Annotated in this window: 43 protein-coding genes and 8 pseudogenes (1 of these 51 running past the window's edge); 25 read left to right on the forward strand and 26 right to left on the reverse strand. The window is 71.7% G+C overall.

The window, feature by feature from the left end; all coding sequences use genetic code 11:
- Window positions 1-178: 178 nt before the first annotated feature.
- From ACFV9T_RS09985 to ACFV9T_RS10000, 4 genes and pseudogenes are all read right to left on the reverse strand, one after another.
- A pseudogene (locus tag ACFV9T_RS09985) lies at window positions 179-1,385 on the reverse strand (IS701 family transposase).
- A gap of 55 nt (window positions 1,386-1,440) precedes the next feature.
- The gene (locus tag ACFV9T_RS09990; RefSeq protein ID WP_385438203.1) at window positions 1,441-2,907 is read right to left on the reverse strand and encodes an MFS transporter; all 1,467 of its coding nucleotides are present in this window, start codon (window positions 2,905-2,907) and stop codon (window positions 1,441-1,443) included.
- 83 nt (window positions 2,908-2,990) lie between these two features.
- Window positions 2,991-3,200, reverse strand: coding sequence for a hypothetical protein (locus tag ACFV9T_RS09995; RefSeq protein ID WP_385438212.1), 210 nt, complete (start codon window positions 3,198-3,200; stop codon window positions 2,991-2,993).
- A gap of 70 nt (window positions 3,201-3,270) precedes the next feature.
- A pseudogene (locus tag ACFV9T_RS10000) lies at window positions 3,271-3,579 on the reverse strand (class I SAM-dependent methyltransferase); the annotation flags it as partial.
- 147 nt (window positions 3,580-3,726) lie between these two features.
- On the opposite strand from ACFV9T_RS10000, the gene ACFV9T_RS10005 reads away from it, so the two are divergent.
- From ACFV9T_RS10005 to ACFV9T_RS10035, 7 genes are all read left to right on the forward strand, one after another.
- Window positions 3,727-4,905, forward strand: a complete 1,179-nt coding sequence (locus tag ACFV9T_RS10005) for a serine hydrolase domain-containing protein (protein ID WP_385438100.1) — start codon at window positions 3,727-3,729, stop codon at window positions 4,903-4,905.
- 99 nt (window positions 4,906-5,004) lie between these two features.
- Window positions 5,005-6,240, forward strand: coding sequence for an alginate lyase family protein (locus ACFV9T_RS10010; protein ID WP_385438102.1), 1,236 nt, complete (start codon window positions 5,005-5,007; stop codon window positions 6,238-6,240).
- A 50-nt stretch (window positions 6,241-6,290) separates the two neighbouring features.
- Entirely contained in the window at window positions 6,291-7,994 is a 1,704-nt protein-coding gene (locus ACFV9T_RS10015; protein WP_385438206.1) for an RNA polymerase sigma factor, read from the forward strand.
- Window positions 7,995-8,119: 125 nt separating this feature from the next.
- Window positions 8,120-10,942, forward strand: coding sequence for a beta-L-arabinofuranosidase domain-containing protein (locus ACFV9T_RS10020; RefSeq protein ID WP_385438104.1), 2,823 nt, complete (start codon window positions 8,120-8,122; stop codon window positions 10,940-10,942).
- Between the two features lie 161 nt (window positions 10,943-11,103).
- On the forward strand, window positions 11,104-14,322 hold the full coding sequence (locus ACFV9T_RS10025) for an NACHT domain-containing protein (RefSeq protein WP_385438106.1): 3,219 nt from the start codon (window positions 11,104-11,106) through the stop codon (window positions 14,320-14,322).
- A 218-nt stretch (window positions 14,323-14,540) separates the two neighbouring features.
- Window positions 14,541-16,622, forward strand: a complete 2,082-nt coding sequence (locus ACFV9T_RS10030) for an ATP-binding protein (RefSeq protein ID WP_385438109.1) — start codon at window positions 14,541-14,543, stop codon at window positions 16,620-16,622.
- 6 nt (window positions 16,623-16,628) lie between these two features.
- Window positions 16,629-18,212 (forward strand): ABC transporter substrate-binding protein, encoded by a 1,584-nt coding sequence (locus ACFV9T_RS10035; RefSeq protein WP_385438110.1) that lies wholly within the window; start codon window positions 16,629-16,631, stop codon window positions 18,210-18,212.
- Between the two features lie 10 nt (window positions 18,213-18,222).
- Here the strand turns inward: ACFV9T_RS10035 and ACFV9T_RS10040 are convergent, their stop codons facing one another.
- The gene (locus ACFV9T_RS10040) at window positions 18,223-18,633 is read right to left on the reverse strand and encodes a Fur family transcriptional regulator (RefSeq protein ID WP_385438112.1); all 411 of its coding nucleotides are present in this window, start codon (window positions 18,631-18,633) and stop codon (window positions 18,223-18,225) included.
- A 247-nt stretch (window positions 18,634-18,880) separates the two neighbouring features.
- On the opposite strand from ACFV9T_RS10040, the gene katG reads away from it, so the two are divergent.
- On the forward strand, window positions 18,881-21,097 hold the full coding sequence (gene katG / locus ACFV9T_RS10045; protein WP_385438114.1) for a catalase/peroxidase HPI: 2,217 nt from the start codon (window positions 18,881-18,883) through the stop codon (window positions 21,095-21,097).
- A 67-nt stretch (window positions 21,098-21,164) separates the two neighbouring features.
- On the opposite strand, the gene ACFV9T_RS10050 is transcribed toward katG, so the two are convergent.
- Entirely contained in the window at window positions 21,165-22,181 is a 1,017-nt protein-coding gene (locus ACFV9T_RS10050; protein ID WP_385438117.1) for a LacI family DNA-binding transcriptional regulator, read from the reverse strand.
- A gap of 109 nt (window positions 22,182-22,290) precedes the next feature.
- On the opposite strand from ACFV9T_RS10050, the gene ACFV9T_RS10055 reads away from it, so the two are divergent.
- From ACFV9T_RS10055 to ACFV9T_RS10065, 3 genes are read left to right on the forward strand one after another with little or no spacing between them, the layout of a single operon-like run.
- Entirely contained in the window at window positions 22,291-23,469 is a 1,179-nt protein-coding gene (locus ACFV9T_RS10055) for a phytanoyl-CoA dioxygenase family protein (RefSeq protein WP_385438119.1), read from the forward strand.
- 17 nt (window positions 23,470-23,486) lie between these two features.
- On the forward strand, window positions 23,487-24,248 hold the full coding sequence (locus tag ACFV9T_RS10060; protein WP_385438121.1) for an SDR family oxidoreductase: 762 nt from the start codon (window positions 23,487-23,489) through the stop codon (window positions 24,246-24,248).
- A 43-nt stretch (window positions 24,249-24,291) separates the two neighbouring features.
- Window positions 24,292-25,287 carry a Gfo/Idh/MocA family oxidoreductase gene (locus ACFV9T_RS10065; RefSeq protein WP_385438122.1) on the forward strand — a complete coding sequence of 332 codons (996 nt, stop codon included), beginning with the start codon at window positions 24,292-24,294 and terminating at the stop codon, window positions 25,285-25,287.
- 11 nt (window positions 25,288-25,298) lie between these two features.
- Here ACFV9T_RS10065 and ACFV9T_RS10070 read toward each other — a convergent pair whose 3' ends face one another.
- Window positions 25,299-26,174 carry a sugar phosphate isomerase/epimerase family protein gene (locus tag ACFV9T_RS10070; RefSeq protein ID WP_385438124.1) on the reverse strand — a complete coding sequence of 292 codons (876 nt, stop codon included), beginning with the start codon at window positions 26,172-26,174 and terminating at the stop codon, window positions 25,299-25,301.
- Between the two features lie 146 nt (window positions 26,175-26,320).
- On the opposite strand from ACFV9T_RS10070, the gene ACFV9T_RS10075 reads away from it, so the two are divergent.
- The 4 genes from ACFV9T_RS10075 to ACFV9T_RS10090 all read left to right on the forward strand — a co-directional run bounded on the left by ACFV9T_RS10075 (window position 26,321) and on the right by ACFV9T_RS10090 (window position 29,482).
- The gene (locus ACFV9T_RS10075) at window positions 26,321-27,349 is read left to right on the forward strand and encodes an enoyl-CoA hydratase/isomerase family protein (protein WP_385438125.1); all 1,029 of its coding nucleotides are present in this window, start codon (window positions 26,321-26,323) and stop codon (window positions 27,347-27,349) included.
- A gap of 71 nt (window positions 27,350-27,420) precedes the next feature.
- Window positions 27,421-27,750, forward strand: coding sequence for a hypothetical protein (locus tag ACFV9T_RS10080; RefSeq protein WP_385438126.1), 330 nt, complete (start codon window positions 27,421-27,423; stop codon window positions 27,748-27,750).
- Between the two features lie 124 nt (window positions 27,751-27,874).
- On the forward strand, window positions 27,875-28,651 hold the full coding sequence (locus tag ACFV9T_RS10085) for an SDR family NAD(P)-dependent oxidoreductase (RefSeq protein WP_385438128.1): 777 nt from the start codon (window positions 27,875-27,877) through the stop codon (window positions 28,649-28,651).
- A gap of 27 nt (window positions 28,652-28,678) precedes the next feature.
- Entirely contained in the window at window positions 28,679-29,482 is an 804-nt protein-coding gene (locus tag ACFV9T_RS10090) for an inositol monophosphatase family protein (RefSeq protein WP_385438207.1), read from the forward strand.
- Here ACFV9T_RS10090 and ACFV9T_RS10095 read toward each other — a convergent pair.
- On the reverse strand, window positions 29,479-30,474 hold the full coding sequence (locus ACFV9T_RS10095) for an alpha/beta fold hydrolase (protein ID WP_385438130.1): 996 nt from the start codon (window positions 30,472-30,474) through the stop codon (window positions 29,479-29,481). The two genes, ACFV9T_RS10090 and ACFV9T_RS10095, sit on opposite strands and share 4 nt — an antisense overlap.
- Before the next feature lie 46 nt (window positions 30,475-30,520).
- On the reverse strand, window positions 30,521-31,462 hold the full coding sequence (locus tag ACFV9T_RS10100) for an SDR family NAD(P)-dependent oxidoreductase (protein ID WP_385438132.1): 942 nt from the start codon (window positions 31,460-31,462) through the stop codon (window positions 30,521-30,523).
- Between the two features lie 277 nt (window positions 31,463-31,739).
- Here ACFV9T_RS10100 and ACFV9T_RS10105 point away from each other — a divergent pair, with 277 nt between their 5' ends.
- From ACFV9T_RS10105 to ACFV9T_RS10115, 3 genes are read left to right on the forward strand one after another with little or no spacing between them, the layout of a single operon-like run.
- Window positions 31,740-32,147 carry a RidA family protein gene (locus ACFV9T_RS10105; RefSeq protein WP_385438133.1) on the forward strand — a complete coding sequence of 136 codons (408 nt, stop codon included), beginning with the start codon at window positions 31,740-31,742 and terminating at the stop codon, window positions 32,145-32,147.
- 51 nt (window positions 32,148-32,198) lie between these two features.
- Entirely contained in the window at window positions 32,199-32,813 is a 615-nt protein-coding gene (locus ACFV9T_RS10110; protein ID WP_385438135.1) for a TetR/AcrR family transcriptional regulator, read from the forward strand.
- Window positions 32,813-33,820, forward strand: coding sequence for a DMT family transporter (locus ACFV9T_RS10115; protein ID WP_385438137.1), 1,008 nt, complete (start codon window positions 32,813-32,815; stop codon window positions 33,818-33,820). The genes ACFV9T_RS10110 and ACFV9T_RS10115 overlap by 1 nt, the downstream gene beginning before the upstream one ends.
- Window positions 33,821-34,112: 292 nt before the next feature.
- Here ACFV9T_RS10115 and ACFV9T_RS10120 read toward each other — a convergent pair.
- Window positions 34,113-34,292 (reverse strand): annotated as a pseudogene (locus tag ACFV9T_RS10120) (DUF664 domain-containing protein); the annotation flags it as partial.
- A pseudogene (locus ACFV9T_RS10125) lies at window positions 34,282-34,440 on the reverse strand (SAM-dependent methyltransferase); the annotation flags it as partial. The pseudogenes ACFV9T_RS10120 and ACFV9T_RS10125, both read right to left, overlap by 11 nt.
- Window positions 34,441-34,571: 131 nt before the next feature.
- Between ACFV9T_RS10125 and ACFV9T_RS10130 the strand changes: the two are divergent.
- Both ACFV9T_RS10130 and ACFV9T_RS10135 read left to right on the forward strand, forming a co-directional pair.
- Window positions 34,572-35,268 (forward strand): annotated as a pseudogene (locus ACFV9T_RS10130) (DUF4158 domain-containing protein); the annotation flags it as partial.
- 98 nt (window positions 35,269-35,366) lie between these two features.
- Window positions 35,367-37,190, forward strand: a pseudogene (locus ACFV9T_RS10135) (Tn3 family transposase); the annotation flags it as partial.
- 165 nt (window positions 37,191-37,355) lie between these two features.
- Here the strand turns inward: ACFV9T_RS10135 and ACFV9T_RS10140 are convergent.
- A complete protein-coding gene (locus tag ACFV9T_RS10140; protein WP_385438140.1) occupies window positions 37,356-38,225 on the reverse strand; it encodes an oxidoreductase in 870 nt (289 codons plus the stop codon).
- Between the two features lie 50 nt (window positions 38,226-38,275).
- Window positions 38,276-38,485: pseudogene (locus ACFV9T_RS10145) on the reverse strand (SDR family NAD(P)-dependent oxidoreductase); the annotation flags it as partial.
- A gap of 104 nt (window positions 38,486-38,589) precedes the next feature.
- Here ACFV9T_RS10145 and ACFV9T_RS10150 point away from each other — a divergent pair.
- A complete protein-coding gene (locus ACFV9T_RS10150) occupies window positions 38,590-39,480 on the forward strand; it encodes a helix-turn-helix transcriptional regulator (protein WP_385438142.1) in 891 nt (296 codons plus the stop codon).
- A gap of 72 nt (window positions 39,481-39,552) precedes the next feature.
- On the opposite strand, the gene ACFV9T_RS10155 is transcribed toward ACFV9T_RS10150, so the two are convergent.
- On the reverse strand, window positions 39,553-40,635 hold the full coding sequence (locus ACFV9T_RS10155; protein WP_385438209.1) for a protein kinase family protein: 1,083 nt from the start codon (window positions 40,633-40,635) through the stop codon (window positions 39,553-39,555).
- 224 nt (window positions 40,636-40,859) lie between these two features.
- On the opposite strand from ACFV9T_RS10155, the gene ACFV9T_RS10160 reads away from it, so the two are divergent.
- The gene (locus ACFV9T_RS10160) at window positions 40,860-41,324 is read left to right on the forward strand and encodes a recombinase family protein (RefSeq protein ID WP_385438143.1); all 465 of its coding nucleotides are present in this window, start codon (window positions 40,860-40,862) and stop codon (window positions 41,322-41,324) included.
- Between the two features lie 17 nt (window positions 41,325-41,341).
- Window positions 41,342-41,860: a recombinase family protein gene (locus ACFV9T_RS10165; protein WP_385438145.1), complete on the forward strand. Its 519-nt coding sequence runs from the start codon at window positions 41,342-41,344 to the stop codon at window positions 41,858-41,860.
- 42 nt (window positions 41,861-41,902) lie between these two features.
- Here the strand turns inward: ACFV9T_RS10165 and ACFV9T_RS10170 are convergent.
- Both ACFV9T_RS10170 and ACFV9T_RS10175 read right to left on the reverse strand, forming a co-directional pair.
- Window positions 41,903-42,064, reverse strand: a pseudogene (locus ACFV9T_RS10170) (SAM-dependent methyltransferase); the annotation flags it as partial.
- A 50-nt stretch (window positions 42,065-42,114) separates the two neighbouring features.
- The gene (locus ACFV9T_RS10175) at window positions 42,115-43,083 is read right to left on the reverse strand and encodes a phosphotransferase family protein (RefSeq protein WP_385438146.1); all 969 of its coding nucleotides are present in this window, start codon (window positions 43,081-43,083) and stop codon (window positions 42,115-42,117) included.
- 36 nt (window positions 43,084-43,119) lie between these two features.
- On the opposite strand from ACFV9T_RS10175, the gene ACFV9T_RS10180 reads away from it, so the two are divergent.
- A complete protein-coding gene (locus ACFV9T_RS10180; protein WP_385438149.1) occupies window positions 43,120-43,644 on the forward strand; it encodes an AAA family ATPase in 525 nt (174 codons plus the stop codon).
- Window positions 43,645-43,662: 18 nt separating this feature from the next.
- Here ACFV9T_RS10180 and tpg read toward each other — a convergent pair whose 3' ends face one another.
- The 4 genes from tpg to ACFV9T_RS10200 form a co-directional block, all read right to left on the reverse strand.
- On the reverse strand, window positions 43,663-44,220 hold the full coding sequence (tpg, locus tag ACFV9T_RS10185; RefSeq protein WP_385438152.1) for a telomere-protecting terminal protein Tpg: 558 nt from the start codon (window positions 44,218-44,220) through the stop codon (window positions 43,663-43,665).
- A 17-nt stretch (window positions 44,221-44,237) separates the two neighbouring features.
- Window positions 44,238-46,817: a telomere-associated protein Tap gene (gene tap / locus ACFV9T_RS10190; RefSeq protein ID WP_385438153.1), complete on the reverse strand. Its 2,580-nt coding sequence runs from the start codon at window positions 46,815-46,817 to the stop codon at window positions 44,238-44,240.
- Window positions 46,818-46,887: 70 nt separating this feature from the next.
- A complete protein-coding gene (locus ACFV9T_RS10195; protein ID WP_385438155.1) occupies window positions 46,888-47,517 on the reverse strand; it encodes an SRPBCC family protein in 630 nt (209 codons plus the stop codon).
- Window positions 47,518-47,550: 33 nt separating this feature from the next.
- Window positions 47,551-50,250, reverse strand: a complete 2,700-nt coding sequence (locus tag ACFV9T_RS10200) for a SpoIIE family protein phosphatase (protein WP_385438158.1) — start codon at window positions 50,248-50,250, stop codon at window positions 47,551-47,553.
- Between the two features lie 384 nt (window positions 50,251-50,634).
- Between ACFV9T_RS10200 and ACFV9T_RS10205 the strand changes: the two genes are divergently transcribed.
- Window positions 50,635-52,599, forward strand: coding sequence for a family 20 glycosylhydrolase (locus tag ACFV9T_RS10205; protein ID WP_385438160.1), 1,965 nt, complete (start codon window positions 50,635-50,637; stop codon window positions 52,597-52,599).
- Between the two features lie 7 nt (window positions 52,600-52,606).
- Here ACFV9T_RS10205 and ACFV9T_RS10210 read toward each other — a convergent pair whose 3' ends face one another.
- From ACFV9T_RS10210 to ACFV9T_RS10235, 6 genes are all read right to left on the reverse strand, one after another.
- A complete protein-coding gene (locus tag ACFV9T_RS10210) occupies window positions 52,607-53,428 on the reverse strand; it encodes an HpcH/HpaI aldolase/citrate lyase family protein (protein ID WP_385438210.1) in 822 nt (273 codons plus the stop codon).
- A 2-nt stretch (window positions 53,429-53,430) separates the two neighbouring features.
- The gene (locus tag ACFV9T_RS10215) at window positions 53,431-54,300 is read right to left on the reverse strand and encodes a hypothetical protein (RefSeq protein ID WP_385438163.1); all 870 of its coding nucleotides are present in this window, start codon (window positions 54,298-54,300) and stop codon (window positions 53,431-53,433) included.
- A 33-nt stretch (window positions 54,301-54,333) separates the two neighbouring features.
- Entirely contained in the window at window positions 54,334-55,812 is a 1,479-nt protein-coding gene (locus ACFV9T_RS10220; RefSeq protein ID WP_385438165.1) for an aldehyde dehydrogenase, read from the reverse strand.
- A 32-nt stretch (window positions 55,813-55,844) separates the two neighbouring features.
- Window positions 55,845-56,465 carry a thiamine pyrophosphate-dependent enzyme gene (locus ACFV9T_RS10225; RefSeq protein ID WP_385438167.1) on the reverse strand — a complete coding sequence of 207 codons (621 nt, stop codon included), beginning with the start codon at window positions 56,463-56,465 and terminating at the stop codon, window positions 55,845-55,847.
- Window positions 56,465-57,001, reverse strand: coding sequence for a phosphonopyruvate decarboxylase (locus ACFV9T_RS10230; RefSeq protein ID WP_385438169.1), 537 nt, complete (start codon window positions 56,999-57,001; stop codon window positions 56,465-56,467). Before ACFV9T_RS10230 ends, ACFV9T_RS10225 begins: the two co-directional genes overlap by 1 nt.
- 112 nt (window positions 57,002-57,113) lie before the next feature.
- On the reverse strand, window positions 57,114-57,245 hold the 3' end of the coding sequence (locus tag ACFV9T_RS10235) for an alpha/beta fold hydrolase (RefSeq protein ID WP_385438172.1). It continues 699 nt past the right edge of the window; 132 of the gene's 831 nt are visible here — the last part of the coding sequence; the start codon falls outside the window, past its right edge; its stop codon occupies window positions 57,114-57,116.

Consider the following 57,245-nt stretch of genomic DNA (forward strand, 5'->3'; position numbering starts at 1 on the left):
TTTTGTTTTGGATCCGCCCCCCCCCCCGCCCGCCCCCAAGAAACCACACGACAGGCCCTAGTAGTGCTTTGTTAGGTGGTGTCGTAGGGCTGCCAGGGGACGGTCTGTTGGCAGGTGGGGCAGGTGCCGGTCCAGGTGGCGATGAGGTGTTGGAGGAGGTCCAGGGCCTGGTAGAGGGTCAGGCCCTGGCAGGGGCTTTTGGGCTCCTCCGTTGTTCGGTCAGGAACAAGTGGGCGGCGGTGACGAGGGTGACGTGCCGGTGCCAGCCGGTGAAGGAGCGGCCCTCGAAGTGGTCCAGCCCCAGGACGGTCTTCATCTCGCGGTAGTCGTGCTCGATCCGCCACCGGGACTTCGCGAGGCGGATGAGATCTTTCGCGGGAATGTCGGCGGGCAGGTTCGAGATCCAGTACTTGACCGGCTCCGTCTCGTCTTCGGGCCACTGGGCGATCAGCCAGGTGAGCGGGATCGTCCCGTCGGCGGCTGGCTTCGGCCGCCGACCCGCGAGGCGGACGTGCAGGAGAACGAAGTGCGAGCTCATCGCTGCTTTGGAGCCCTTGCGCCAGGTCAGGGTCCGGCCGTAGCGGCGTCCAGCGGCCAGCACATGGTCGCGTAGGGACAGTGGGCGGGTGCGGTAGCGGGGCAGCGGGCGGGGCCCGAGACCACCGCAGGCGGGCTGGTGGGGTTCGGAGCCTTCCGCATGAGCAGTCATCTCGCCCTTGGCCTGAAGGACATAGACCAGCCCGCGGCCTTCCAGCCCGTGCCGGAAGTCGGCGTTCGCGCCGTAACCCGTGTCTGCGACCAGCGCGGCGGGCCGCAGGCCCTGGCCGTCGAGTTCGTCGAGCATCTCCAGCGCGAGTTCCCGCTTGGGGCGGTGGTGCTCGCCATCGGGGATCCGGCAGGCCCTGCGGCGTGCGGCTGCCTCGGCGGTGTCCCATGCAGTGGGCAGGAACAGCCGCCAGGACAGTGGGCACGAGGCAGCATCGGAAGCGGCGTGGACGCTGACGCCGATCTGGCAGTTGCCGACCTTGCCAAAAGTGCCCGAATACTGGCGGGCCCCCCGGCGAGGCCGTGCCGTCCTTGGGGAAGCCGGTTTCGTCCACCACCCACACCTGCGGACGGACCACCCGCACGGCCCGCCACGCCAGCCTGGCCCGCACGTCCCCGACCGACCAGGTCGAGGACGTCATGAACTGCTGCAACTGCTGATGGTCCGCCCCGAGCCGCTCGGCCATCGGCTGCATCGACTTGCGCCGCCCGTCCAACAGCAGCCCCCGCACATACAGCAAGCCCTTCTCACGCTGATCACGCCGCACCAACGGCGCGAACAGCTCGGAAGCGAACTCCTCTAACCGGCCCCGACACGCGGCAAGCTCCCCAGCCCTCATACAACCAGCGAACTACTACACACCGAACGTGACAAGACCAGCTAACAAAGCACTACTAGGCTCCGGTTCTGGTTTTCCGTACGGTGCGGGTCATGGTCAGCGGCGCGGCGACGCACGCGGCGGCGAGGAGGATGCCGAAGCCCACCGTCAGGGCGGTGGTGTAGCCGTGGACGGATGCCGCGATCGGCGTGGCGTCGGGGGCCGACGCGAGGTGGGACGCCGTGGCACTGGCCGCGATGGTGTTGAGCAGCGCGGTGCCGAGTGCGGCGCCCAGCTGCTGGGCGGCGTTGTAGGCGGCCGACGCGGCCCCGATGTCGTGCCGGTCGATGTCCGCGGTGGCCAGGCTCGCGGTCGGGGGCATGACGCAGCCGAGGCCGAGTCCGGTGAGCACCAGGGCGGGTGCCAGGTAGAGCGGCAGGATGTCCGTGCTCTGGGGTGTCAGGCGGGTCAGTACGAACATCCCGGCGGCCGCGGCGATCAGGCCGGGCAGGATCAGCGCCGAGGGTGCGACGCGTCCGTGCAGTCTCCCGGCGATGAGTGTGGAGCCGAGCAGGGCGGCCACCGCGTTGATGATCAGCGTCAGGCCCGCCTGGACCGGTGAATAGCCGAGGAGAGTCTGTGTGTAGTAGCTCATGAACAGGTAGAACCCGAACATCGCGACGAACATCAGGGTGATCGAGAGGAACGCACCGGCGCGGGCCCGGTGCACGAGCACGCGCAGCGGCAGCAGCGGGCGGGCGGCCCGGGCCTCGACGGCGGCGAACACGGCCAGCAGCAGGACACCACCGGCCAGCAGTGCCACCACCTTCGGCGCGCCCCAGCCGAGCGGTTCGGCTTCGTTGAAGGCGTAGACCACGGCGGCGAACCCGGTGACGCTGAGCAAGGCGCCCGCGATGTCGAGCCGTCCGTCGTCGCGAACCGGGCGGTCCGGTGGCACGAATGCCGTGCCGAGCACGGCGAGCAGGGCGACCGGGACGTTGATGTACAGGCACCATCGCCAGCTGGCGTACTCGGTCAGCAGACCCCCCGCGACCAGCCCGAGGGCCGATCCGGCCGCACCGACCGCGGCGAACACGCCGAACGCCCGGCCGCGTTCGCGCGGCTCCGTGAACGTCGTGGTCAGCAACGACAGCCCGGCGGGCGCGAGTACGGCGGCGAAAACACCCTGCAGGGCGCGGGCCCCGAAGAGCATCCCAGGGTTCACGGCAGCCCCGCCCAGCGCGGACGACGCGGCGAAGCCGACCAGCCCGATGACGAACGCGCGCCGATGGCCGAGCGCGCCACTGACCCGTCCCCCGATCAGCAGCAGCCCGCCGAAGGCCAGGGCGTATGCGGTGATCGCCCATTGCCGGTTCGCGTCGGACATACCGAGCGCGCTCTGCGCGGAGGGCAGCGCGATGTTCACGATCGTTCCGTCCAGCACCACGAGCAACTGGGCCGCGCTCACCGCCAGCAGTGTCCACCACCGGCGCTGCGGCGCGGGGCGCTCCATGGTGCCTCGGATCTGTTCTCGGGAATCCATGACTTCAAGTGTTTCGTTGAAGTCACTTCGGAGACTTTTCACCGCCCGTGGCCGCCGGTTCAGCGCCGATAGCCGGACAACCCTCAATCCCCCGGTTGAATCCGGCCCCGCAGGATCAGCACCGCCAGCCCCTGCGCGTCGAACCGCTCCACCCGCTTCCACCCGGCACCCAGCAGGCCGACCTGCGTCTCGTCCAACGCGACGCCCCGCCGCTCCTCGGGCGTCGTCGCGACGAGCGGTGTGATCACCACGATCGCTCCGCCTTCCCTCAGCCGATGGCCGAGGTCGTCCATGACCCGGGTTCGGTCGCGGAAGATAGACGAGCCGGAGCGTGATCAGGTCGTAGCCGTCCCGGTGCAAGGCGGCGAGGTCGTCCTTCTCCACGTCCAGCCGCAGCCACCGCACGCCCCGCGGGTGCGCACTGCGAGCCCGCGCGAGACCGCTGTCGGCCCAGTCGACGGCGTCGACGGCATAGCCCACCGACGCCAGATACGCGGCCAGTTCGCCCAGACCACAACCCACGTCGAGCGCACGGCCACCCTCGGCGGAAGCGGGCACGTGCGCGGCCAGCAGCCCGCGTTCAATTTCCCCCAGGGGCCGGTATGTCTTGCCGTCTGCGTAGTGGGCGTCCCATTCGTCCTGCCGCGTGTGTCCCAACGGAGCGCTCCTCACCGATGACGTTCTTCACGGTCCGCGTGCCGCGCCGCATAGGGGTCCCGCGAGCGTGCGGGGCGACCGTCAGGGATCTCCCCGGGTTTCCGCTGGTCCAACCAGTCGGTATGTTGCAAGTCCGCCGAACACACCTGTTGGGAGTGCCCCATGACGCAGCAGTCCGTGCCGTCCGCGCCGCGTATCGAAGGCCACTGCGACCCGCGGTTCGCCGCCGTGCGGGACGCGTTCGAAGCCAACTTCGCCGAGCGCGACGAACTGGGCGCGGCGGTCAGTGTCCAGGTGGGCGGTCAGACCGTGGTGGATCTGTGGGGCGGCTGGGCGGATGCCGGGCGTGAGCGGGCGTGGGAGCGGGACACGGTGGTGAACGTGTGGTCCACCACCAAGGGCGTGACGGCGCTGTGCGCGCATGTGCTGGCGGACCGGGGGCTGTTGGACTTCGACGCGCCGGTGGCCTCGTACTGGCCGGAGTTCGCGGCGGCGGGCAAGGCCGACATGCCGGTGCGCCATCTGCTCTCCCACCGGGCGGGCCTGGCCGGGCTGCGGGAGAAGCACACCACGGCGGACCTGTACGACTGGGAGAAGACCTGCGCGCGGCTGGCCGCCACCGAGCCGTGGTGGGAGCCCGGAACGCGGTCCGGCTACCACGCCATGATGTACGGCCACTTGATCGGCGAGGTGATCCGGCGCATCACCGGTGTCCTGCCCGGTGAGTTCCTGCGGCAGGAGATCACCGGGCCGCTGGGGATCGACTTCAGCATCGGATTGCCGGAGAAGGAGGTCGGGCGGGTGGCGGAGCTGGTGCATCCGCCCGCCGCCGCGTCCAGCGAACAGGCCGCCGTCTTCGCGCAGTTGGAGCCCGTGGCCATCGCCGCGCTGGCCAATCCGCTCGTCGGGGCCGCCGAGGCCAATACTCCGGAGTGGCGGGCCGCCCAGATACCGGCCGCCAACGGCCACGGGACGGCCCGCGCGCTCGCCACCCTCTATGGCGTCTTCGCCCGCCACGGCCTGGCCGGGGACCACCGTGTGCTCTCGCCCGAAGCCGTCGAGCGCGTCCGTGAGGGGCAGGGGGCGTGCCGTGACCTGATCCTGGGACACGGCTTCACCCATGACACCGAGATCGGGCTCGGGGTGTGGCTGAGCGGCCCCAACGGCTCCTACGGCCCCAACCCCCGCGCCTTCGGCCACGACGGCTTCGGCGGCTCCTGCGGCCACGCCGACCCCGAGGCCGAGGTCAGCCTCGGCTATGTCATGAACCGCATGGGGCCCAACATCGCCGACGATCCCCGGAAGAAGGCCCTGATCGACGCGGTGTACACGGCACTGTGACGGCGGGGGCGACGCCGGCGTAAGAAAAAACTGTTATCGGCGGTGGTGTGGCTCCGTCTCCTGGGGGTCCCCTGTCATCCCCGTTCAGGAGCGAGCCACATGCCGCACGCGCACGACAACAAGCACCGCCTCAGCCGCAGAGGCCTGTTCACCCTCGGCGGTGGCCTCGCGGCGGCCGGGGCGCTCGGCGGTGGGATCGCCGCGTTCGCCGGGGGTGGCGCCGAGGCCGCCCCGACGGCCTTCACCCACCCCGGCGCGCTGCACAACGCCGGTGACCTGCACCGTGCCAAGGTACGCGTGGCGGCGGGCGTCGACCCGTGGCTGGCGGGCTGGAAGAGACTCATCGCCAACCGCCACTCCGCGAGCACCTGGGCGCCGAGGCCCCAGGCCACCGTCATTCGCGGTGGCACCGGCCAGAACTACCCCACCCTGTACCACGACGTCCACGCCGCCTATCAGAACGCCCTGCGCTGGAAGATCGGCGGCACCAAGGAGCACGGCGACACCGCCGTCGCGATCCTCAACGCCTGGTCGGCCACGCTCAAGGAGATCACCGGCAACGCCGACCGCTTCCTGGCCGCCGGTCTCTACGGCTACCAGTTCGCGAACGCCGCCGAGCTGATGCGCGGCTACGACGGCTTCGACCTCGCCCGCTTCCAGACGATGCTGAAGCGCGTCTTCCAGCCGCTCAACGAGGACTTCCTCACCCGCCACAACGACGCCTGTATCACCAACTACTGGGCCAACTGGGACCTCTGCAACACCGCCTCGCTCCTGGCGATCGGCATCCTCCGCGACGACGCCACGACGTTCGACCGCGCCGTGACGTACATGAAGTCCGGCGAGGGCAACGGCTCCATCCCGCACGCCATCCCCTTCGTCCACGAGAGCCAGGGGCTCGCGCAGTGGCAGGAGAGCGGCCGCGACCAGGGCCACACCATGATGGGCATGGGCCTGATGGGCGCGATCTGCGAGATGGCCTGGAACCAGGGCATCGACCTGTACGGCTACGACGACAACCGGTTCATGAAGGCCGCCCAGTACGTCGCCACGTACAACCTCGGACGGGACGTGCCGTTCACCACCTACACCTGGGGCACCGGCCAGAACTGCGCGCAGCGGTCGCAGACGGTGATCTCCGACGCGGGACGCGGGCAGATCCGCCCGGTATGGGGCATCTTGCGCTACCACTACGCACGGCGCCGGGGGCTCTCCGTCCCCGCCATCACGGCGATGGCTGAGAAGGTGGGCGCCGAGGGCGGTGGCGGCGACTACGGGCCGAACAGCGGAGGGTTCGACCAGCTCGGCTTCGGGACGCTCCTCTACGCGAAGTGAACCCCGGGCGGGAAGGGACAGCGGAAGGGCAGGTTTTGGACGGGCGCAGTGTGGACGGACGGCAGTGGCGCTCCACCATCGCGGCGGCGCGGAGCGGGGACCGGCGCGCCCTCGACGAGCTGGTCGAGGGCTGGCTGCCACTCGTCTACAACATCGTCGGGCGGGCCCTGAACGGCCATGCGGACGTGGACGACGTGGTGCAGGAAACGATGCTGCGCGCCGTCCACGGCCTGGGCTCGCTGCGCGATCCGGACGGCTTCCGGTCCTGGCTGGTCGCCATCGCCATGCGCCAGATACGCGAGCGGGCCCGGCGGCGGACCGCCGACGCACTGCCGGACGACACCCGTGGCGCCCCGGATTTCGCCGAACTGACCGTGCTGCGGCTCCAGTTGGAGGGTCAGCGGCGGGAGGTCGCGGAGGCGGTGCGCTGGCTCGCCGACGAGGACCGGGAACTTCTGTCGCTGTGGTGGCTGGAGGTCGCGGGCGACCTCACCCGGCGTGAGCTGGCGGCGGCCGTCGGCATCAGCCGACAGCACGCCGCCGTCCGCGTCCAGCGGATGAAGACGCGTCTGGAGACCGCGCGGGGTATCGTCCGGGCGCTCGACGCCTCATGCCCGGAGCTGCGCGAGGTGACCGACGGCTGGGACGGACGGCCCGATTCGGTGTGGCGCAAGCGGCTGGCGCGGCACATCCGGGGGTGTGCGCGCTGCGCGGGAGGGCGCGAGGACGCCGTACCCGCCGAGCGGCTGCTCGTCGGCATCGCGCTGGTGCCGCTGCCGGTCGGCTTCACGCTCGCGACCATGCTGGGAGGCAAGACAGCGGCGGCGACCACGGCCGCCGCTCCGGTGGGCTGGTCGGCCAAGGTCCTCGGCGCGCTGGCCAAGCCCGCGGTGGCGGTGACCGCCGGGGCGACCATCGCCGCGGGCGGCGCGTACGTCGTGACGCAAGCGCCGGACGAGCCCCCGCCCCGCGCCGCACCGCCCACCGCCGCGAGCACGTCGCGCCCGCCATCGTCCGCGCCCCCGCCCTCCCCGAAACCGAAACCGAAAACGACACCGAAAACGACACCGACACAGACACCGACACCGACGCGCTCCCCCAAGCAGCTGTACGGCACCGTCGTGGACACCGCCGACCGGGCCCCCGCCGCCACCGCCCGCCCCGCGACGCTGCCACGGCGCGCCGACGGCACGGTGGCACTGACCGGCGCGCCGCCGACCGGGCTGACCCACCGGGGCGAGCAGGTCACGTTCACCGGGCGCGGCTACTTCCGGGTGCGCTGGCAGGTGCTGCCCGGACAGCGCCCGGGCTCCCTCGCCATGGCGACGTGGACCGGTCTGCGCGGCAAGCTGTTCCACGTGGCCTCGGGTGGCGGACGGCGCCTGGACGACGTACAGCCGGGTTCGACGGACGGTACGACCTGGATGGGCGGCCCCGCCACCGGCTCCACCGTGCTGCCCGCCGGGACCCAGCAGATGTGGCAGAACGAGTACTTCTGGCTGGACGGCAGCGTCACCCTCCACCAGAACGAGCGGGGCGCGGACTACAACCTCTTCGCCCAGCCGTCCCGTTGGGACCAGGTCACCGAGGACGTGGCCACCGCGCCCGACGCGGGCGCGGGCATCGTCCGGTACGGGCTGGTCCGCGACACGGGCGAGGACACGGCACCGGTGCCGCAGTATCTGACGCGCGCGCGGCCCGCCGACCCCGCGTCCGTACCGCAGCGGTCCCGGGTCACACCCCCGCCCCGCTGACGCTCGCGCACACTCTCGTCCCAGCCATTGACGTGTTCTGACCGGCGGTCTACTTTCGCGTCGACTTCCCGAACGTCGGTCGATATACCGAACGTTGCGTGATCCCTCCCAGAAACGAGGCATCCATGGCATCCGCACCCGCCAGACGAGCCGTCCTCCGCGCGGCGGCCCTCGTCGCCGCGGCCCCGGCACTGACCTCGCTCGCCACCGGCCGTGCGACCGCCGCCCCCACCAACGCGCCCACCACCCGGGCCCCGGCCGCCTGGACACTGCAGCCGTTCAGCCCTGAGGACGTGGCGCTCCGGAAAAGCGTCTTCAGCGCCAAGCGCCAGCTGATGCTGGACTACGGCCGCGGATACGACGTGGACCGACTGCTCCAGGTCTTCCGGGCCAATGCCGGGCTCTCCACCCGTGGCGCGGTCGCCCCCGGCGGCTGGGAGGGGCTGGACGGCGAGGCGGGCGGCAACCTCCGCGGCCACTTCACCGGCCACTTCCTCACCATGCTCTCCCAGGCCCACACCGGCACCGGCGAGACGGTGTACGCGGACAAGATCCGCCATATGGTCGGGGCCCTGGACGAGGTCCGCGAGGCGCTGCGGCGCGATCCGGCGGTGCTCAGCGTCCCGGGCAGGTTCGGCACCGCCGCGGAGAACGTCCGCGGGTCGTACCAGTACGTCGACCTGCCGGACACCGTACTCGGCGACGGCGCCACGGCGGTCACTCTCGCCGCCTGGGTGAAGCCCACCCACCCCACCGCCTGGGCCCGGATCCTCGACTTCGGCGACGACACCACCCGCTATCTCTACCTCGCCGCCCGCAACGCGCAGGGCAACCCCCGCTTCGCCATCACCACATCGGGCGCCAGTGGCGAACAGAGCCTCGACGGCACGGCGCCCCTGCCCGTGGACACCTGGAGCCATGTGGCGGTGACGATCGCGGACGGCACCGGAATCCTCTACGTCAACGGCGCGGCGGTCGCGAAGAACACCGCGATGACCCTCACCCCGGCAGCGCTCGGCACCCTGCGCGACCACTGGCTCGGCCGGTCCCACTACGCCGCCGACCCGGTGTTCGCGGGCGCCTTCGACGACGTCAACCTCTGGTCGAGGGCCCTGACCGCCGCCCAGATCGCCGGACTTCAGGACCACCCCGCCGCCGAGTCGTCGGCCGGGGCCGGAAACCTGGCCGCGTACGCCTTCGCCGAGACCACCGGCGGCACCTTCGCCGACTCCTCGGGCCGCGACCAGCACGCCACCCTGCGCCGCACCTGGGGCGGGCCGAGCCACCCCGGGTTCCTCGCGGCGTATCCCGAGACGCAGTTCATCACCCTGGAGTCGATGACCAGCGGCGACTACACCGTGGTCTGGGCGCCGTACTACACCGCCCACAAGATCCTGCGCGGGCTGCTCGACGCCCATCTCAGCACCGGCGACGCACGCGCCCTGGACCTCGCCGAGGGCATGTGCGACTGGATGTACTCCCGGCTGTCCAAGCTGCCCGCGAGCACGCTGCAGCGGATGTGGGGCATCTTCTCCAGCGGCGAGTTCGGCGGCATCGCCGAGGCGATCTGCGATCTGTACGCGATCAGCGGCAAGGCCCAACACCTCGCGCTGGCCCGCCTGTTCGACCTCGACAAGCTCATCGACGCCTGCGCCGCCGGAAACGACACCCTGGACGGGCTGCACGCCAACCAGCACATCCCGATCTTCACCGGTCTGGTCCGGCTGTACGACGAGACGAAGGAGGAGCGCTACCTCACCGCCGCGAAGAACTTCTGGAGCATGGTCGTCCCGGCCCGGATGTACGGGATCGGCGGCACCAGCAACCGGGAGTTCTGGGGCGCCCGCGGCGCCATCGCCAAGACCCTCAGCGACACCACGGCCGAGACCTGCTGCGCCTACAACATGCTCAAGCTGAGCAGAATGCTGTTCTTCCACGAGCAGGACCCGGCGTACATGGACTACTACGAGCGCGCCCTCTACAACCAGGTCCTCGGCTCCAAGCAGGACAAGGCCGACGCGGAGAAGCCGCTCGTCACGTACTTCATCGGCCTGGTGCCGGGGCATGTGCGCGACTACACCCCCAAGGCGGGCACGACCTGCTGCGAGGGCACCGGCATGGAAAGCGCCACCAAGTACCAGGACTCGGTCTACTTCAAGAAGGCCGACGGCACCGCCCTGTACGTCAACCTGTACAGCCCGTCCACGCTCACCTGGGCCGAGAAGGGCATCACCGTCACCCAGTCCACCGGGTATCCCACCGAGCAGGGTTCCACCCTCACCATCCGGGGCCGCACCGCCGCCTTCGATCTGCGCCTGCGGGTGCCCGCGTGGGCGACGAGCGGCTTCCGGGTCACGGTCAACGGCAAGACCGTCAACAGGACGTGGTCCCCGGGCAGTTACGCCTCGGTATCGCGCACCTGGCGCGACGGGGACACCGTCCGGGTGCTCATCCCGTTCCGGCTGCGGGTGGAGAAGACGCTCGACGACCCGTCCGTACAGACCCTGTTCTACGGTCCGGTCAACCTGGTGGCGCGCGACGCCCGCACATCGTTCCTCAACCTCGTCCTCTACCGCGACGCCGCCCTCTCCGGCGATCTGCTGCCCACGCTCACCCCCGTACCGGGCAAGCCGCTCCACTTCACCCTGGACGGGGTCGAGTTCGCCCCGTTCTCCGAGGGCACCGAGGAGCCGACGCACGCGTACTTCCGCCGGTCCGAACCGACGGTGGTCTTCGGCGGCACCGACTCCGGCATCGCCAACCCGGTACGGGACGACGGCACCACGCTCCTCGACGCGATCTGGGCCGCCGCCCCGTACCGGAACAAGGGCGCGCTGGTCAAGCACGTCCGCTCCACCGTGGACTCCTGGGTGGCCGCGGGGCTGCTCGGCGCGGCGGACGGCCGGGGCGTGGTCGACGCGGCGCGGAAGGCCGACTACGTCTCCTGAGCGAACGCGGGCGAGCAGAAGCGAAGATGACGGGGCTCGGCGCAAGTCCGGCGCCCGCGCGCCCTGCCTGAAGGCGGCCGTCCACGGCTATGGTGAGCGGGGTTCGAGGGGCGCGGGCCCCGGCGGGGGAAGCGCGTCGGCGCTGGTGAGGGAGGGCTGCTGTGGACGGCGGCACGGTGGGTCTGAAGATCGCGTCGGCAGTGGTCGTGCCGGTGGTCAAACGACTGCTGCTGCCGCCCGCGAGCGCGCCCGCGGCCGAGTTCGGCGAGCGCCCGATCCCGGTGCGCCGGCTGGTGTCGTTCGGCCGGGAGCACCGCACCCTGACCGAGGACGATCTGCACAAGCTCGCCCGGGAGCTGGTCCGCCGTGCCGTGCGGGCCGCGGGCCCCCACGATCCGCCGATCGGCGCCGACGAGCACGACTCCGTCGGCCAGGCACTGACCCGCACCCTGCACGCGCTCGGCGATCTCGACATGGACGACGTCCACGCCTTCGCGCTCGGCCCCGAGCGGCTGGCCGCGGAGCTGTCCAGGAGCGCGGGCCCCGACACCCGGCGGCTGCTCAGCGACGACGCCGCCCGCTTCCACGACCGCCTCCTGGAGACGGCGTGCGTGCACCTGATGCGCTTCTTCAGCCAGCGGCCCGGTTTCGCGGCCCGTGCCCAGATCGAGCAGAGCCGCGAGATCCGGGAGCAGAGCGAGAAATTGGACAGGATCCTGCGGCGGCTGCCCGACATCAGCCGCCAGGACGCGGAGTTCGAGGAGGAGTACGGGCGCTACGTCGTCGAGTGCCACGGCAGGCTCACGATCTACGGTGTCGATCTGCGCGAACCGGACGGCCAGGACTGGCCGCTGGAGACCGCGTATCTGAGCCTGGAGGCCAGGCCGTACCGCGAGGGGACCGATCCGCTCGCGGTGGTGAACGGCGAGCCGGGCACCGACCGGGACGCGGAGGCCGAGCGGGCCGCGGGCCCGGCCGAGACGGTCTTCGCCCGCCATGAGCGGGTCCTGCTGCGCGGGGTCGCGGGCACCGGCAAGACGACCCTGGTGCAGTGGCTGGCCCTCGCGACGGCGCAGCAGGAGCGGCTGCCGGGCGGGCTGACGCAGCTGTTCGGGCGCGTCCCCTTCGTCCTGCCGCTGCGCACCCTGGCCCGCAAGAACGCCGAGCTGCCGATGCCCGAGGACTTCCTGCGCTGGATCGGCTGTCCGCTGGTGGGCACGGAGCCGGACGGATGGGCGGCGCGGGTGCTGCAGCACGGGCGCGGTGTGCTCCTGGTCGACGGGGCCGACGAGATCCCGAAGGAGGACCGGACCCGCACTCGGGCCTGGCTCAAGAAGCTGCTCGCCGTCTTCCCCGGCAATCTGTGGCTGCTCACCTCCCGCCCCGCGGCCCTGGAGCGGGGCTGGCTGGCGCGCGAGGGCTTCCAGGAGTTCGCGCTCGCGGCGATGCGGCCCGCCGACATGAAGCAGTTCATCCGGCGCTGGCACACGGCCGCCGGGGCGTCGGAGGAGATGGGCGAGTCGCTGACGCTGTCGCTGCGCAGCAGCCCCGAGCTGAGCCGTCTGGCGACCAATCCGCTGATGTGCGGCCTGATCTGCGCCCTGCACCGGGAGCGCCGCGGCTTCCTGCCGCAGGGCCGCGCCGCCCTGTACGAGGCGGCGCTGTCGATGCTGCTGGAGCGGCGCGACCTGGAGCGCGAGGTGTACGGGCGCAGCCGCCCGGCGCTGGACCAGAAGTCGGCGACGGAGCCGCTGCAGAAGCTGGCGTACTGGCTGATCCGCAACGAGCGCACCCAGCTGGACCGTCCGGACGCGGTGGACGTGGTGCGGCGGCTGCAGCCCTCCGTACCGCGACTCGCCGAGGTCGGGACGGCGGAAGAGGCTCTGCAGCATCTGCTGGAACGTTCCGGGCTGTTGCGGGAACCCGCCACCGGAGCAGTGAACTTCATTCACCGGACTTTTCAGGATTTCCTGGGCGCCCGGGCCGTGCTGGAAGAGCGCGACATGGGCATGCTGGTGAACAACGCGCACTTGGACCAGTGGGAGGACGTGGTGCAGATGGCCGTCGCACAGGCCCGTCACCAGGAGCGCGCCGATCTGCTGACCCGCCTTCGCGAGCGGGGCGACCGGGAGCAGGACGCCGCGGTGCGGGCGCGTCTGCGGCTCCTCGCGCTCGCCTCCCTCGAACAGGCCACCCGCCTGGAGCCGACGGTGCGCGAGGCGATCGAGGACCGGGCAGCGCGGCTCCTCCCGCCGCGCAGTCTGCGGGAGGCCAGGTCGCTGGCGCAGACGGGCCCGCTGCTGCTCGGTCTGCTGCCCGCCGCGAAGGATCTGGAGGGCGACGAGGAGCTGGCCACCGTCCACGCGATATGCCAGATCGGCGGGGACGCGGCCATCCCCCGGCTGCGCGAGTTCCTGCGCACCGGCCAGCCCGCGGTGCGCGCGCAGCTCCTCGCCCACTGGGACCGGTTCGACACGACCGCGTACGCCGAGGAGATCGTGCGGCCGCTCCTGGAGACCGCCCCCGAGGAGCTGGTCACGGTGCGCTCGCACGCCGAGCTGGACGCGCTGCGCACCATGTCCGGCTATCAACGGGTGGGGCTGCACGGCGACTTCGCCCCCGACGAGATCCGCGCCACCCTCGACCCGCGGCACCTGCGCGAGCTGCGGCTGCGCAACACCCTCCAGCTGGAGGACCTCGGTCTGCTCTCCGCCTACCCCGAGCTGGAGACGCTGGCCCTCCAGGGCTGCCGGAACGTCAAGGACCCGGCGCCGCTGACCCGGCTGCCCCGGCTGCGGCGGCTGGAGCTGCGGGACCTCCCCCAGTTCGAGACGCTGCAGAAGCTGTCGGACTGCCCCCGTCTTGAGGGCCTGCTCGTCGGCCCCGAGGTGCCCTGGCGCGGCCTGTCCGACCTGCCGCGCGCCGCCGAGCTGCGGCTGCTGGCGCTGCCGTCGGCGGCGGCCCAGCTCGGGGGCATCGTGGCCTGCCGGGCCCTTGAGGAGCTGCGGCTGCAGGACGCGAGCGAGCGGCTGACGCCGGACGAGTGGGGCTCCCTCGTCGCCGAGTTGCCTCAGCTGCGCAAGCTGACGCTCTCCCCGCAGCAGCTGAGCATGCTGCTGTTCGCCCCGCGCACCGAGATCCCCCAGGTCACCCACCTGGATGTCTGGGCCAGGGCGGGGGCCGCGGTTCCGCTGCGGCGGATCGCCCGGCGCCTCCCGGGGCTTGAGGAGGTCCATCTGTCGCAGGTCGCCGAACTCGACCTCGCCTCCCTGGCCGGACTGCGCAGGCTGCGCCGGGTACGGCTGGTCTACCCCGGCGAGATCCGAGGGGCGGACGCGCTCCCCGAGAACGTCGAACTGGATGTCTATCCGCACCCCTGACATACCGCACCCCCGTTCGATATCAGGGGCCCGCAGGGCGCCGCCACGTACCCGATCGCGCCTTCACCTGGTGTGACGCTCCCGCGACGGGTAAATTCTCTGTTTACAGGCGTAGTTGGTACGGATGTCAGCGGCTGATGTCTCGGGGGAGCGGTGCCGCCCGCCTCCTGAGTTGTGGCCACGGGCAGCGTTGAGCGACGGAGGCGGGACGCAGCCAGATGCGCGTATCGGAAGGGTCACCGCTCTACGGCCGTGACCCCCTGCTGCGCTCGCTCGTCCCCCGGCTCACCGGCCTGACCCTGGACGAGAGGTCCCGTACGGCCCGGGAACACCAGGGCGACCTGCCCGTCGTGCTGGTGACGGGATACCACGGCATCGGGCGCAGCGCCGTCCTCGCCGAGCTGGCCACCCGCTACCGGGACCGGCTGCCGCTCGCCCACCTCCGCGTCGTCGCCACCGAGACCGCCGCCTTCCCGTACGCCCCGGCCGACGGCGGCACGCCCACCGCCTCCACCCTGACCGAGATCCTGGCGGAGCTGGTGTGCGGGCTCGCCCCCGGGCTGCGCCGCCGCTTCCCCGTCCTGGTGCCGGGCCTGTTCGCCGTGTCCGGATGGCACCACGGCAACGCCGAGCAGCGGGACGCGGCATGCCTCCGGTTCGCCCGGCTGCTGCTGGCGTGCCGCCTCACCACCGGGGACGAGAACACGTTGCGGCACGCGTGGGCCACCGCCGTCGAGGGCCGTCTGGAGGCCCGTGGCGCGGATGCCCGTGACGCCGAGTACGCGGAACCGGAAGACCTGAGCCCGGACGCGGTCACCGCCGCCGTGGTGGCCGAGTACGCCGACCGGCACCAGCCCGCCGCGGCCCAGGAGTGGTACCGGCGGCGCTTCCCCCGGGGCGCGGACGGCCAGGATCCGCTGGTGCTGCTCGGGCAGTGGTTCCAGCAGGGCGGCGACTACCGGCACGCGGCCGAGCAGACCCTGATGGCCGCCTTCCTCCACGATGTGGCCGCCTCCTACGGCAGGCTCCAGCGGTGGAACCGGGAGCCGTGGCCGCTCATCCTGCTCGACGACACCCACCACCCGTCCGGGCAGGGCTTCCTCGAACTGCTGCTGAAGCACCGGGCGATGCCGGAGCGCCCCGACCACGAGGAGCTGGTCGTGGTGGCCACCCGGCTCGGCGGCCTGCCGGAGGACGCGTCGGCGGCGGTCCGCCGCAACCTCCCCGACCTGGTGAAGTCCTCAGGCTGGGAGCGCAAGGGCCTCAGCCCGTCCGCCGGGCTGCTCGCCGTCCCCCTCACCCCGCTGAGCCGGGACGACATACTGCCCCTCCTGGTGCCGGACCGGCCCGCCCGGCCGCTCCACCCCTATCTGGCCTCCGCCGTCCACTCCCTCACCGGCGGGCATCCCGCGGTGACCACCGTGCTGTGCGCGGCGGTGCTGGACGCCACCGGGAAGGGCGACAGCGTGGGCCCACGGGACCTGCTCCAGCTGCGCGCCGAGGACGGGCGCCCGGTCACCGAGGCGCTCCTCGAACGGCTGCTCCCGGACCGGCGCCAGCGCGACCGGCTGACCCTCCTCTCACTCGCCCGCGACAGCACCGCGGCCGAGGCGCTGGCCGACCATCTGCGCCTCCAGGGCCCCGATCAGCTGCCCGCCAACTCCGCCACCGACTACCTCGAAGAGCAGCAGTGGCAGCAACTCACGCCACCGGACGAGCCGCTGGTCACCGACCCGCTGCTGCGGACCCTGCTCGTGCACGAGGCGCGCCGTACGTCGCGGGCGGCCGAGGACGGCCGAGGCTGGCAGGACATCCACCGCTTCCTGCGGATGCACCACGCGCAGCGCGGCGAGAGCGGTGAGGCGGACGCCCTGCGGCACACGCTCGCGTCCGGGAACGCCGAGGCCGTTGTGGCCATGCTGGCGGAGGAGTTCCAGTCGGAGCAGGACGAACACGCCGCCGCGCACTGGCTGCTGTGCCTGCGGTACGCCGCCACCGCGCCCACCCCGCCCGCCGGGGAGTGGGCCGACGAACGCATGCAGGTCGCCCTCGGCGCGCACGACGGCCGGTACGCGGGGCTGCACGAGATCGAGCGCTGCGTCAACCGGCTGCTGCACGCCCTGTGGCATGTGTCCGAACCGCACGCCGAACCGGATCCCGACATGTGCAAGGCGGTCGGCGAAGAGCTGGCCTTCCTCTCACCGCGGCACCCGTCCTGGCACGCCGTCCTGGGCCAGGCCGCCCGCAGCTGGCCCGGCGCGGCGAGGAAGAAGCGTCCCTTCCCCATCACCGGTCAGTGAGGAAGCATGCTGCTGCGTCTGTTCCGTCGTCATCCCCGCGAGTGGGGCCCGGTCGAATGGCTGGCCGTCGCCGGACTCGGGGCGCTGGCCGCCGTCGCGGTCACCGTCGTCGTCAGCATGGCGCGGGGCCCCGGCAAGTGCGGTGACGATCTGCGGGACATCGACGGGGACTGTGTCGGCGTCACCGCGAACGCCTTCGAGGCCGATCCCGGCGTCGAAAGCCTCATCCGGGCGGTCGCGAAGGAGAACGCGCGGGTGCAGCAGAACGCGGAGTCCCCGGCGAGCGGGCCAAAGATCCCGTATGTGCGCATCGCGCTGATGATGCCCTTCACGGCGGACGAACACAGCGCCATGACCACGGACATGATCCGCCGAGGGCTCGCCGGTGCCCTCGCCGCGCAGCGGCAGGCCAACCGTTTCGGCGGCCCGCACTACCAACTGCTGCTCGCCCCCGACGGCCGCAACCTCGACCAGTGGAAGCCCGTCGTCGCGCGCCTCGCCGAACTGGCCAAGGACACCCGCGCGCCCCTGGTCGGCGTGACCGGCATCCCCAGCAGCACACCGGATACGCGCAGGGCGATCGCGGCGCTCAGCAAGCACAGCATCCCCACGGTCGGCCCCGTCATCACCGCGGCCACCATGAACTCCCCGTACTTCTTCAAGACCTCGGCCAACAACGACCAGTTCGCCCGCGCCCTGAAGCTCTACCTGGCCGAGAAGCCCGGCAAGCACCGGGGTTTCCTGGTCTGGGACAACCGTGCCGAGGACGTCTACTCCCAGGACCTGCGCGGCGTCTTCGAGAGACATTTCGGCGACGCGTACGGCCTGGCCCGCCACAACTCGAACTTCACCGGCACCTCAGGAACCGACAAGGGCATCCCCCAGCGGTTCACCGACGCCGTGCAGAAGATCTGCAACGAGAAGTCCGACACGGTCTTCTTCGCGGGCCGCGACCAGGATCTGCCCGCGTTCATCGAGCGTCTGGCCCAGGAGGGCGACTGCGGCCGCACCACGAAGCTGCGCATCCTCAAGGTGGGCATCGGCCTGGAGCCCACCCTCACCGCCGAGGCGCCCACCCGGCGGCTGGAGGACGCCCGGGCGACCATAGTGGACGCCTCCTGCGTCGACCCCGCGTGGTGGAACGGCGAGAACAAGCCCGAAAAGGCGCTCGGCCGCTTCCTCGACCGCTTCGACGAGCTGCGGAAGCAGCACAACCTCGGCGACAAGCCGCTCGACGACGGCTACGCGGTCATGTACCACGACGCCTTCGCCCTCCTCGCGGGCGCCGTGGACCGCACCTACACCGAGATCAACGAGAGCGGCAAGCAGGCCCCGAAGTCGCCGAGCATCCCCACGAAGGACGATGTCTACAACACCCTCATCATCCCGAGCATCTCCGGCGACTCCTGCGACTCCTGCCTGATCGGCGCGGGCGGAACCTACGGCTTCGAGGGCCCGGGCAAGAACGACCAGTGGGCCGTCTGCAAACCCGTCCCCGTGGTCGAGCACCCACCCGCCGCCCGCACCGGCGGACAGACCACCCTCTACCGCACCTACCGCACCGGCCCCGGGAACGCCTGCCCCTCCTGATCCGGATGATCTATACGCAGGAGGGGCACAGGCCGCGGTAGGTGACCTCGGCCCCGGACACCGTGAAGCCGAACCGCTCCTCCGCCGGGAGGGCGGTCAGCGGGTCGCCGGTGGGGTGGACGTCGCGGATGGTGCCGCAGCTGGAGCACACCAGGTGCTGGTGCGGCTGGTGGGCGTTGGGGTCGTAGCGCTTGGCCCGCCCGTCGGTGGAGACCTCCATGACCTCGCGGAGGGAGACCAGCTCGCCCAGGGTGTTGTAAACGGTCGCCCGGGAGATCTCGGGCAGCCGCTCCGCCGCGCGGGCGTGCACCTCGTCGGCGGTGAGGTGCACATGGTCCCCGTCGAGGACCTCCGCGACGACACGTCGCTGGGAAGTCATCCGCCAGCCACGTCCTCGCAGTCGCCGCAGCAGGTCACTCATACAGGCTCACCTATTCACGTTCGGTGGGATGTCCCGATCTTACCCATGGGTGCCCGGGACTCTGATGGGATCTGGGTTTGGCGTGCTTATTGACTTAGACCCTGTCCATCGTAGGATCGGTTCCGGCGATAGCCAAGGGACAGGAAGACTCCAATTCGGCAGGAGACGGAGGCGTGGGGCCCGGCCCCGACTGTTCCACCGCCCGCAGTTCCTGGGCACCTGATCCGCCTGGTCCGGAAGGATTCCCATGTCTGAGAACCATGAAGCAATCGTCACCGACTCAAAGACGGAGGGTGAGGGCGGTGGCTGCCCGGTCGCGCACGGGCGGGCCCCGCATCCGACCCAGGGCGGCGGAAACCGCCAGTGGTGGCCGGAGCGGCTCAATCTGAAGATCCTTGCCAAGAACCCTGCCGTGGCCGACCCCCTCGACGAGGGCTTCGACTACGCCGAGGCGTTCCAGGGCCTCGACCTCGCCGCGGTCAAGCAGGACATCGCCGAGGTGCTGACCACTTCGCAGGACTGGTGGCCGGCCGACTTCGGCCACTACGGCCCGTTCATGATCCGTATGGCCTGGCACAGCGCGGGCACCTACCGGATCAGCGACGGCCGCGGCGGCGCCGGTGCGGGCCAGCAGCGCTTCGCCCCCCTGAACAGCTGGCCGGACAACGGGAACCTCGACAAGGCCCGCCGTCTGCTGTGGCCGGTCAAGAAGAAGTACGGCCAGAGCATCTCGTGGGCCGACCTCCTGATCCTCACCGGCAATGTCGCCCTGGAGACGATGGGCTTCGAGACCTTCGGCTTCGCCGGTGGCCGTCCGGACGTCTGGGAGGCCGACGAGGACGTCTACTGGGGCCCCGAGACCACCTGGCTCGGCGACGAGCGCTACACCGGTGACCGGGAGCTGGAGAACCCGCTCGGCGCGGTCCAGATGGGCCTGATCTACGTCAACCCGGAGGGCCCCAACGGCAACCCGGACCCGCTGGCCGCGGCCCGCGACATCCGTGAGACGTTCCGCCGGATGGCGATGAACGACGAGGAGACGGTCGCCCTGATCGCGGGCGGTCACACCTTCGGCAAGACCCACGGCGCGGGCCCGGCGGAGAGCGTCGGCGCCGACCCCGAGGCCGCGACGATCGAGGAGCAGGGCCTCGGCTGGAAGAACTCCTTCCGCACCGGCAAGGGCCCGGACGCGATCACTTCCGGTCTCGAGGTCATCTGGACCACGACCCCGACCGAGTGGAGCAACGGGTTCTTCAAGAACCTCTTCGAGTACGAGTACGAGCTGACCCAGAGCCCGGCCGGGGCCAACCAGTGGGTGGCCAAGGACGCCCCGGAGATCGTCCCGGACGCGTACGACTCGTCGAAGAAGCACCGCCCGCGGATGCTCACCACGGACCTGTCGCTGCGGTTCGACCCGATCTACGAGCCGATCTCCCGCCGCTTCTACGAGAACCCGCAGGAGTTCGCGGACGCCTTCGCGCGCGCCTGGTACAAGCTGACCCACCGTGACCTGGGCCCGAAGTCGCTCTACCTCGGCCCGGAGGTCCCGGAGGAGACCCTGCTGTGGCAGGACCCGCTGCCGGAGGCGGAGGGCGAGACCATCGGCGCCGAGGACATCGCGGCCCTCAAGGCCAAGCTCCTCGACTCGGGCCTGACCGTCTCTCAGCTGGTCAGCACCGCGTGGGCGTCGGCCTCGACCTTCCGAGGCGGCGACAAGCGCGGCGGCGCCAACGGCGCGCGCATCCGCCTGGAGCCGCAGCGCGGGTGGGAGGTCAACAACCCCGACCAGCTCGCGACGGTCCTGCGCACCCTCGAGGGCATCCAGGCGGAGTTCAACTCCGGTGCCAAGAAGGTGTCGCTGGCCGACCTGATCGTGCTCGGCGGTTCCGCCGCCGTGGAGAAGGCGGCCAAGGACGCGGGCCACGCCATCGAGGTGCCCTTCACCCCGGGCCGGGTCGACGCGACCGAGGAGCACACCGACGCCGAGTCGTTCGCGGCGCTGGAGCCGACGGCCGACGGGTTCCGCAACTACGTCGGCAAGGGCAACCGGCTTCCGGCCGAGTACCTGCTGGTCGACCGGGCGAACCTGCTGACCCTGAGCACTCCGGAGATGACGGTCCTCGTCGGTGGCCTCCGCGTCCTGGGCGCCAACCACGCCCAGTCCTCGCACGGCGTCCTCACCGACAAGCCGGGCACGCTGACCAACGACTTCTTCGTCAACCTGCTCGAACTGGGCCTGGAGTGGAAGTCGACGTCCGAGGCGCAGGACACGTTCGAGGGCCGCGACGCCGCGGGCAAGGTCAAGTGGACGGGCACCCGTGCCGACCTCGTCTTCGGCTCGAACTCCGAGCTGCGCGCGGTCGCGGAGGTCTACGCGAGCGATGACGCCAAGTCGAAGTTCGTGAAGGACTTCGTGGCGGCGTGGTCCAAGGTGATGGACCTCGACCGGTACGACCTCGTCTGATCGATCTCCTGATCAGTCCTGCTCAATAACGTCCAGGCCGGCCCGCACGGGTCGGCCTGGACGCTTTTCACGGCATGTTGTACGGGGTGACCACCTGGATCGCCGAGGGCAGCGCGGGCCCGTCGTCGGGCAGCGCCTGGTGGGCGCGCATGATGGTCTGGCAGGCGCGGCGCATGTCCTGGCGCAGGTCGTGGTGGAGTACCGCGGAGAGGCGGCGTTCGCGCAGCAGCCGGGTGTTGTCGTGGTCCAGGTCGTGGGCGATGAACACCGCGCACTCCCGTCCGAGGGTGTCGAAGGCGTCGAGGGTCGCGGCGTTGCCGCCGCCGATGGAGTAGACGCCGAGGATGTCGCTGTCGCGCTCCAGCGCCGCCAGGACGAGGTCCCGCTGAGTGGCGTCGAGTCCGTCGCTGTCGGTGACCTCCACCAGGGACCGGCCGGGGTGGGCGTTCCGCATGGCGCCGCGGAAACCCATCTCGCGCTCCTCCTCGCCACGGAAGGAGCCCCGGCTGATGGTGACGAGCACATGGCCGGGGCGGTCGCCGAGCCACTGCCCGGTGAGGTAGGCGGCGGTGGCCCCGGCGGCGCGGTTGTCGATGCCGACGTACGCCCTGCGCGCGCTGCCGGGCAGGTCGGTCACCAGGGTGACGACGGGGATGCCCGCTTCGGTCAGCCGCCCGACGGCGGCGCCGATCTCCGGCAGGTCCGGCGCCTTGAGGAGCACGCCCTGTGAACCCCGTTTGGCGATCTTGTCCAGGGCGGCGATCAGCTCCGAGGAGGGGCCGGTCTCCCGGAAGTGGAAGCGTGAGCGCACCACGGCGGGGTGGAGGGACGGCAGTTCGGCTTCGAGTGCGTCGCGTACGGCGGTGGAGAACCGGTCCGGCGCCTGCATCACGATGTCGATCATGAAGGTGCGTCCGCCGATGCGGACCTGGGTCCGCTGGCGGTCCAGGTCCTCGACCGCCTGGCGCACCTCCATGACGGTGCTCTCCCGCACGCCGCCCCGGTTGTTGAGGACCCGGTCGACGGTGGCCTCGCTCAACCCGGCCTGCCGGGCGATCTCCTTGATCGTGTAGGGGTGCCGCATGGGGATGTCCTCGATGCCGATGATGGTTTTTTGATGGGTCGCTGCGGATTGATTGATGGATGGAGGTTCATAAGACTGGCAGAAAGGCAGGCACGGCGAAAGGACCCGGATGTCCCCCACCGACGCGATGACACGGACGTGGCTGACCGAGGACGACTGCGCTCTCGACGCGTTCCGCACGCTGGTCGAGCAGGGCACCGACCCGCGTGATCACCCCTCGGCCGACCGGATCGAGCGCGGCGTCCCGCTGTACGACAGCGACCGGATCCGCGGCCTCGCGGCCACCCGGGACGGGCTCCGGGCGATCCAGGAGGAGCTGGTGCGGGCCCTGCTGGACGGGCCCGGCGTGGTGGTGCTGCGGCGCGCGTATCCGGACCCGGCCGTCGTGGACGGCGCGTCCGCCGCGTTCCACGCGCTGATCGAGAAGGAGCGCGCGGGGGGTGGCGCACGCGGTGACCACTTCGCCAAGCCGGGCGCCAACGACCGGGTGTGGAACGCGCTGGAGAAGATGGCCACGCACGCGCCGGAGGCGTTCGCGGACTACTACGCCAACGACATGCTGGCGCTGGTCTCCGAGGCGTGGCTGGGCCCGGCGTACCAGGTCACCTCGCAGGTCAACGTGGTCAACCCCGGTGGCGCCGCGCAGAGTGTGCACCGCGACTACCACCTGGGCTTCCTCCCTCAGGCGCGGGCGGCCGCGTACCCGGCGCACGTCCACCGGCTGTCGCCCGTCCTGACCCTGCAGGGCGCGGTGGCGCACTGCGACATGCCGGTGGAGTCGGGGCCGACCCTGTTCCTGCCGCATTCGCAGAAGTACGAGCCCGGCTATCTGGCGTGGCGGCTGCCGGAGTTCATCGACTACTTCGAAGGCCACCACGTCCAGCTCCCGCTGGAGAAGGGCGACGCGGTGTTCTTCAACCCCGCGCTCTTCCACGCCGCCGGGCACAACCGCTCGGCCGACATCAGGCGCATGGCCAATCTGCTCCAGATCTCCTCCGCCTTCGGCCGCGCGATGGAGAGCGTGGACCGCCAGGCGATGGCGAACGCGCTCTTCCCGGTGCTGCTGCGCCGCACGGCCGAGGGCGTCTCCGAGGAGTGGCTGCACCGGGTGGTCGCCGCCACGGCCGAGGGCTACGCCTTCCCCACCAACCTGGACCTCGACCCGCCGGTCGGCGGGCTCGCCCCGCCCTCCCAGGCGGACACCCTGCGGCAGGCCGTGGCCGAGGGCTGGGCGCCGGAGCGGCTGCGTCAGGAACTGCGCGCGGGGGCCGCGCGCCGCCAGAGCTGAAGGAGGCACAGCACCCCATGGGACTGCTCAACGACAAGGTCGTCCTGGTCAACGGCGGCAGCCAGGGCGTGGGCGCGGGCATCGTACGGGCGGCCGTGCGCGAGGGCGCGGCCGTCGTCTTCACCGGGCGCCGGGCCGAGGTCGCCGAGCCGCTCGCCACGGACACGGGCGCCCGCTTCGTCCGCGCGGACCTCGCGGATCCGGAGCAGGCGCGCGCGAGCGTCGTACGGGCCGTGGACACGCACGGCCGCGTCGACTGCCTGGTCAACGCGGCCGGGCTGACCTCCCGCGGCTCGCTGCTCGACACCACGCCGGAGCTGTTCGACGCGCATATGGCGATCAACCTGCGCGCGCCGTTCTTCGCGATGCAGGCGGCGGTGGCCGACATGACGGCCCGCGCGGCGGCGGGGACCATCGTCAACATCCTCTCCAACTGCGCCCACGGCGGCCCGCCGCATCTCGCGCCGTACTCCGCCGCGAAGGCGGGGCTGGCGGGCCTGACCCGCAACGCGGCCTACGCCCACCGCTGGGACCGTATCCGTATCAACGGCCTCAACATCGGCTGGACGGACACCGAGGGCGAGGACGCGACGCAGCGCGCCTTCCACGGTGCGGGCGACGACTGGCGGGAGAAGGCCGCCGCGTCGCAGCCGATGGGAAAGCTGGGGCAGGCCGACGAGATCGCGGACTTCGTGGTCTTCCTGCTCTCCGAGCGCAGCGGAGTGGTCACCGGGTCGGTCATCGACTGGGATCAGAACGTCATCGGCGGGTTCGAGTGAACCGTCCCGTGGCCTGCCCCCTCTTCGGCAAGGAGCGACTGTCATGCGTATAGGCATCATGGGGCTGGGCCGGATCGGCGCGTTCCACGCACAGACCCTGTCCGGACTGGACACGGTGGAGTCCCTGGTGGTCACCGATCCGGTGGCCGCCGCCACCGCCGTGGCCACCGAACGGTGGGGGGCCACGGCGGTGGACTCCCCCGAGGCCGTGTTCGCCTCCGGGGTCGACGGCGTCGTGATCGCGGCCGCGACCGATGTCCACCCCGAGCTGATCCTCGCCGCGGTCGAGGCGGGTGTGCCCGCGTTCTGCGAGAAGCCCGTGGCGCGCGGGATCGAGGAGGCCGCGGGCGTGCTGCGCGCGGTCGAGGGCAGCGGCGTTCCGGTGCACATCGGATTCAACCGGCGCTTCGACGCGGGCTGCGTGGCCGCGCGCGACGCCGTGGTGAGCGGTGAGCTGGGGCCGCTGCACACCGTACGGTCCACCACGCTGGACCCGGCCCCTCCCCCGGCCGCCTATGTCGCGGTGTCCGGCGGGCTGTTCCGTGACTGCGGCGTGCACGACTTCGACATCGTGCGCTGGGTGACGGGGCGTGAGGTCACCGAGGTGTACGCGACCGGCGGCAACCGGGGCGCGGCGTACATCCGGGAGGCGGGCGACGTCGACACGGCGTCCGTGCTGCTCACCCTCGACGACGGCACGATCGCCGTGGTCTCCAACTCCCGTCACAACGGCCGTGGTTACGATGTGCGCCTGGAGTTGCACGGCATGTCGGACAGCATCGCGGTCGGCTTGGAGGACCGGCTGCCGCTGCGTTCGGCCGAACCGGGCGCCACGTTCCCGGCCGGGCCGCCGCACGACTTCTTCATGGACCGCTTCGCCGACGCCTACCGTGCCGAACTCGCCGCCTTCACCGAGGTCGTGGCGGGCACCCGGGCCTCGCCGTGCACGGTGGCGGACGCCATCGAGGCGAGCCGGATCGCCGAGGCCTGTGTGCTGTCGCTGCGTGAGCACCGGCCGGTACGGCTCGAAGAGGTGTGAGAGGGGCCTCTTTACCGTACCGCCGCCGGGCCGAGCACCCCGGCGGCGGTACGGTACGCCACCTCGGCGGCTTCCCGCACCGGACGTGTCCGATGCGTATCAGAGAGGATCTCCACTCCCCACGGGCCGGACCAGCCGGTGGCGCGGAGCGCGGCGATGATTCCCGGCAGGTCGAAGGAGCCCTCACCGCACAGGCGGCGGCGCCGTACGGTGTCCTCGAAGAGCGTGCCCTCGACCCGGCTATCGGCGTCGCTCAGCTCGACGCCCACGATGCGCGCCCCCGGTACGCCCGCCAGGTCGGCCGGTGGGGTGTGGGCGCGCTCGGTGTGCCAGACGTCGATGATGAGGCCGCCCGCCGGATGGCCCGCGGCCTCGACCAGCCGGAGCCCGTCGTGCACGGTCTTGAGGTTGGACCAGGGGAGGAATTCGATGCCGAGCCGGGCCCCCACGCCGTCCGCCTGCGCGGCCAGCGCGGCGAACTCCCCGGCCCAGGCGTCGGCGTCCCACGGCCGGTCCTCGTGGTCGGGCCCCACCTTGAGGTGGCGGGCGCCCAGCGCCTCGGCGGCCCGCAGGAGGTCCCGGCGTACCGCGTCGGAGGCGGTACGGCGGTCGCCGTCGGTCCACCAGTCCGTCAGGAACTCCAGCTCCAGGTGGACGAGTCCGTTGTCCTCGAAGAGCGACCGCATGCCCGCGAGCCCGTACGTGCGCTCGGCCTCCACCAGGTCCGCGTACACCAGCCCGAACCCCCGGAACCCGGCGGCGCCCGCCGCCTCCGCCCGGTCCCGCAGCGTCAGCGCGCTGCGCCCGTCGCCCTGCCCGGGCGCGGTGTCACCGGCGGTGGTCCAGCAGGTGGCGAGCAGGTCCTCGGTGGTGGGAGCGTGCTGCATGACGGGGTCCTTCCCTTCCCTGGGCCTGTCCATGGGCCTGGCCGTTGACCTGGACGCACACGCTAGGCGCACGCGGGCGGATTACTGAAGGGGCGGAAACCATCATTAGTCCCTCATACGGAAAGCCCTCATACGGAAAGGCGCTCATGACAACCGTCGAAACCTCGGTGCGCGAGGGAGTGGCGCATCTGGTGCTGGGCCGCGCGTCGGCGCTCAACGCGCTCGACACCGACACCGTGCTGGCCATGCGCGACGCACTGGACCAGTGGCGCGGCGACCCCGGTGTCCGCGCGGTCGTCGTCCGCAGTGGCACGCCACGGGCGTTCTGCGCGGGAGGGGACATCCGGGCGATCCGGGAGGCGGCACTGCGTGGCGATTTCGCCGCCACGACTCGTTTCTTCCGCGAGGAGTACGCCCTGAACCAGGAGATCGCCGAGTATCCCAAGCCGTATCTGGCGCTGATGGACGGGGTCGCCATGGGCGGCGGCCTCGGCATCTCCGTGCACGGTGCGGTGCGCGTGGCCACCGAGCGGTCGGTGTTCGCCATGCCGGAAACGCTCATCGGCTTCTATCCCGATGTCGGCGCCTGCCACTTCCTGCCCCGGCTCGGTGGCGCGCTCGGCCGCTACCTCGGGCTCACCGGCGCCCGCCTGAGCGGGGCCGACGCGGTCAGGGCGGGGCTGGCGACCCACTTCGTGTCCTCCGCCGAGCTGCCCGAGTTCACCGCCGCCCTGGAGACGGCCGATCCCGCGGAGGCGCTCGCCAAGTACGCCCGCGCCACGCCGCAGTCCGAGCTGGACGACACGGACGACCGCATCGCCGCGGCGTTCGCGCCCGGCCCGCTGTCGGAGGTGGCCGACCGCCTCCGGGCGGACGGTTCGGCCTGGGCGGAGACAGCGCTCGGCGCCCTCGCGGCCGCCTCCCCGCTGAGCCTCCGACTGACCGACGAGATGCTGCGCCTGGGCGGACACGACAGCCTCGCCCAGTGCCTCCGCCGGGACCTGGACGTGGCGACCCGGCTCGTCCGTGAGCCGGACTTCGCCGAAGGTGTCCGCGCGAAACTGGTGGACAAGACCGGGGACGCGCGCTGGTCGTTCGCCTCCGCCGAGGAGATTCCCCACGAGCGCGTCGCCCAACTGCTCGGCGGCGAGGGCGAATCCGCACCCGGTCGGTGATGGCCGGAGGTAGGGTCATCGCACCGCTGCGCGCTACGGCAGCGGGCAGTTTCACCAACGGGAGAATCTACGTGCGCAGGCATTCACTCTTGAGCCGGTCGGCGGCAGCCGCAGGGGTCCTCGCCCTCGCTTTCGCCGCCTCGGCCGGGACGGCTCAGGCAGCGGAATCGCGGGGAGGCGTCGCCACGTTCGCCGCGGCCCCCACGTGTGTGAAGGTCAATGTCGACGAGGGCACCATCTCGAAGACGGCCTACGTGAAGAATGGGTGCTCGACGACCAAGCGCGTCAAGGTCGTCTGGTCCTTCGCCCCCGACTCCGGCTGCAACACCCTCAAGCCCGGACAGGGGTTCAAGAGCAAGCGCGGCCTGGCTCCGCAGTTCGACGGGCTGGCCTTGTGCTGACCGTCGGCTGAGCCGCCTCGCGGGCCCCGGACACCACCACGTGTGTCCGGGGCTCGCGGGCGTACGGCGGCTGGCCTACTGTGGCGGTGCTTCGTCCGTACCACCGCAGAGGGAGTGGTGTGCTGTGCCGGGTCCGCCGAGCAGGGGTGTGCTGGTCACCGGGGCGTCCCGGGGCATCGGCCGGGCGGTCGCGCGGGCGTTCGCGGAACGTGGCGACCGGGTGGCCGTGCACTACGGGGCGCGGGTGGCGGACGCCGAGGAGACCCGGGCGGCGCTGCCGGGCGAGGGCCATGTCGTCATCGGTGGCGACCTCGGCGACCCGGTCGCGGCGCAGCGGATCGCCGACACCGCCGAGGAGGCGCTGGGCGGGGTCGATGTGCTGGTCAACAACGCGGCCGTGGCCACCTCGGAGAGCAACGCGCACCGGGTGGCCGACGTGTCGTACGAAGACTGGCAGCAGGTCTGGCGGCAGATGGTCGACGTGAATCTGCTCGGGGCGGCACATGTGAGCTACTGCGTGGCGCGGCACCTCATCGACCGTGGTGTGCCCGGCCGTATCGTGCACATCGGCTCGCGCGGGGCGTTCCGTGGTGAGCCGGACCATCCGGCCTACGGGGCGAGCAAGGCGGCGCTGCACGCGCTCGGCCAGTCGCTGGCGGTGGCGCTCGCGCCGCATGGGATCGCGGTCACCTCGGTGGCGCCCGGGTTCACCGCCACCGAGCGGGTGGCGGGGCGGCTGACCGGGGAGTCGGGGGACGCGCTGCGGGCGCAGAGTCCGTTCGGCAGGGTCGGCACACCGGAGGAGGTGGCGGCCGCGGTGGTGTATCTGGCGTCGGCGGAGGCCACGTGGGCGTCGGGGACGGTGCTGGATCTCAACGGGGCGTCGCATCTGCGGCTCTGAAGGTCAGAAGGAGGATGGGTGTCCGTGATGGACGAGGCCGGGCTGCGCCGGGCCGTGGCGGTGGCCGGTGAGCTGGCGCGGTGGGCTGCGGAGGCCATGCGCCGTCCCCGTACCGGCGGCGTACGGCACAAGGCGAACGCCGCCGACCTGGTCACCGACACCGATGAGCTGATCGAGCGCCAAGTCCGCTCCGTGCTGCTGCGCGAGTTCCCCGGCCACCGGGTGGAGGGCGAGGAGTACGGGGTGCGCGAGGGCGCTGCGGGGGCGCCGAGCTGGGTGGTGGACCCGGTCGACGGCACGACGAACTACGCGCACGGGGTGGGCTGGAGTTCGTTCTCCCTCGGCCTGTCCGACGCGTCCGGGCCGCTGCTCGGCCTGGTGGCCGATCCGTGGCGGGGCGAGGTCTTCACGGCGGTACGGGGAGAGGGCGCACGCCTGGACGGGGAGCCGATCCGGGTCACCGAGGCCGCAGGGGTACGGGGGCAGGTGGTGATGACGGAGTGGGCGGCCCATGCCCCGTGGCGCGGCATGGACCGGGTGCTCGCGGAGCTGTCCGCCCGGCTGTGCACCGTACGGATCATGGGCTCGACGGCGCTGTCGCTGGCCCAGGTGGCGGCGGGCCGGGCGAGCGCGGGGGCGATCGGCGGGTTCCAGGCGGTGGACGGGCTGCCCGCCCTGCTGATCTGCCGGGAGGCGGGCGCGCTCGCGTTCGACGACACCGGGCCGACCACGGGCCTTCCGTCGGGCGGGCTGCTGGTCGCGGCGCCCGGGGCGGCGGACGAGACGTACGGCATCTGGCACGCCGCCCGGGCGGAGAACGGTGGCGGTTAGCCTCGGCCGCCGCCGTCCAGGTGGGCGAGGAAGTCCCGCAGGGCGGCGTTGACCTCGTCCGGGCGCTCCTGCTGGGTCCAGTGGCCGCAGCCGTGCAGGGTCACGTCGTCGTGCAGCTGGGGGACGATCCGGCGCAGTGCGGCGCGCAGGGTGTCCATGCCGCGGAACGAGGTGACCAGGTCGCGGTCGCCCACCATGTAGAGCGCGGGCACCTCGATGCCACGGCCCTGGAAGGGGGCCAGCAGCTCCTGGTTGCGTTCGATGTTGCGGTACCAGTTGAGGGGGCCGGTGAAGGCCCGGGTGCCGTGTTCGGCGTAGTCGCGGGCGAACACCTCGATGTCCGCCTCGGTGAGCCAGCCGGGCAGCTGCTCCGGCTCGGGCACGGTGTCCAGCAGGGCGTGGCCCTCGGGAATGACCCAGGGCCGGGGCCGCTCGTTCTTCGGGTTGTCGCCGGAGCCGCTGAACAGGATCCGGCGGAGCGACGACGCGATGTCCTGCCCCAACTCGGCGTCGGCGACGCCCAGTCGCTGAAAGTAGTTCTGGTAGAAGCCCTCGCCGTAGTACGTCCGGGTGACCGAGGGCGGGGCCATTCCGGCGGGCAGCGCCGGGGGAACGCTCAGCCCGGCCACGGCCCGTACGACATCGGGGCGCAGCATCGCCGTGATCCACGCGACCGGGGCGCCCCAGTCGTGTCCGACGACCACCGCCTGCTTCTCGCCGAGCGCGCGGATCAGCCCGATCACATCACCGGCCAGGTGGAGCAGGCTGTACGAGGCGACGTCCTCGGGCTGCTCGCTGCGGGCGTAGCCGCGCTGGTCGGGGGCGACGACGCGGTATCCGGCCTCGGCCAGCGGGGCGAACTGGTGGCGCCAGGAGTACCAGCTCTCCGGAAAGCCGTGCAGCAGCAGGACCAGCGGCCCCTGCCCCTGCTCCGCGATGTGCAACCGCACACCGTTCACCTCGACGACGTCATGCTTGACCGGGCTGTGCACTGTGTTTCCTCTTCCGGTTGCGGCGCTCTACTGCTCAGTAACGATGCTATATGCACGCACTGCCGGTCATGGCGCGGCTCATGTCCCACAGCCGCGCCGCGGCGGCGGTGTCGGCGAGATGGGCCCACACCGGTTCGGGCCGTGGCCTGCCGCGCAGGCCGAAGGCGCTCGGCCCCCACAGCTGTCCGCCGCGCACATCGGGGTCGAGCACCGCTCGCACCGCGGACCACGCCCCGGCGTCCTTGCCCTGGAGCAGGACCCCGGCGGGCGCCGCGCGCAGCCGGGTGCCGAGGGTCCGTACATGCACCGGTGGCCGGGAGGGGGTGAGGGAGTCCAGCGCGCCACCGGGGTGGACCACCACGCTCGCCACCGTGCTGCCGGTGGCGCGCAGACGGCGGTCGAGTTCGAGGCCGAAGGACATCTGCGCCAGCTTGGACCGTCCGTAGGTGCGCTTCGGGCGGTAGTCCTGCCGGGAGTGCGGGTCGTCCAGGTCCAGCCGTTCGGTCTTCACCGCGAAGCTGCCCATGGTCACGACGCGGCCCGCGGGTGCGGCCGACAGCAGGGGCATCAGCCAGGTGGTGAGCGCGAAGTGTCCGAGGTGGTTCGTGCCGAACATCAGCTCGTGGCCGTCCACGGTCTCACGGCGCGGCGGATCGTCGAGGGCGACCCCGGCGTTGTGCACCACCGCGTCGAGGTGGGTCAAGTCCAGTGCGTCCACGGCGGTTTCGAGCGACGAGAGGTCGGCGAGGTCCAGCCGCAGCGCCCGCACCCGCGCACCGGGGACGCGCTCGCGGATGGCCGCCATCGCGGCCTCGGCCTTCTTCGGGCTGCGGCTGCCCAGTACGACGGTGGCGCCGGTCGTGGACAGCTGTTCCGCGATGAAGTACCCGATGCCCGCGTTGCCGCCGGTGACCAGGACCACGCGGTCATCGGCGCGCGGCAGCCGGTGGACGTCCCAGGAGGGTGGGGCGGAGGGTATGGAGGGCATGGCGGCAAGCTCCCTTGCGGCAGAAGGCTGGGTGAGCCCGTATCGAGCGGGGCCGCTCGGGGTGAGCGCCCCTGCCATCGAAGATCGCAGCGGCCGCCGACAGATCGGCGACAGACCGGCTGTGGATCACCGACAGCGGCAGACACGCTCGTGAGCTGCTGGGTCACCAACAGGTTCCTCAGGCACGGAAAAGTGCGTTCTTCCATGCCAGCGGGCGCTCTCCTACGGTTCCCGAGTAACCACGAGAGAGCGTGAAGCTCACGAGGAGGCACACGGCATGGCCATCACTCTGCTGAACCCCAGCGGGCTGCCCAGCATCGACGTCTACCGGCAGGTGTCGATCGCGTCCGGATCGAAGCTGGTCTTCATCGCCGGGCAGGTCGCCTGGGACGCCGAGGGCGTCACGGTCGGCGAGGGCGACCTCGCCGCGCAGGTCGAGCAGTGTTACGTCAACGTCGCCACCGCCCTGGCCGGTGCGGGCGGCTCCTTCGACGACGTGGCGAAACTGACCGTCTATGTCGTGGACTGGACGCCCGACAAGATGCCCGTGCTTCTGGAGGGCATCTCCCGGGCGACCGCGAAGCTGGGAGTCACCGCGACCCCGCCCGCCTCGCTGCTGGGCGTCGCGGCACTGGACGTACCGGACCATCTCGTCGAGATCGAAGCCACCGCCGTCCTCGACTGAGCTTCGTTATTAGGTAGACTGACCTACCTAGTATCGGAGAAGGGACGCGCGATGAGCACGACCGGCGCCGCGGCGCGGCAGCCCGGCAGGCGGCGCGGGGCGGCGCGTGAGCGGCTGCTCGCCGCCGCGTCACGCCGCTTCTACGCGGACGGCGTATCCGCCACCGGAATCGACACGATCACCGCCGAGGCGGGCGTGGCGAAGATGAGCCTGTACAACAACTTCTCCTCCAAAGCCGATCTGGTGGTCGCCTACCTCGACGCGCGGCACGAGGAGTGGATGGACCTGTACCGGCGACGGCTGGCGGGTGTCCGGGACGGCGACGGCCGCGGCGGCGTGCTGGCCGTCTTCGACGCGTACACCGATCACGCGGCCTTCGCCTACGAGAACGGCTTCCGGGGCTGCGGTCTGCTCAACGCGGCCGCCGAGCTGCCCGCCGGGGACGAGGGGCGGGCCGTCGTACGCCGCCACAAGGAGGACGTGGAATCCCTGCTCGCCGCGCACCTGGCGGAACTGCTGCCCGAGCGGCCCGGGGAGGCCCGCGCGATGGCGGAGCAGCTGGCGTTCCTGTTGGAGGGCGCGATGGCGCGCGCCGGTCTGGAGGGCGCGGGTACGCGTCTGGAGCACGCCCGGACCATGGCCGCCGACCTGGTGGACCGGCTGTGATGCGGCCCGCCGGACGGGCGGCCGGTTCGGTGGGTGTGGGCTCGCTGTGCGTGCTCGTGGCGTCGGTGCTGTGGGGCACCACGGGCACCGCCGCGACCTTCGCCCCGGGCGTGGGACCGCTCGCGATCGGAGCCGTGGCCATGGGCCTGGGCGGTCTGCTCCAGGCCCTCATGGCCGCGCCCCGCATCGCCCGGGAAGCGCCCGCGCTCCGTACCCGGCGCGGTGTGGTGCTGCTCGGCGCGCTGGCGGTGGGGGCCTACCCGCTGGCGTTCTACAGCTCCATGCACCTGGCCGGGGTCGCCGCCGGAACCGTGGTGTCGATCGGCTCGGCCCCGCTCGCCTCGGCCGTCATCGAACGCGCCGCGGACGGACGCCGCCTGACGCGCCGCTGGACGGCGGGCGCCGCGCTGGGGCTGTCCGGGACGGTGCTGCTGTGCGCGGCAGAGGCCGCGCACAGCAGCAACGACACCGGGGCCCGTTCCGTGGGGTCGATCGTGCTCGGAGTGGCGCTGGGCCTGGTGGCCGGTGTCACCTACGCCCTGTACTCCTGGGCGGCCCACCGCCTGATCAGCGGTGGCATCACCTCGGGCGCGGCCATGGGCGCCGTCTTCGGGCTGGGCGGTCTGCTGCTGGTGCCCGTACTGCTGGCCACCGGCGCCCCGCTGCTCAGCTCCTGGTCCAACGCGGCCGTGGGCGCCTATATGGCCCTGGTGCCGATGTTCATCGGCTACGTCCTGTTCGGCTGGGGCCTGGCCCACGTACCGGCGAGCACCGCGACGACGCTCTCCCTGCTGGAACCCGCCGTCGCGGCGGTGCTGGCCGTCCTGGTCGTCGGCGAACGCCTGCCCCCGCTGGGGTGGGTCGGCATCGCCCTGGTCGTCAGCTGCCTCGCCGTACTCACCACCCCGCCCCGCACCCCCGCCCCGAAGCCCCGGACGACCACCCCGGCGCCGGACACCGGGCCCCAGGGGGAGGGCGCGGCTCTGATCCCGATGCGGAAGCAGTAGCCAGCCCCCGGCGCCCCCACCGGCCCCGGTGCGGCGGCAGGGAAGAATGGGGCATGACGACGTGCAAGAAGTGCGGTGCGCGAAGGCGCGGTTGGCCCCGTTCCTGCTCTGAGTGCCGCTCGGAGTCGGGCCGGATGTCCGAAGCCGGGGACGCCGCCGCCGACGTGGCCGTGGCGGGAGGACTGTTCGAGTGGGTCTGGCGGGGAGTCAGGGCAGTTGTCCGGCTGGTGGTGCGTGCGTTCAACTGATGCGTCTCGCCGTCGGCTGCAGCTCGACGCGCGCGTGAGGGCGATCAGCGGCCGGTCGTGCTGTCGATGAGTTCGCGGAGGATGTCCGCGTGGCCCGCGTGTCGGCCGGTTTCCTCGATCATGTGGGTGAGTGCCCAGCGGATGCTGGGAACGGGGCGGCCCGGCCTCGGTCAGGGAACCGGGGCGCCCAGATCGGTGCACCCGTCGAGAACGTCGTTCGCTCGGGTACCGGGTATCGGGGTCCTGGTCCCACGACCACGGTGCGGCCGAGCCGTGGTCGACGACCAGCAGCCGCCCGCCCGGGCGCAGTGCGCGGGCGGCCGAGCGCGGGACGGTTGCCCGGTCCAGGTCGAAGGGGGTGAGGAGGTAGTGCGGCGTCGGGGATCAATCGAACCGTGGTTATCGATGAGATTGATCATGGGCTAGGCGCCGTATCACGGGACGGGTGTCCGCGCAGGGGTTCGGGTGACGGCTCACTGATCCGGTGTCTGCTCGACTAGCGTCCGTCGTGTGTGAAGCGGTACACCGAGCGTCGGCAGACCGCGTACGACCGCGCCTGGGAGATCCGGGACGCCTACGGCTACCGCCCGTTCGAGGACCGGGAGTGGGGCCGGAAGTTCCGGGCGTTCCTGCACGGCCGGGCGTGGACGCACGCGGAGGGGCCGGTGTCGCTGTTCAACCAGGCGGTGGGCTGGCTGCGGCGCAACCGGGTTCTGTTACCGGGGGCTTCGGTGCTGGCCAAGAAGGTCGCCGAGGTGCGCTCGGTCGCCGAGAAGCGCCTGTACGCCACGGTGGCGGGTGCCGCGCGGCGCGCGGATGCGGCGCTGCCGGGGGACCTGGTGGCGCTGCTGGATGTGCCGGAGGGGCGGCGGCTCTCGGAGCTGGAGCGGCTGCGCCGGCCGCCGACGAGGACGACGGGCATGGGGATGGCGAAGGCCCTGGAGCGGGTGGATGAGATCTCCGGGTTCCGTCTGGGCCGGGTGAAGCTGGACAAGGTGCCGCCGAATCGGCTGGCGACGCTGGCGCGGGTCGGGCTGGGGTCGAAGGCGCCGATCCTGGAGCGCACGCCGGAGCCGCGCCGTACCGCGCTGCTGACGTCGGTGGTGCGGCACATGGAAGCCTTAGCGATTGATGACGCGCTGGATCTGTTCGTGCTGCTGATGCAGGTGAAGCTGATCAGCGCCGCCCGGCGGGCGACAGACCGGGACTGGGTGGCGGCCCGTCCGCGGGTGGCCAGGGCGTACCGCATGGTCGACGGGGTGCTCCGGCTGTGGAGTGAGCAGTTGGACCTGATCGCCGAGAGCGGCGCGGACTTCGATCCGGGCGCGATGTGGCGGGCGCTGGAGACGGAGATCGGCCCGCGCGAGGAGGTCGAGGCCGCGTCCGCCTTGATGGGAGAGCTGATTGGGCCGGGGGATGAGGAGGCCGAGGCGGAGATGCGGCGTCTGCTGGCCACCCGGTACAGCACCGTCCGCCCGTTCCTGTCGCTGCTGGGAGAGTCGCCCGCGCTGGGGGGCGGCCTCCGGAGGCAAGCGGGCCCTGGAGGCGGTGAAGCGGCTGCCCGCGCTCGCGCGGCGGAAGGTGAAGGTCAAGCCGCTGCTGCCACGGGAGATCGACGGAAAGCTGGTGCCGCCTGCGTGGAAGAAGCCGGTGTACTCCAACCCGGAGCTGCCCGAGGGCACGGTGGACCGGGACGCGTACGTGGTGTGCGTGCTGGAGCAGCTCTACCGGGCGCTGAACCGGCGGGATGTGTTCGCCTCGCCGTCGAACCGCTGGTCCGACCCGCGGGCGAGGCTGCTGGACGGCGAGCAGTGGGAGGCCGTCGCCGAGGATTTCCTGCACGGGCTGAGCCTGGACGATCCGGTCGAGGAACACCTGGCCGGGCGGGTGCGCGCCCTGGACGCGGCCTGGCAGTTGATGGCCGAGCGGCTTCAGGAGGCCGGGCAGGACGCGAAGCTCAGCTTCGAGATCCAGCCCAACGGGCGGCTGAAGCTGAACGTGGACCGCCTGGGGGCGCTGGGCGAGAGCGCGTCGCTGAAGTGGCTGCGCAAGACCACCGCGGCGATGCTCCCGAAGATCGACCTGCCGGACCTGTTGTTCGAGGTCGATGCCTGGACCGGGTTCCTGGACGCCTTCGTGCACCTCGGGGACGGCCGCCCCCGCATGGAGGACATCAAGACCTCCCTGGTGACGCTGTTGGTCGCCGAGGCGTGCAACATCGGCTACACCCCCGTTACCGACCCGGATGACGAAGCGCTCAACCGGGCCCGGCTGGTGCACGTCGACCAGCACTACCTGCGCGCGGACACCATCGCCGCCGGAAACGCGAAGCTGATCGAGGCCCAGGCGCGGGTCCCGATCGTCTCCCACTGGGGCGAGGGCCTGCTGGCATCCGTCGACGGGCTGCGGTTCGTGGTGCCCAAACGCACCATCAACGCCGGTCCGTCGCCGAAGTACTACCACTTCAAGCGCGGCATCACCTGGCTGAACGCGGTAAACGACCAGGTCGCGGGCATCGGGCAGATGGTCGTGCCCGGCACGCCGCGCGACTCCCTGCACATCCTGGACACCCTGCTGAACCTGGACGCCGGGGCACGGCCGGAGATGGTCGCCACCGACAACGCCTCCTACTCCGACATGGTGTTCGGCCTGTTCTCCCTGCTCGGCTACAACTTCTCCCCCGGTTCAAAGACCTCGCGGACCAGCGGTTCTGGCGCGCGGAGATGCCTGGCATCGCCACCGGCGGCTACGGGCCGCTGGAGGCGGTGGCCCGCAACAAGGTCAACCTGAACAGGGTGGTCACGCACTGGCCGGACATGATCAGGGTGGCCGGAGCGCTGGTGACCGGGCAGGTCCGCGCGTACGACCTGCTGCGGATGTTCGGCCGGGAAGGGCGCCCGACCCCACTGGGTCAGGCGTTCGCGGAGTACGGGCGGATCGGCAAGACCCTGCACCTGCTGCGTGTCGTCGACCCGGTCGACGACACATACCGACGCCAGATGAACCGCCAGCTCACCATCCAGGAGTCCCGCCACAAGCTGGCCCGCGACATCTGCCACGGCAAACGCGGGCAGATCATGCAGGCATACCGCGACGGGCAGGAAGACCAGCTCGGCGCGCTCTGCGCCACGCCAATCTCAACGTCCTGGGCCGCTACACCTTCCGCCGCCCCCAGCCGGACGACGGCCTGCGGCCCCTGCGCAGGCGAAGCACGATCACCATCGCGCCGAGCTCGTCGCCGCCACCGCCTTGAGCCCGATGCCGACTGGGGTCTTCCCTGCTTGGTGTCAGCTGCCGATCGTGTCGAGTTCGGAGACCGCGTTCGCCGGCAGCGTCAGGTCGGCGGAGGCGATGTTCTGGCGCAGGTGGGCGCGCGAGGAGGTGCCCGGAATGAGGGCGATGGTGGCCGAGCGCTGCAGCAGCCAGGCCAGGGCGACTTGTTGGGGTGAGGCGTTAAGGCGTGCGGCGACCTCGGTCAAGGTCTGTGACTGCAGCGGGGAGAAGCCGCCCAGGGGGAAGAACGGGGTGAAGGCGATGTTCTGCGCCGCGCACCGCTCGACGAGGGCGTCGTCCTGGCGGTTGGCCAGGTTGTAGAGGTTCTGCATCGTGACGACCGGGGCGATGGTCTGCGCCTCGGTGAGCTGGGCCTCTGAGGCGGCGCTGAGTCCGAGGTGGCGGATCAGGCCTTCCTGTTGCAGCTCGGCCAGTGCGCCGAACATGTCGCCGATCGGCTCCTCGTCCGTCTGCCCCTCGTTGGTGCCCAGGCGCAGGTTCACCACGTCGAGCGTGTCCAGGCCCAGGTGCTGGAGGTTCTCGTGGACCTGGGCTTTGAGGTCCTGGGGGTCCCGCGAGATGTTCCAGCTGCCGTCGTCGCCTCGACGGTTGCCGACCTTGGTCACGATGCGCAGGTCCGCGGGGTAGGGGTGCAGGGCTTCCTTGATAATTTCGTTGACGACGGCGGGTCCGTAGAAGTCGCTGGTGTCGATGTGAGTGATGCCCCGCTCGACGGCCTCTCGCAGCACCGCGACGGCCTCGTCCCGGTCCTTGGGCGGCCCGAACACGTTGGGTCCCGCAAGCTGCATGGCTCCGTATCCCATGCGGCTGATGGTCAGGTCGTCGGCGAGGGTGAGAGTTCCGCCGGGGGTGGTGCCGGTCATGGCGTGCCTTCCATTGCATTCCCGTGTGGGCGGTTTGCCCTCTATTGGCTGTGTGCGGGGATATCCGCAGCCGCAGCGGTGACGGACGCGTCATCGGTGACGTTGATGGCGGCGAACCGTGCGCCGAGCGTGGCGGCTGCCTCCGCGCCCTGTCAGGGGTCGCGGGCTCCGAGCAGCACGGTGTGACCGAGTGCGATGAGGCGGCGAATGGTCTCGCGACCAAGCCCCTTGCTCGCTCCCGTGATGAAGATGATCGTCATGCGTTCATAGTGCGTACACCCGCGGCACTCCACCAGGGACGCTTCAACGGTAGGAGCAGCAGTACCACCCTCGATATCACCTTGATGACCGAGGATGCAGGACGATGGACATCATGACGACGACACCGGGGGCCGGGCTGGGAGCGATGATCCGCACCTGGCGGGAACGGCTGCCCCCGTCGGCCGCGGGACTGCCGGTGGGCCGGGCACGGCGCGCGGTCGGGCTGCGCCGCGAGGAGCTCGCCGACCTCGCCGGTGTCTCGGTCGACTACGTCGTGCGCCTGGAGCAGGGCCGGGCCACGACGCCCTCAGCGTCGGTGGTCGCGTCTTTGGCACGCGCCCTTCAGCTGTCCACCGCCGAGCGGGATCATCTGTACCGGCTGGCCCAGCTCGCCCCACCGGTGGACGGCGCGATCTCCGGCCACATCACACCCGGCGTTCACCGTGTCCTGACCCGGCTCGGGGACGTCGCGGTCGCCGTGTTCGCAGCGGACTGGCAGCTGATCTGGTGGAACCGCAGTTGGGCTGCGCTGTTCGGCGATCCCTCGTCGGTGCCCCCGCAGCTGCGCAATTTCGCCCGCGAGCGGTTCCCGGTAAGCGCAGATCCGGTTCGCCTCGGGCTCTGGCCAGTGACCGAAGCGGACCGGGACGCCACCGACGCCGCCGTCGTGTCCGATCTGCGCCGCGCCACCGGCCGCTTCCCGCACGACGCGCGCCTGGCAGAGCTGATCCGGGTATTGCGCGCGGGCAACCAGCGGTTCGCCGAATTGTGGGCGGGAGGCACCGTGGCCGCTCACCGTGAGGACCATAAAGCGATCGAGCACCCCTCGGTGGGGCTGGTCACGGTGGATTGCGATGTGCTGACCGATGGTGACTCCGAGCTCAAGATTGTGATCATGACTGCCGTACCTGGCAGCTCGGACGAGACCAAGCTGCAACTCACCGCGATCGCCGGTCCGCCGGACACCACGACCAGCTCGCACACACGCCGGTAGGCCCTGTTCTCGTATAGCTACGGCCAGGTGGCGTGTAGCTCTAAGTAATCATCTGGCTGGCGAAGGCGTGGATCAGCTCGGGGTCGTGGCGCCAGCGCCCAACTGCTGCTCGATCTCCGCGGCCGGGAACGGAGTCTGCTTGCTCTCGGTGAACAGACGGCGGAAGAAGGAGTCCACGACGACGGTAGGGCGTGCGTGCCGGTCGATGATGGCCGTGATCTCGGGCGGGATGCCGCCAGGTCGCCGGCCCGCGATCCAGTCGCGCAGGAAGACCTCGCGTTCCGTGTCACCGCGCACACCGTCGAGCAAGTGGTACTGGAGCAGGTGGCTCGCGGTGTAGCAGTGGTCGTACGCAAGGTGGTCCGAGAGGAAGTTGGACTCGTCCGCCGAAAGGTCGAAGCCGGAGCTCAGGGCAAGTCCGAAGTCAGCGAAGTAGAGCTGGCGGCCATCGGTCAGGATGTTGTTGAAGTGAGCATCGAAGTGGACAAGTCCGCGAGAACTCATGAAGGCAGCTCCGTCCATCAGAGCTTTCTCCACCCAGCGGAAGGGCGAGCCGTCCCCGACATCCGGCACGGCGGTTACGCGGTGGTCGGCCAGCCATCCGGCGAGTGTGTACGGCACGTGCTCCAGGAAGACCACCAGGCTGCACGAGGACTGGCCGATGGCCTCCAACCGGTCACGAACGGCGGGTGATCCCTCCCAGTGCGCGACGGCCCCCTCCAGGCCCCCGAACTCGTCGGTGAATCCCTTGGGAGGGGAGTCAGGCAGAACCCGCCAGTGGTACATCAGGGGGAATCCCGCATACTCGTCGCCGAGAACCCAGTTCGTGGTCATGGTGTGCACGGCAAGCTCCCGCCAGGCACCGAACCCGGCCGAGCCGACGCCGTACTGGTAGAACATCGGCAGTTCGAAGACGTTCGCCGTCGACCGCACGTTCTCCGGGCGCAATTCGGTGTCCGTCAAAGGGATCCCCTTGACGAAGACGCGCGTTCCGCTGATGCCCAGCTCTGCCGACCTGCCGCCGATGCCCGACCCGAGCGGGGTAGCGGCTGCCACGGCCTCCCCGAGCCGGTGGTCACTCAGCAAGGAGAGCTGAGTGCTCACGGTCCCGTAATCAGCCAGACGCGCGGCGCGCAGCACATCCCGGTCCAGCATCGACAGCTCCTCGGTGCCCGAACCAGGGCTTCGGCAATCCTCGAAGTACGGCACCGACCCTACGCCGAAAAGGTCAGCCGTCTCACAAACGACCCTTTCCCGGAGCAAGATCGGAAACGGGTATCCCGGGCGCACCGGAGGCCCGATCCACTGTCAGAACCCGTTCTCGCTCAAAAGTGGAACGCGGCATGTTCTGGGAATAGTTGGTGACACGATCCGTGGTCATGACGGACCCTCAACCCGCACACGCATCCGACGGGGACGACGTCGAGCGCCACCCCTGCCCGCGCTGCTCGGCCCAGCCCGGCTCACCGTGCCGCTCGCGCTCCGGCGCGGTCGCCGGCACCTACCACACCGGCCGCTTCACCAAGGTGCCCCGGCTCGCCAAGCTCCTGCGCGTGCCGACCCCCGCCGACCGCGGCCCTGGGCAGCCGTGGCGGCCCGGCACACCGGTGCCCGCCCCGGTCGCCCCGGACACCCCGAGCGCGGACATCCGCATCGGCTACGCCCGCTGCTCGACCCTGACCCAGGAACTCCAGACGCAACTGGACGCGCTCGCCGCGAAGAACATCCCCCGGGACAAGCTCTTCGCCGAGAAGATCAGCACCCGCGTGCGGGTCCGACCGAAGTTCGAGGAGGCCCTTCGTACCGCCCGGGAGATCAAAGCGCATGCCCGCACTGCCGGGTGATCTTCACGGTCTACGAGATGAAGCGGCTCGGACGGGACGCGGCCGAGCTGACTGCGTTCGCCGACCACCTCGCAGCCCACGGCCTGGTCCTGGAGATGCTCGCCGGGCCCCTGGCCGGGATCTACGACCCCACCGGGCACGGCCGCCTGCTGTTCGCCTTCTTCGCCGCGATGGCGGAGACCGAGCGGGAGAACATCCGGGAGTCCACGCTCGAGGGGCTCGACACCGCGGCCCGCAAGGGCAAGCACGGCGGCCGGCCGCCGGTCGTCACCGACGACATGCTCCACACCATCCTCCGCCGCCGCGCGGGCGGCGAGACGGTCGAGCAGATCCAGCCCGACCTGATCATCCCCACCGGCAAGCGCAAGGGCCAGAACCCGAGCGTGTCCAGCCTCTACCGAGCCCTCGCCGAGCACGAGAAACGGCAGGCGTACCCCGAGGCCGTCGAGCAGGCGCACACCGACTTCGCCGCACTTCAGGGCGCCGACGTCCCCCACCCCCGCCCGGACCTCGGAGCACCCGCAACACGACCATGATCAATCTCATCGATAACCACGGTTCGATTGATCCCCAAGGCCGTAGTGGGCGCAGACCATGTCGAACTCACCGGGCGGGAAGGACTTGCGCAAGTCGGTCCGCACGGTTGCGACGCTGTCGCCCAGGCCGTGTGAGCGGGCGAGGGCGGCAAGCCGCTCGACCGCCACGGCCGAGGTCTCGGCGGCGGTGGCCTGCCACCCCTGAGCACCCTGTTCGGCCCGCAAGGGGTGCGTACGCGCCTACGCAGCGACCCTCACCGATCGCCGCAGGCGGGCACCTCCGTGTCCATCAGGGCGGTGACGTAGGCGTCCAGCCGCTCCTCCACGGCTCGTGCCGTCAGCTCTGTCCTGCCTGCCTCCCGCCATGGCTGCGACACCAACCCCACTTCCTCCGAGAACGCCAGAGCGTCCCGCACCAGCCAGTACCGCCGCTCGCTCGCGGTCGCGGCCAGCGCCCCGCCCGCCTCCTCGTACGCCTCAGCGAACCGCAGACCCCACGCCGGGCCGTGCAGCAGCGCGAGATTGGTGGAGCAGTGCGCCACGTCGAGATCCGCCGGGCCCCAGGAGGCAGCCGCCCAGTCGACGACGCCGCTGATCCGGGCATCTGTCGGCCTTGCGGGCGGCACGTCGAACAGCACGTTGCCGGGGTGGAAGTCCCGGTGCAGGAATCGCCCCTCATAGGGCGGCGCGGGCCTGCGGATCACGTCGATAGCCGCGGCCCACGCCGCCACGTCGACGCCCTTCGGAGTCACGACGGTGTCGGCGGTCGTCAACGCCACGTACTCCCGGGGCCGCACGGCGGGTCGCACCGCGTGGATCGCCACGAGTTGACGGGCCAGCAGAGGGACGCGCCTCTCCAACCCTTCATCGTCCAGGACCGTCCGGCCCGCCAGATGCGTCATGAGGAGCGACGGATACTCGCAATGCGCGGCGGTCGGATCAACCGCGACCAGTCCAGGAGCCGGAACGCCGGTCCCCGTGAGCAGGGTCAGGGCACCGGCCTCCCTGTTCAGCCAGTCCTCCGCGTACTCCACGTCGACGAAGGACCGCAGCACCAGGTCACGGGTGGCTCCGTCCCGCGTGCCGATGGTCAGCCTCCGCATGTCGGCAGTGATGCCGCCGTGCAGCGCCTCGGCCCTGACGACCCGTTCACCAGCCTCCAGGTGGCGGCTCACCCAAGCCAGTGTCAACGGTCGAACAGCCGCCGCTTCCCGCTCCGACATACGCGAACCCGCCCCACGACTCTAGTGTTGAGTCTCGTGATCGTATGGCTCAACGGTACCCATGGCGCTGGCAAGACGACGACCAGTGCGCACGTGCAGCAGCTGATCCCGGATTCACGGGTGTTCGACGCCGAGAAGGTCGGCGAGACACTCATGGACATCACCCCAGGGCTGCCCGCGACGGACAACTTCCAGCACTGGCCACCGTGGCGGCCGCTCGTGGTCGAGACCGCCCGACGCGTCCTCGACTACGCGGGCGGCACCCTGGTGATGCCCATGACCGTCCTGGTCGAGGAGTACTGGCGGGAGATCAGCTCGGGCCTTGCCCAGCATGCCGTTCCGGTCCGGCACTTCGTCCTCCACGCCGACCAGGACACCCTCCGCGCGCGCATCGCGGGCGACACCGTACTCGGCCCCGACTCCCCGTTCCGTCTCCGATACCTTGAGCCCTACGCCGAGGCGGCCCGCACGTGGCTGCACGCCGAGGCCGAGGTCGTCGACACCACGCACCTCACCCCCGCACAGGCCGCCCTGCGGATCGCGGAGGCCGTCAAGAGTTGAGAAAACGGCCTGTCGGCGTCAGAAGTCCATTTCGACGTAGTCGATGTCGGTGAATTCCACCAGGAGGCCGTCCGCGCGGCGGCCGCTGTCCTTGAAGTAGATCTCCTGGAAGCCCTCGGCGGCGATGTCCCGGAGTTGCTGTTCGGTGGCGCCGGTGGACTGGGCTTCGAAGAGGCGGGCGGCGTAGGCCGGGGGCAGGTGCTGGGTGATCAGGCGGATGCGGCCGTCGTCGGTGGAGCCGGGGGCGGCGGTGAAGCCGAAGCGGGCCCGGGTCTCGATGACGATGCCGGTGGCGGTGGCGGCCTGCTTCCTGGCCCGGGCGCGCACCCGGGGCTGCCAGTCCTTGCGCACCTCGTCGGCGAGGCGCGCGGCGAGGTCCTTGCGGGGGCGTTTGAACTGGCCGGTGAGATAGCGCTCGACGGTGCGCTGCGATACGCCGAGGCGGCGCGCGACCGCCTTGGTGGAGCCCTTCTCCTGCTTCACCAGGAAGCGCATCTGCGCGGGGGCGGTCTTCGGGATGGGGCGCGTGAAGGTGGCCTCGGAGGCCTTGTCGAGGCTGTCGCCCATGATGCCCATCGTGCTCGTCCCCTCCCCTATTCGCCGTCGAGCGCGGCGTCGGTGCCCTTGATGTGGCGGGCCGGGTTGTGGCCCTCGTCGAGGAGCTGGGCCGCCCACAGGAACTCCTGGGTGCCCTCGTGCTTGACCATGCCCGGTGAGACGCCGAGCCGGAATCCGCCGGGCAGCGGCTTGCCGTCGGGCGTGTGCGGCAGGAAGTCGAGCGGGCTCGGGCCGTCGGAGAGGTAGACGACGCAGTCCGAGAGGACGGCGACCGGGAACAGCCCGGCGTCCGCGAGCTTGCGCATCTTGCGGTGCATGTTCACCCGGGCGGTGGAGATGACGGCGGCGCGGATGTCGGGGCGCCAGGTGGGGCGTTCCAGCGCGGGCCAGCGTTCACCGGGGCGGTAGCGGGCGCCCTGGGGCCGTTCGCGGAGCTTGCCGATGCCGCCCTTGACAGTGGCCTTGATGGCGGACAGGACGGCGGCCTGCCCGGGGTCGGCCCGCTTGTGCCGCTCCATGGCGGCGAGGTAGTCCGGCGGGCTCATGCCGGACACCACGCCGAGCAGTTCCATGGTGGCCATGTAGGCGTCGCGCAGCCGGGTGTACCAGGCGTCCAGGTAGGGGCCGGTCTCGGGGCGGACCCACGCTTCGACGGGCCGTACGTCGTGGCCGAGTTCCACGGCGTACGCCACGGTCGGCGTGGCGTACCAGGCCGGGCCCTCGGGGCGGTTGCCGTGCGGGGTGAACGGGTTCGGGAGGCGGGGGTCGAGGTCGATGTGGGACAGGTCGGCCAGCCAGCTGCCGGGCAGCGCCTTGTCGAAGGCGGGCGCCTTGATGTGCTCGGGCGCCCCGAGCCCGACGGTGAGGCGGTTCGCGGCGGCGGCGAAGGCCATGTTGACGTCGATGCCCACGGCGTGGGTGTGCGCGCACTCGGCGTCGGTGAGCAGCTCGGGGTCGCGGATCCAGTCGTACGCCTCCTCGTCCAGGATGTCGGCCGGGGTGCGCTGGTGGCCGCGCGGGTACAGCTGGGCGACGACGGGATGCTCGTCCGGCGCCTCCGGTGGCGCCGGGTCGACCGGCGCGGTGAGCGAACCGGGCTGCGGGCCGGACACCCACGCGCCGGTCGCCTCGTCCTTCACCGCGCGGGTGGGCGGGCGCAGGGCGGTCATCAGCTCCAGCCCGGTGACGGCGGTGGTGCCGCGCGGGGTGATGACGCGGGTGGCGTAGTCGCCGAGTACGCGCGCCAGTTCGGCCGGGGCGAAACGGTCGGCGCTCCCCCAGGCGCGGGAGTCGAGCGCGCCCCACGGCAGGACCGCGAACCGCACGCAGTGGCGGCGGCCGCCCTGCACCGGACGGTAGACGGTGGCCCAGGGGCCGAAGCCTCGGCGGGTGAGCTGCCATTGGGCCTTGGCGATCTGCTTGACGACCTTGTGGTCCTCGGGCAGGCGCAGGTTTCGGCGGTCGGTCAGTTCGGCGGGCAGTCCGAGGCGTTCGGCGGCGGAGGTGGTGAGGACGAGCAGGGGGTCGGCGTCCTTGCCGTTGCGGTGCAGCCGGGGGGCGCCCAACTGGGCCTCGGCCAAGGCCCAGGTGACCAGGGTCGGGACGTCCTTCAGCGGGCACTCCAGCACCAGGCCGCCGGTGCAGTACGCGGTCCCGTCGCCGTCCACGACGGCCAGGGGTCCGTGGGCGAACCGGGGTTCGGCGGCGGGCGGCGGCGTGGCGGGGCTCTTGCGCGCGGCGGCCCGTCCCGTAGCCTGCCGGGTTGCCCGCCGCGGGGCCGGGCGGCTGGACGCCGCGGTGCCCCCGGCGGGCGGCCCGGACTCCCCCGAGGGCGGCGGAACCGCCGGTGCGGCGGGGGGAGATACGGGGGCGTCGGCCGGGGGCGCGGGGTGCGCCACCTCGGAAGCGGGGGGCGCCTCGGGAGCAGGGCGCGGGGCCACACCCGGGGCAGCTTCGGGAGCGGGGTGCGCGGCCGGGGCGACTCCCGGAGCGGTCTCGGGGGTCGGGGCAGCCGCTGAGGCGGAGGCGGAGGCGGACGCTGGGGCAGAGGCCGGGTCCAGGCCCAATGCCGGGGCCGGGGCAGCCTCGGGGGTTGGGCCCGCCGCAGAGGCCAGGGGCGAGGCCGCTGCGGGACCAGATACAGGGCCCGGGGCCGCCTCAGAAGCGAGGGACGGGGCCGGGGTCCCGGGGGTTGGAGCTGCTGCAGGAGCCGGGGACGAGGCCAGGGCCGCCTCCGGGGCGGCGGCTGAGGCCGGGGCAGCTTCGGGAGCGGGGTGCGCGGCCGGGGCGACTCCCGGAGCGGTCTCGGGGGTTGGGGCCAGGATCGGGGTTGGGGCCGCTGAGGGGCCAGCTTCAGGGGCCGGGGGCGTCTCCGGGGGTGGGTAGAGCTTCGCCAGTTCGTTCAGGAAGTGGGCGTACGCCTCGCGCTGTGGCGGCCGGGGGTCGGTCTTTCCGCTCTCCCAGTTCACCACCGTCGCACGGCGCACCTTCAGCGCCTTGGCGACCTGCTCCTGACTCAGGCCGTGTGCCTTGCGCAGCCGCTCCCGCTCGGCCGGTGACGGCAGCGGGGACTGGCCCGCGATCAGTGCGTCGATCGCGTCGAACAACTCGGACATGGAACGCCTCCCGCCCCCGTTATACACAGGAGCGGACTTCCGGCGCACATATCGCGGACCGTCGCGACGCCTACCGCTCGGGGACGTAGAAGCGCGTGGTGGCGCGGGCGGCGGCGGCCGCCACGTCGGCCGGTGCGCCGGACGCCTCGTACGCCGCGCCCCAGGCCTCGCTGCTGCGGGCCGCGTACGCGCGCGCCTCGTCCGTCTCCTCCCACGCGGCCGGGTCGCCGATCGACTCGCCGCGCAGGTGCAGGCCGAGGCCGAGGAGGCCGAGGTCCCAGCCGACTCCGGTGGCGCCGGGGCCGAACCGGTCCCACATCTCGGCGGGCACGACCGCGACGTGCTCCAGCTCGAAGACGGTGCGCTCACCGCCGTCGGCGGTCAACCGCACCTCGACCTCGCTGAAGCCGGGGTTCTCGCCGAACAGCCAGCTCACCGTGAGCAGTCGCGGGGGTTCGCAGCGGAGGATCTCGCCGCCCGCGTTGCCCTCCAGCCGGTAGTGGCCGCCGAGCCGCAGGTCGCCACTGACCGGCAGGAACCAGCGGGCGATCCGCTCGCGGTCGGTGCACGCCGCCCAGACCTCCTCGATGGCGGCATCGTAGGTGCGGCGCAGCGTCACGGTGCGGGCGTCGCCTTCGGGGACGGCGCGGCTGCCGACCGCGCGGTGTACGTCGTTGGTCTGGTCGGCTATGTCGCTCATGGCTGCTCTTCCTTGCCGGTGCGGCGGTGCTCGCTACGTCGACACGTCGTCCAGGTCGTCCCACTGGGCCAGCAGGTCTTCCTCGGTGGGTTCGGGGCCGGGGGCGGCGGCGGTGAGGGGTTGCTCGGCCCAGATGATCTTGCCGGTGGGGGTGTAGCGCGTGCCCCAGCGCTGGGCGAACTGGGCCACCAGGAACAGACCCCGGCCGCCCTCGTCCGTGGAGGCGGCGCGGCGCAGATGCGGGGAGGTGCTGCTGCCGTCGGAGACCTCGCAGATGAGGCTGCGGTCGTGGACGAGGCGGACGTGGATGGGGCCGGAGCCGTAGCGGATGGCGTTGGTGACCAGCTCGCTGAGGATGAGTTCGGTGGTGAAGCCGCTCTCCTCCAGGCCCCATCCGGCCAGCCGCCGGGCGGCCTCGGCGCGGATTCCGGCGACGGCGGCGGGGTCGGCGGGGACGTCCCATTCGGCGACCGAGCCGGGGTCCACGAGGTGGGTGCGGGCGACGAGGAGGGCGATGTCGTCGCGCGGGTGCGCGGAGGTCATGGCCTCGAAGACGGCCCGGCAGATCTCCTCGGGGCCGCGCTCGGGGTGGCCCGCCAGGGTGCTGCGCAGCAGGCGCAGCCCGGTGTCCCGGTCCCGGTCGCGGTCCTCGACCAGACCGTCGGTGTAGAGGGCCAGCCTGCTCCCCTCGGGCAGCAGCATCTCGGTCGTCTCGACGGGTTCGCCGCCGAGCCCGAGCGGCGGGGCGAGGGGGACTTCGGGGAAGGTGACGGTGCCGTCGGGGTAGGTCAGGGCGGGGCCCGGATGGCCCGCCCGGGCCATGGTGCAGCGGCCGGAGACCGGGTCGTAGATCGCGTACAGGCAGGTGGCGCCGCTGATCGGCGCGGCGTCGGTGTCCGTGGCGACCTGGTCCTGGTCGAAGCGGGTGACCAGCTCGTCGAGGTGGCTGAGGATCTCGTCCGGCGGCAGGTCGAGCGCGGAGAAGTTGTGCACGGCGGTGCGCAGCCGCCCCATGGTGGCGGCGGCGTGCAGCCCGTGGCCGACGACATCGCCGACGACGAGGGCGACCCGGGCGCCGGGCAGCGGGATGACGTCGAACCAGTCGCCGCCGACCCCGGCCTGGGCGGGCAGGTAGCGGTGCGCCACCTCCAGGGCGTCCTGTTCGGGCAGGCCCTGCGGCAGCAGGCTGCGCTGGAGGGTGACGGCCATGGAGTGCTCGCGGGTGTAGCGGCGGGCGTTGTCGATGGCGACGGCGGCGCGCGCGACCAGCTCCTCGGTGAGGGCCACGTCGTCCTGGTCGAACGGTTCGGACTTCTCGGAACGCCAGAAGGTGGCGATGCCCAGGGTGACGTCGCGGGCGCGCAGCGGAATGGTGATCATCGAGTGGATGCCGTATTCGACGATCCGGACGGCCTGCTCGGGATCCTGCTCCTGCCATCCGGCGAAGTCGCGGATGTCGGCGTCGAGCACCGGCCGCCCGGCGCCGAAGCCGAGCGCCTGCGGCGCGCCGCGCACGTACGTCGTCCGCTTGCCGACCCGCCACAGCGGGTGGTCCTCGCGGATGCCGAAGGTGGCCGTACGGCACATGGCGTCGCCCGACGGCTCGTCGCCGCGCAGCACCGGGTCCACCAGGTCGACGGTGGCGAAGTCGGCGAACCACGGCACCGCGAAGCGGGTCAGCTCCTCGGTGGTGCGGGAGATGTCGAGGGTGGTGCCGATCTTCGCGCCCGAGTCGTACAGCAGCCGCAGCCGCTTCTCCGCCACCTCGGCCTGGCCGGACAGGGCGCGCAGTTCGGTGGTGTCCCGGAGGGTGGCGACGCTGCCGGGGAGGCCGCCGTCCCACTCGGTGGAGCGCTGGTTGACGGCCAGCAGCCGGTCCCCCGCGAGATGCACCTCGTCGGTGGCCACCCGGCCGGAGGACAGCAGCTCGGCGGTGCGCGGTTCGAGGCCCAGGTCGCCGACGTGGCGGCCCTCGGCGTCCGGGGGCAGGTCGAGCAGCCGGCTCGCCTCGTCGTTGATGAGGACGAGGCGGCCGTGGCCGTCGACGATGAGCACGCCCTCGCGGACGGAGTGCAGCACCGCGTCGTGGTGCTCGTACATCCGGGTCATCTGGGCCGGGCCCAGGCCGTGGGTCTGCCGCCGCAGCCGCCGCCCGACCAGGGCGGTACCGGCGGTGGCGAGGGCGAGCGCGCCTCCGGCCGCGCCGAGGACCAGCGGCAGCTGGCGGGTGACCCGGCCGCTCACGTCCTGGGCGGTCATCCCGGCGCAGACCACACCGACGACCGTTCCGTCGGCCCGCCGGATCGGGACCGTGGCCTGCACTTCTTTGCCGAGGGGGCCCTGCACGGTCTCGGTGACGACCTCGCCGCGCAGCGCGGGCTTGTAGTCGGCGATGAGCTGCTTGCCGATCTGCCGCGGCAGCGGGTGGGTATAGCGGACGCCCTTGGGGTTCGCCGCGACCACGAAGTCCAGGCCCGACCGCTTACGGACCTCCTCGGCCCGTGGCTGGAGGACGGCGGACGGGCGGCGGGACGTCATGGCCTCCGCCGTGCCCGGTGAGCCCGCGAAGGCCTGGGCCACGGCGGTCGACCGGTTGACGGCCTCCTGCTCGCTGTCGTTCCGGGCCTGCAGGACGAGCGCCAGTGTCGCCACGGCGATGAGCATGACGACGACGATCGCCTGTACGGCGAATACCTGTCCGGCGATGCTGCGCACGCCAAGAAGGGAGCGCAAGCGTCCCCGCGACCGGACAGGCGGGGAGGGCTTCGATCGACCGAAAAATCCGATCACCCCCTATTCCTAACACCTCACGGTGCCGGGACGTGAGCAGCCAGAGGGAGACAGTACCCGCGATGGGGCGGTTGATACGTTCCAGTCACACAGCGATGACCAGGGGTCTCTTTGCGTAGGGGTTCCCAGGGGCGGGGTTCGTGGGGCGGGAGGGAGGGGAAGGACCCTGCCGCCGGGCCCTGGTTCTCTGTGTGTCCGTCCGGCATCCGCACCACTTGTTGTCCGTCACGGCCGCCGCCCCGAGGGCGGGCGGCCCGCTGCGCATGGAGGCGAGTGCCGTTGTCGACACGTCATCACAGATTCCGTCATCACGGATTCAGGGCCACGGTGGGGGCCGTGGTCCTGGCGGTGCTGGCCCTGCTGGTGCCCGCCGCGGCGGCCGGGTCCGCCGCCGCGTCCGGCCCTGGGGCGGCAGCCGGGCGCGCCGCGGCCGCGCCCGGTGTGATCCCGGCCCCGGTGCGGTGGACCGGGCAGGACGGCACGCTGCGGCTGGCCGCCACGGCGGCGGTGGTCGCGCGGACGGCGGAGCTGCGCGGTGACGCCGGGACGTTCGCCGACGATCTGGCCGACGCCACGGGGCTGCGGCTGCCCGTGGTGACCGGCGGGGACGGCGCGGCGGGCGATGTGGTGCTGGGGGTGGACCCGTCCCGTAAGGATCTGGGCGCGGAGGGGTACGAACTGGTCGTCGGCGACACCGTACGGATCACCGGGGCCACGGCCGCCGGGGCGTTCCTGGGGACCCGGACCGTGCTGCAGATGCTCGGCGGCGGGCGCGAGCTGCCGCACGGCAGCACGGTGGATGTGCCCCGGTACGCCGAGCGCGGGGTGGGGGTGTGCGCCTGCTACATCCACGTGTCCCTGGACTGGTTCGAGCGGCTGATGCGCGAGATGGCGTATCTGAAGCTGAACCAGCTGTGGATCGAGGCGAAGGTGGCCAGCGACGACTACCCGAAGACGAAGTTCTGGGGCTACTACACCAAGGACGAGGTGCGGCGGCTGTCGGCGATGGCCCGGAAGTACCACATCACGCTCGTCCCGGAGATCAACTCCCCCGGGCACATCGACCCGTATCTGCGGGACCATCCCGAGCTGCAGCTCACGGACACCAAGGGGACCCGTTCGCCGTCCCGGCTGGACATCACCCGGCCCGAGGCGTTCGCCTTCTACACCGGGCTGCTGGACGAGGCGCTGACCGTGTGGGACACCCCGTACTGGCACATGGGCGCGGACGAGTACATGCTGGGCTCCGACTACGCCGCCTACCCGCAGATCTCGGCGTACGCCAAGGCCAAGTACGGCGCCCGGGCCACTCCGCAGGACGCGTTCGTGGACTTCGTCAACCGGGTCGATGACCATGTGCGCGCGGGCGGGCGGACCCTGCGGATCTGGAACGACGGGCTGACCGGCGACAACACCGTCCCCGTGAACAAGGACATCCGGGTCGAGCACTGGATCTCCGAGCCCGAGCAGCCGCCGTCGGCCCTGCTCGCCCAGGGCCATCAGGTGATGAACTCGGCCTACGCGCTCTACCTCATCCGGGGCGGCTCCCCCATGAAGACGCGGGAGCTGTACGAGAGCGACTGGACACCGCTGCGCTTCGAGGGCGAGACGCTGAGCGGCCCCCAGCCGGGCATCACCGGGGCGAAGATCACCATGTGGCCGGACTCGGCGGCGGCCCAGACCGAGAACGAGGTCGAGACGGAGGCGTATCTGCCACTGCGCTTCCTCGCCCAGGCCACCTGGGGAGGCCCGAAACCGGCCGCCACGTACGACGGGTTCAGCACACTCGCCCGGACCATCGGCCACGCGCCCGGCTGGGAGAACACGGTGCGGCTGCCGGTGAAGGACGGTACGTACGCCCTCACCCTGCCCGGCTCCGCCACCCGGCTGACCACGGGCGGCGGCGAGGGCGCCACCGCGCGGTTCGGGGACGACAGCGGCGCGGCGTGGCGGCTGGCGGCCACCTCGGACGGTTACTACACGCTGCGCGCCGTACGCGGTGGCACGGCAACCGGCTACTGCCTGGACATGGTGAAGGGCGCCCGCTACCTGGGCGCCCCGCTGGAGGCGGGCGCCACGGTCACCACGCAGACGTGCTCGGCCACGGCCCGCACCCAGCGGTGGCAGCTGATCGGCACCGGGACGCGGGTACGGCTGGTCAACGCCATCTCGCAGCTCGGCCTCGCGCAGCGCGCCGCCGACGGAGTGGCGGTGCAGCAGCCGCCGGACCAGCAGGCGGCGGCCGAGCTGCGGCCGGTGGCCACCGCCGCGTCGGCCCGGGGCGGCGGCTGAGCGTCGCTCAGGTGGCGGATCCCGGCCCTCGGGCCAGGATCCGCCGCGCGCGCTCCAGGACCGGCTTGTCCACCATCAGCCCGTCGACCATGGTGACCGAATCTCCGGCGTCGAGCACCGCGCGGGCCCACCGCAGCTCGGCGTCGGAGGCGGCGAAGCCGTCCGCCACCGGCCCGAGCTGCGCGGGGTGGACACAGAGCTTGCCGGTGAAGCCCAGCCGCCGGGCGTGGGCGATGTCGGCGGTGAGGGCGTTGGTGTCCCGTATCGCGGTGGTGACGCCGTCGAGCGGCGGGCCCAGGCCCGTGGCGGCCGAGGCGAGGACCAGCCTGGAGCGCGCGTACGCCAGCGCCGTGTGGTCGTCGGGGGCGACGCCGAGCTGTCCCGCGAGGTCGACGTTGCCGAAGGCCGCGCGGACGGCCCCGGGCGTGGCGCACAGCGCGTGGGCGCGCTCCACGCCGAGGGCGGTCTCGATGAGCGGGATGAGGGCGCACCGGCCTTCGGCGCGCGCGGCGACGTCCGCGAGGACGGCCGCGTCCTCGGCCTTGGGCACCATGACCGGGCAGCCGTGGGCGGCCGCCGTGCCGAGGTCGGCCCCGGCCCAGGGGGTGCCGGGCGGGTTGATCCGTACGACCGCCCGGTTGCCCCGGCCGAGCCAGGCGGACGCCTCGTCGCGCGCCCGGTCCTTGTCCTGCGCCGCGACCGCGTCCTCCAGGTCGATGATGACCAGGTCGGCGCCGGAAGCGGCGGCCTTGTCGAAGCGGTCGGGCCGGTCTCCGGGGACGAACAGCGGATTGCGGGCGGTGGCGATGCGGTCGTGGTCCCGGCTCATGGTCACCTGAACATCACCTCCGCCGTCGCGTGCCGTTCCTCCCGCCGGGTGGCGATGCGCAGCCCGGCGCCGCTGTCGGAGGGGGTACCGGACGCGAGGACACGCTCACCGGCGAACACCGGTCGGCGCAGCCGGTAGGACAGGGAGCGCACCTGCCGCGTCGGGGCGTGGCGGCGGGCCAGTTCCAGCATGAGCAGGACGAGCAGCGGGCCGTGGACGACGGGGCCCGGGTAGCCCTCCTCCCCCTGGGCGTACGGGGTGTCGTAGTGGATGCGGTGGGCGTTCGCGGTGAGCGCGCTGAACCGGAACAGCAGGGTCGGGTCCGGGTGCAGCGGAAGCCGCCACGGTTCGCCGGAGTCGGGGGCGGCGGTGTCGGCGTCGACCGGGGTGTGGCGGGCCGAGCCGCGCCCCGAGCGGTAGACGATGTCCTGTTCCTCGACGAGGCAGAGGTGGCCGCGCTGCCGGAACTCACGGCGTTCGGTGACGAAGAGAAGCTCTCCCGTGCTGCCCTGCTTGGCCGCCACCGTACCCAGGCTGGTGACGCGTTCGGCGGGCTCGCCGAGGCGGAGCGGCCGGGTGGTCTCGCAGCGGCCTCCGGCGATCATCCGCTGCCGGTCGGGGACGGGCGGCAGGAAGTGTCCGTGGCGCGGGTGGCCGTCGCTTCCCAGCTCTCGTTGCGCGGGCCACTGCGGGAAGTACACCCAACTCCACAGTGGCGGCAGGGGATCTCCGGCCTCCGCCACCGGTCCTGGCAGGTCCAGGAGCGCCGCCAGGGCCGCTGCCGGGCCGGTGGCGAGGGGGTCTTCGGCGGTGACCGGCCCGGGTGTCCATGACTGTACGTACGAGCCGAGCGGGGGCGGGGTGGGCTGCATGGTCGTCCGTCCTTGTGTGCTGGGGAGGGCGGGTCAGCGCATCACGAAGGGGTTGCCCGTGGCGGCGCCGGTGTTGATCCAGACGCTCTTGTTCTCCAGGTACGCGGCGATGGCCTCGATGCCGTTCTCGCGGCCGACGCCGGAGTCCTTGACGCCGCCGAAGGGCACCAGCGGGCTCACCGCGCGGTAGGTGTTGACCCAGACCGTGCCGGAGCGGACGCGGTCGGACATGCGGAAGGCGCGGCCGATGTCGCTGGTCCACACGCCCGCCCCGAGGCCGTAGCGGCTGTCGTTGGCGAGGGCGACGGCCTCGTCCTCGTCGCGGAACGGGATGACCGCGAGGACGGGGCCGAAGACCTCCTCCTGGGCGATGCGCATGCTGTTGCGGACACCGGTGAAGATGGTCGGTTCGACGAACCAGCCGCTGCCGCAGCCGGGCCGGGTGGCGGCCTTCCCGCCCAGGGCGAGCGCGGCGCCCTCCCGCTGGGCGATGTCGACGTAGTCGAGCACCTTGGCGTACTGCGCGGGCGTGGTGACGGGGCCGACCTGGGTGTGCTCGTCCATGGGGTCGCCCATGCGCGCGGTGCGCGCGAGGTCCACCACGCGGCGGACCACCTCGTCGTGCACGCTCTCCTGGACCAGGAGCCGGGAACCGGCGATGCAGGTCTGGCCGGTCGCGGCGAAGATGCCGGAGACGGCGCCGTTGGCGGCCGCCTCCAGGTCGGCGTCGGCGAAGACGATGTTGGGGGACTTTCCGCCGAGTTCCAGGCTGACGTGCTTGAAGTCGCGGGCGGCGGCCCGGTTGATGTGGCGGCCGGTGGAGTCGGAACCTGTGAAACTGATCTTCCGGACCAGCGGGTGTTCCACCAGGGTGGCCCCGACGTCCTCGCCGAAGCCGGTGACGACGTTGACCACACCGGGTGGCAGCCCCGCCTCGTGGAAGAGCCGGACGAGTTCCAGCGTCGAGGCGGAGGTGAACTCCGATGGCTTGACGACCACCGTGCACCCGGCGGCCAGGGCCGGGGCGATCTTCCAGGCCAGCAGCATCAGCGGGGAGTTCCACGGGGTGATGGCCGCGACGACCCCGACGGGCTCCTTCTTGGTGTAGGTGAAGTAGCCCTTCTTGTCGATCGGGATGACGGTGCCCTCGACCTTGTCGGCGAGCCCGCCGTAGTACGCGAACCACTCGGGCAGATAGCGCAGTTGGCCGTACATCTCGGTGAAGAGCTTGCCGTTGTCGCGGACTTCGGTCTCGGCGAGGCGGCGGGCGTTCGCGGCGATCGTGTCACCGAGCCGCCGCAGCAGCGCGCCCCGCGCCCCGGCGGTCAGTTCGGCCCACGGGCCGGTGTGCAGGGCGCGGTGGGCGGCCCGTACGGCGTCGTCCACGTCGCTGGGGGCGCCCTGGGCGATCTCGGCCCAGGGGGTGCCCAGGTAGGGGTTGTCGGTGGGGAACCACGCGCCGGTGGCGGATGCGCGGTTCTCGCCGTCGATGAACATGTCGTAGCGCTGCATGGGGATTCCCGTTCCGGCGGTACGCCGCCGCGTCAGAAGGTGCTCAGGCCGAGCGCGGCGCGGAAGGTGTTCTTGTTGGCCACGCCATCGCGCGGGGGCAGGGCGCGCGGCGGCTCGCTGGTGGTGATCAGCACCTGTGCGTACGTGGTCGCGGTGCGCGCCCGGATGCGGTCGGCGAGGTCGTCGGTCTGGGTGTGGTCGGTGACGCGCAGGGCGCCGGGGATGCCGAACCCCCGCGCCACGGCGACCAGATCGGTGCCGAGGCCGGTGTGACTGGGCTGCATGCCGGTCTCGCCGAAGTGCGCGTTGTCCAGGACGACGACGGTGAGGTTGGGCGGGAGGACGGCGCCGATGGTGGCCAGTGAGCCGATGCCCATCAGGTGTTCACCGTCGCCGGTGACCGCGACGACCGGGCGCTCCGGCCGGGCCAGGGCGAGGCCGAGGGCGAGCGGTGCGGCGGCGCCCATCGCGCCCCAGAGGTAGAAGGTGCCGGGGCGGTCTCCGGCGGCGAACACGTCGTAGCCGGGCGAGCCGAGCCCGGTCACCACCAGGGCGTCCTGCGGCAGGCGGGAGACCAGGTCGGCGACGAAGCGGCGCCGGTCCAGGCGCTCGTCCAACTCGCCCGTACGGACCTCGGTGTCGGTGGCGGCCATCAGTCGCGCTCCCACTTCTTGCGGCCGATCAGTTTCTGTCCGAGGAGCACGGCCACGCGCTCCCCCGCCCCGAACACCGCGTCCATGGCCGCCTCGACGGTCTCCTCGACCTCCTCGGGGGCGTCGGCCCGCAGGACGGTGACGCCCATGAGTTCCAGGGCCTGCTGGGTGGCGCGGCCCATGGGGCCCTGCCACGGGTTGAACTCGGCGTACTCGCCCCGCATCGTCACCAGCGTGAGGAAGGGGAACCCGGCCAGCTGCGGCAGGGAGAACATGTTGACGCAGTTGCCGACGCCGCTGCTCTGCATCAGCAGCACCGCGCGCTGTCCGCCCAGCCACGCGCCGCTGACCACGGCCACGCCCTCTTCCTCGGTGGTCAGGACCACATCGTGGATGTCGGGGTCCCGCCGCGCCTCACGGATGACGTGGGAGTGCCCGGAGTCCGGCACATAGGCGATCTGCTGGACGCCCCGTTTCTTCAGGGCGGTGAACACGGCCTCCTGCCACGCAGGCGCCGGTGCATGGGTCTGGGTCATCCGCTGCGACTCCACTGCTCGGTCGGCTCGGGTCGTCCCACATCATGTGGGCTGATGGCCGGGGTTGAACAATAGAAAGCGGTGATGGACACATGCGGTCATGGCATGGGGTTCAGCGAGCGGGCTCCGCCGGAGACGTTGCCAGGAACGACGACACGATCGCGCTCGCCCGCATCCGGCACTCGTCGAAATAGCCGTGCCGCGCGCCCTCGAAGAGGTGCGTACGGGCGTCCGGGATACGGGA

This window comes from Streptomyces sp. NPDC059850 (assembly GCF_042731515.1).
In the GTDB taxonomy this organism is placed as follows: Bacteria; Actinomycetota; Actinomycetes; order Streptomycetales; family Streptomycetaceae; genus Streptomyces.

Coding starts and splice junctions, on each gene's coding strand:
- ACFV9T_RS10065 (WP_385438122.1), top strand. CDS start 24,292: ATGCGTATAGGCATCATGGGGCTGGGCCGGATCGGCGCGTTCCACGCA.
- ACFV9T_RS10075 (WP_385438125.1), top strand. CDS start 26,321: ATGACAACCGTCGAAACCTCGGTGCGCGAGGGAGTGGCGCATCTGGTG.
- ACFV9T_RS10140 (WP_385438140.1), bottom strand. CDS start 38,225: ATGACCGGCACCACCCCCGGCGGAACTCTCACCCTCGCCGACGACCTG.
- ACFV9T_RS10215 (WP_385438163.1), bottom strand. CDS start 54,300: ATGCAGCCCACCCCGCCCCCGCTCGGCTCGTACGTACAGTCATGGACA.
- ACFV9T_RS10010 (WP_385438102.1), top strand. CDS start 5,005: ATGCCGCACGCGCACGACAACAAGCACCGCCTCAGCCGCAGAGGCCTG.
- ACFV9T_RS10100 (WP_385438132.1), bottom strand. CDS start 31,462: ATGCCCTCCATACCCTCCGCCCCACCCTCCTGGGACGTCCACCGGCTG.
- ACFV9T_RS10060 (WP_385438121.1), top strand. CDS start 23,487: ATGGGACTGCTCAACGACAAGGTCGTCCTGGTCAACGGCGGCAGCCAG.
- ACFV9T_RS10005 (WP_385438100.1), top strand. CDS start 3,727: ATGACGCAGCAGTCCGTGCCGTCCGCGCCGCGTATCGAAGGCCACTGC.
- ACFV9T_RS10155 (WP_385438209.1), bottom strand. CDS start 40,635: ATGCTGGACCGGGATGTGCTGCGCGCCGCGCGTCTGGCTGATTACGGG.
- ACFV9T_RS10175 (WP_385438146.1), bottom strand. CDS start 43,083: ATGTCGGAGCGGGAAGCGGCGGCTGTTCGACCGTTGACACTGGCTTGG.
- ACFV9T_RS10055 (WP_385438119.1), top strand. CDS start 22,291: ATGTCCCCCACCGACGCGATGACACGGACGTGGCTGACCGAGGACGAC.
- ACFV9T_RS10090 (WP_385438207.1), top strand. CDS start 28,679: ATGGACGAGGCCGGGCTGCGCCGGGCCGTGGCGGTGGCCGGTGAGCTG.
- ACFV9T_RS10030 (WP_385438109.1), top strand. CDS start 14,541: ATGCGCGTATCGGAAGGGTCACCGCTCTACGGCCGTGACCCCCTGCTG.
- ACFV9T_RS10040 (WP_385438112.1), bottom strand. CDS start 18,633: ATGAGTGACCTGCTGCGGCGACTGCGAGGACGTGGCTGGCGGATGACT.
- ACFV9T_RS10150 (WP_385438142.1), top strand. CDS start 38,590: ATGGACATCATGACGACGACACCGGGGGCCGGGCTGGGAGCGATGATC.
- ACFV9T_RS10035 (WP_385438110.1), top strand. CDS start 16,629: ATGCTGCTGCGTCTGTTCCGTCGTCATCCCCGCGAGTGGGGCCCGGTC.
- ACFV9T_RS10160 (WP_385438143.1), top strand. CDS start 40,860: ATGACGGACCCTCAACCCGCACACGCATCCGACGGGGACGACGTCGAG.
- ACFV9T_RS10050 (WP_385438117.1), bottom strand. CDS start 22,181: ATGCGGCACCCCTACACGATCAAGGAGATCGCCCGGCAGGCCGGGTTG.
- ACFV9T_RS09995 (WP_385438212.1), bottom strand. CDS start 3,200: ATGGACGACCTCGGCCATCGGCTGAGGGAAGGCGGAGCGATCGTGGTG.
- ACFV9T_RS09990 (WP_385438203.1), bottom strand. CDS start 2,907: ATGGATTCCCGAGAACAGATCCGAGGCACCATGGAGCGCCCCGCGCCG.
- ACFV9T_RS10105 (WP_385438133.1), top strand. CDS start 31,740: ATGGCCATCACTCTGCTGAACCCCAGCGGGCTGCCCAGCATCGACGTC.
- tap (WP_385438153.1), bottom strand. CDS start 46,817: ATGTCCGAGTTGTTCGACGCGATCGACGCACTGATCGCGGGCCAGTCC.
- katG (WP_385438114.1), top strand. CDS start 18,881: ATGTCTGAGAACCATGAAGCAATCGTCACCGACTCAAAGACGGAGGGT.
- ACFV9T_RS10020 (WP_385438104.1), top strand. CDS start 8,120: ATGGCATCCGCACCCGCCAGACGAGCCGTCCTCCGCGCGGCGGCCCTC.
- ACFV9T_RS10165 (WP_385438145.1), top strand. CDS start 41,342: ATGAAGCGGCTCGGACGGGACGCGGCCGAGCTGACTGCGTTCGCCGAC.
- ACFV9T_RS10230 (WP_385438169.1), bottom strand. CDS start 57,001: ATGACCCAGACCCATGCACCGGCGCCTGCGTGGCAGGAGGCCGTGTTC.
- ACFV9T_RS10220 (WP_385438165.1), bottom strand. CDS start 55,812: ATGCAGCGCTACGACATGTTCATCGACGGCGAGAACCGCGCATCCGCC.
- ACFV9T_RS10225 (WP_385438167.1), bottom strand. CDS start 56,465: ATGGCCGCCACCGACACCGAGGTCCGTACGGGCGAGTTGGACGAGCGC.
- tpg (WP_385438152.1), bottom strand. CDS start 44,220: ATGGGCATCATGGGCGACAGCCTCGACAAGGCCTCCGAGGCCACCTTC.
- ACFV9T_RS10070 (WP_385438124.1), bottom strand. CDS start 26,174: ATGCAGCACGCTCCCACCACCGAGGACCTGCTCGCCACCTGCTGGACC.
- ACFV9T_RS10115 (WP_385438137.1), top strand. CDS start 32,813: ATGCGGCCCGCCGGACGGGCGGCCGGTTCGGTGGGTGTGGGCTCGCTG.
- ACFV9T_RS10210 (WP_385438210.1), bottom strand. CDS start 53,428: ATGAGCCGGGACCACGACCGCATCGCCACCGCCCGCAATCCGCTGTTC.
- ACFV9T_RS10195 (WP_385438155.1), bottom strand. CDS start 47,517: ATGAGCGACATAGCCGACCAGACCAACGACGTACACCGCGCGGTCGGC.
- ACFV9T_RS10110 (WP_385438135.1), top strand. CDS start 32,199: ATGAGCACGACCGGCGCCGCGGCGCGGCAGCCCGGCAGGCGGCGCGGG.